Annotated in this window: 30 protein-coding genes and 1 pseudogene; 15 read left to right on the plus strand and 16 right to left on the minus strand. The window is 62.0% G+C overall.

All coding sequences use genetic code 11. The features are described 5' to 3' along the window. A pseudogene (locus tag M0954_RS00420) lies at window positions 1-98 on the minus strand (UTP--glucose-1-phosphate uridylyltransferase); the annotation flags it as partial. A 249-nt stretch (window positions 99-347) separates the two neighbouring features. Here M0954_RS00420 and M0954_RS00425 point away from each other — a divergent pair. From M0954_RS00425 to M0954_RS00460, 8 genes are all read left to right on the plus strand, one after another. Further along, window positions 348-716 (plus strand): hypothetical protein, encoded by a 369-nt coding sequence (locus tag M0954_RS00425; protein ID WP_183143199.1) that lies wholly within the window; start codon window positions 348-350, stop codon window positions 714-716. Between the two features lie 395 nt (window positions 717-1,111). After that, window positions 1,112-2,035 carry a LysR family transcriptional regulator gene (locus M0954_RS00430; protein WP_122154302.1) on the plus strand — a complete coding sequence of 308 codons (924 nt, stop codon included), beginning with the start codon at window positions 1,112-1,114 and terminating at the stop codon, window positions 2,033-2,035. Window positions 2,036-2,063: 28 nt separating this feature from the next. Continuing rightward, the gene (locus tag M0954_RS00435; protein WP_074265105.1) at window positions 2,064-2,738 is read left to right on the plus strand and encodes a response regulator transcription factor; all 675 of its coding nucleotides are present in this window, start codon (window positions 2,064-2,066) and stop codon (window positions 2,736-2,738) included. Between the two features lie 286 nt (window positions 2,739-3,024). After that, window positions 3,025-6,276 carry an efflux RND transporter permease subunit gene (locus tag M0954_RS00440; RefSeq protein WP_297351045.1) on the plus strand — a complete coding sequence of 1,084 codons (3,252 nt, stop codon included), beginning with the start codon at window positions 3,025-3,027 and terminating at the stop codon, window positions 6,274-6,276. Continuing rightward, on the plus strand, window positions 6,266-7,483 hold the full coding sequence (locus tag M0954_RS00445) for an efflux RND transporter periplasmic adaptor subunit (RefSeq protein ID WP_122154300.1): 1,218 nt from the start codon (window positions 6,266-6,268) through the stop codon (window positions 7,481-7,483). The genes M0954_RS00440 and M0954_RS00445 overlap by 11 nt, the downstream gene beginning before the upstream one ends. Beyond that, the gene (locus M0954_RS00450) at window positions 7,476-8,963 is read left to right on the plus strand and encodes an efflux transporter outer membrane subunit (RefSeq protein WP_123384318.1); all 1,488 of its coding nucleotides are present in this window, start codon (window positions 7,476-7,478) and stop codon (window positions 8,961-8,963) included. The genes M0954_RS00445 and M0954_RS00450 overlap by 8 nt, the downstream gene beginning before the upstream one ends. Before the next feature lie 152 nt (window positions 8,964-9,115). After that, window positions 9,116-9,388, plus strand: coding sequence for a DUF4148 domain-containing protein (locus tag M0954_RS00455; protein WP_122154298.1), 273 nt, complete (start codon window positions 9,116-9,118; stop codon window positions 9,386-9,388). Between the two features lie 40 nt (window positions 9,389-9,428). Beyond that, complete coding sequence (locus tag M0954_RS00460) at window positions 9,429-9,584, plus strand: hypothetical protein (protein ID WP_166660696.1); 156 nt, start codon at window positions 9,429-9,431, stop codon at window positions 9,582-9,584. A gap of 116 nt (window positions 9,585-9,700) precedes the next feature. Here M0954_RS00460 and M0954_RS00465 read toward each other — a convergent pair whose 3' ends face one another. From M0954_RS00465 to M0954_RS00475, 3 genes are read right to left on the minus strand one after another with little or no spacing between them, the layout of a single operon-like run. Next, complete coding sequence (locus M0954_RS00465; RefSeq protein ID WP_123384319.1) at window positions 9,701-10,414, minus strand: response regulator transcription factor; 714 nt, start codon at window positions 10,412-10,414, stop codon at window positions 9,701-9,703. A 38-nt stretch (window positions 10,415-10,452) separates the two neighbouring features. Next, window positions 10,453-11,856: a HAMP domain-containing sensor histidine kinase gene (locus M0954_RS00470; protein ID WP_297351049.1), complete on the minus strand. Its 1,404-nt coding sequence runs from the start codon at window positions 11,854-11,856 to the stop codon at window positions 10,453-10,455. A gap of 10 nt (window positions 11,857-11,866) precedes the next feature. Further along, a complete protein-coding gene (locus tag M0954_RS00475; protein WP_074265112.1) occupies window positions 11,867-12,544 on the minus strand; it encodes a response regulator transcription factor in 678 nt (225 codons plus the stop codon). Between the two features lie 409 nt (window positions 12,545-12,953). Here M0954_RS00475 and M0954_RS00480 point away from each other — a divergent pair, with 409 nt between their 5' ends. From M0954_RS00480 to M0954_RS00510, 7 genes are all read left to right on the plus strand, one after another. Next, a complete protein-coding gene (locus M0954_RS00480) occupies window positions 12,954-13,301 on the plus strand; it encodes a DUF4148 domain-containing protein (protein ID WP_122154296.1) in 348 nt (115 codons plus the stop codon). Between the two features lie 915 nt (window positions 13,302-14,216). Beyond that, window positions 14,217-14,918: an energy transducer TonB gene (locus tag M0954_RS00485; protein ID WP_166660695.1), complete on the plus strand. Its 702-nt coding sequence runs from the start codon at window positions 14,217-14,219 to the stop codon at window positions 14,916-14,918. A gap of 75 nt (window positions 14,919-14,993) precedes the next feature. After that, the gene (locus M0954_RS00490) at window positions 14,994-15,914 is read left to right on the plus strand and encodes a MotA/TolQ/ExbB proton channel family protein (RefSeq protein WP_297351051.1); all 921 of its coding nucleotides are present in this window, start codon (window positions 14,994-14,996) and stop codon (window positions 15,912-15,914) included. Window positions 15,915-15,917: 3 nt separating this feature from the next. Continuing rightward, a complete protein-coding gene (locus M0954_RS00495) occupies window positions 15,918-16,343 on the plus strand; it encodes a biopolymer transporter ExbD (protein ID WP_122154293.1) in 426 nt (141 codons plus the stop codon). Window positions 16,344-16,401: 58 nt separating this feature from the next. After that, the gene (locus M0954_RS00500) at window positions 16,402-16,830 is read left to right on the plus strand and encodes a biopolymer transporter ExbD (RefSeq protein ID WP_122154292.1); all 429 of its coding nucleotides are present in this window, start codon (window positions 16,402-16,404) and stop codon (window positions 16,828-16,830) included. 10 nt (window positions 16,831-16,840) lie between these two features. After that, a complete protein-coding gene (locus M0954_RS00505) occupies window positions 16,841-18,049 on the plus strand; it encodes a tetratricopeptide repeat protein (RefSeq protein WP_297351053.1) in 1,209 nt (402 codons plus the stop codon). A gap of 276 nt (window positions 18,050-18,325) precedes the next feature. Further along, entirely contained in the window at window positions 18,326-19,711 is a 1,386-nt protein-coding gene (locus M0954_RS00510) for a Fic family protein (protein ID WP_297351055.1), read from the plus strand. Between the two features lie 54 nt (window positions 19,712-19,765). On the opposite strand, the gene M0954_RS00515 is transcribed toward M0954_RS00510, so the two are convergent. The 12 genes from M0954_RS00515 to uvrA form a co-directional block, all read right to left on the minus strand. Next, window positions 19,766-22,978 (minus strand): multidrug efflux RND transporter permease subunit, encoded by a 3,213-nt coding sequence (locus tag M0954_RS00515; RefSeq protein WP_297351057.1) that lies wholly within the window; start codon window positions 22,976-22,978, stop codon window positions 19,766-19,768. A gap of 12 nt (window positions 22,979-22,990) precedes the next feature. After that, window positions 22,991-23,545, minus strand: a complete 555-nt coding sequence (locus M0954_RS00520; RefSeq protein WP_297351059.1) for a GNAT family N-acetyltransferase — start codon at window positions 23,543-23,545, stop codon at window positions 22,991-22,993. Then, window positions 23,520-24,065 carry a GNAT family N-acetyltransferase gene (locus M0954_RS00525; protein ID WP_297351067.1) on the minus strand — a complete coding sequence of 182 codons (546 nt, stop codon included), beginning with the start codon at window positions 24,063-24,065 and terminating at the stop codon, window positions 23,520-23,522. Before M0954_RS00525 ends, M0954_RS00520 begins: the two co-directional genes overlap by 26 nt. A 30-nt stretch (window positions 24,066-24,095) precedes the next feature. After that, window positions 24,096-25,457 (minus strand): TldD/PmbA family protein, encoded by a 1,362-nt coding sequence (locus tag M0954_RS00530; RefSeq protein ID WP_297351069.1) that lies wholly within the window; start codon window positions 25,455-25,457, stop codon window positions 24,096-24,098. Then, window positions 25,457-26,893, minus strand: coding sequence for a TldD/PmbA family protein (locus tag M0954_RS00535; RefSeq protein WP_297351061.1), 1,437 nt, complete (start codon window positions 26,891-26,893; stop codon window positions 25,457-25,459). Before M0954_RS00535 ends, M0954_RS00530 begins: the two co-directional genes overlap by 1 nt. Further along, window positions 26,890-28,533: an ABC transporter ATP-binding protein gene (locus tag M0954_RS00540; protein ID WP_297351063.1), complete on the minus strand. Its 1,644-nt coding sequence runs from the start codon at window positions 28,531-28,533 to the stop codon at window positions 26,890-26,892. Before M0954_RS00540 ends, M0954_RS00535 begins: the two co-directional genes overlap by 4 nt. Beyond that, a complete protein-coding gene (locus M0954_RS00545; protein WP_122154284.1) occupies window positions 28,533-29,645 on the minus strand; it encodes an ABC transporter permease in 1,113 nt (370 codons plus the stop codon). Before M0954_RS00545 ends, M0954_RS00540 begins: the two co-directional genes overlap by 1 nt. Then, window positions 29,599-30,651: a microcin C ABC transporter permease YejB gene (locus M0954_RS00550; protein WP_122154283.1), complete on the minus strand. Its 1,053-nt coding sequence runs from the start codon at window positions 30,649-30,651 to the stop codon at window positions 29,599-29,601. The genes M0954_RS00545 and M0954_RS00550 overlap by 47 nt, the downstream gene beginning before the upstream one ends. An 8-nt stretch (window positions 30,652-30,659) precedes the next feature. Further along, window positions 30,660-32,600: an extracellular solute-binding protein gene (locus M0954_RS00555; RefSeq protein WP_122155636.1), complete on the minus strand. Its 1,941-nt coding sequence runs from the start codon at window positions 32,598-32,600 to the stop codon at window positions 30,660-30,662. A 324-nt stretch (window positions 32,601-32,924) separates the two neighbouring features. Then, a complete protein-coding gene (locus M0954_RS00560; RefSeq protein WP_123384327.1) occupies window positions 32,925-35,633 on the minus strand; it encodes a TonB-dependent receptor in 2,709 nt (902 codons plus the stop codon). Window positions 35,634-36,013: 380 nt separating this feature from the next. Then, window positions 36,014-36,589: a cupin domain-containing protein gene (locus tag M0954_RS00565; protein WP_074265128.1), complete on the minus strand. Its 576-nt coding sequence runs from the start codon at window positions 36,587-36,589 to the stop codon at window positions 36,014-36,016. A 567-nt stretch (window positions 36,590-37,156) separates the two neighbouring features. Beyond that, a partial coding sequence (gene uvrA, locus M0954_RS00570; protein ID WP_297351065.1) for an excinuclease ABC subunit UvrA occupies window positions 37,157-42,896 on the minus strand: 5,740 nt, incomplete at its 5' end.

Here is a 42,896-nt window from a genome sequence, read left to right on the forward strand (position 1 = left end):
ACGATCGGCAGCATCTCTTTGGGGCTGGCCTTGGTGGCGGGCAGAAATCGCGTTCCCAGTCCGCCCACGGGAAATACCGCTTTATGAACGTTGCGCATTTCGTCACTCCCCTTTCGTGTCGTTGTTTCCGGTTTCCCGCTATGTGAATCTGAGCCTATTCCGCAGCTGTCGAAATTACCTGCCAACTGTTCGCCCTTTCCCGCCGCCCGGGCGAAGCCATGCCTATACGGGGCAACGCGCTACTTAAATTAAGTTTCATCAAACGATTGCCCTGTTTCAACCAACGCACGCGCCCGTCGATCCATAATTTCCTCAACGTGATACGTATTGAGGAGCCGGACATGCCGATGACGATCGAGATGATGAACGAGTACGGTGACAACGCAGTGCGGGTTGCCGTCGACGACAATTCTGTGTTGCTGGCAGCGAGCGAAGTCGACGCGGTCATCGAGCGCCTGAGCCTGCTGCGCGCCGCGATGCGGCCTGAAGTGCCAAAAGAGCCGTCGCGCACGCACCAATATGTGATCGAAATGGATCCTTGCTGGCACACGGAGAAACATCCGCTCTATGACGGCGCCGTTCTGTTCATGCGTCACACCGGTCTTGGTTGGGCCGGCTTTGCACTGCCCACGGCAAGCCTCGCCAAACTCAACGACGCCTTGTCGAAGCATCTCAAGCAGCTTGAAGTGGAAGAAGCGCCTGCGTTGATGAATTAGAACGCCAGCCTTTCGACGCAGGCATCCGCCACGCACCGCCCGGCGCACCCCACAATGACACTCATGCGTTGCTGCACCGCTGGCATGATTTGTTCCGCTTTGTGCAGCAATGTATTTCAAAGTTCATCTCCACTACGCGCATGCAACACCCTATACTGACCTTTCCGCATCACTGCGGTCTTTTTCAAGATCTCCTTACAGCGCGGCTTGTCCGCGCTTTTTTTTTGCCTGTCGCTTTTGCAAGGCGACCCGCGCACCGCGCCTCCCACACGCGCAATGTATCCACGTAGTTCATGAACATTGCACAAAATTAAAAAAGACTTAATCAAGCTGGCAGTGCCATGTTATCTGCGAGCGCCCATGATGCACGCATCGTCCTTTCCTAGTGTAAGAACATGAACCAGCTACAAGCGATGCGTGTCTTCACACGCGTAGTCGATCTCGCCAGCTTCAACCTGGCCGCGAGACAACTGGGCATGTCGGCTGCCGCCGTCACGCGCAGTGTCAGTATGCTCGAGGCGCATCTGAACATGCGCCTGCTTAACCGCACGACGCGCAGCCTGTCGCTCACGGAAGTGGGCAAGGAGTATCTGGACGGATGCCGAACGATCATCGAAAAGCTCGATGAAATGGAATCGAACCTCGTGCAGACCACCCGCGACCCGCGCGGCACCTTGCGCATCGCCACGCCGATGACCTTCGCGGCCTCGGGACTCGGCAACCTGCTCGCCACCTATCGAACGCTGCATCCGCGGGTCGATTTCGACATCACCACCTTCGACACGCATATCGACATGGTGGAAGGCGGCTACGACGTATGCTTCTCCGACGACCGCCGTCTCGCCAGTTCCACGCTCGTAAGCCGCACGCTTACGAGCATCGAGGAAGTCACGGTGGCTTCGCCGTCGTATCTGGCCCGCCAAGGCACGCCGCGCGACCCGGCCGCATTGAATCGCCACGGTTTGCTGACGGTCTCGGACGGCAGTTCGCGGACCTGGGAATTCGCGGATGCCGACGGCGTCTACCGGGTCAACACCGGCAGCGCGCTGACAGCGACCAGCAGCGCAATGGTGCGGGTGGCCGCGCTCAACCACATGGGCATCGCGTTGCTGCCGCTGCCGTTCGTCGACGAAGACCTCGCTCAGGGCACGCTGGTACCGGTGCTCGAACAATACGAAGTCAATGGCGGTCCACGTCATGTGTCGATCCTGTATTCGGGGCGTAACTATCTGTCGATGAAGGTGCGCAGCTTTATCGACTTTGCGGTGAGCCAGTATCGCGCACCCGACAAGCAGGTCGCGCTGCGCGTCGTAGCGTGATGGCCCTGAAGAAATACGCCAGCGAACCATGCCGAAGATACTGACGATCGAAGACGACGAACTGATCGCGGACGACATCGTGCGCACGCTCACCTCGAGCGGTTTCTCGGTCGACGTGGCGCGCACCGGCCGCGAAGGCATGGCCAAGGTCATGGCAGGCGAATACGACGTCGTCACGCTCGACCGCATGCTGCCGGATCTCGACGGTCTGACGATCGTCGCCACCATGCGCGGCGTGGGCATGGAAACGCCGGTGCTGGTGATGAGCGCGATGTCCGATGTCGATCATCGCATTCAGGGGCTGCGTGCCGGCGGTGACGACTACCTGACCAAGCCCTTCTCCGCCGACGAGATGTTTGCACGTGTGGAAGTCCTGCTGCGGCGGCGTCCGCGTAATGCCAAAGCGGAGACCTTGCTACGTACCGGTGCGCTTGAGCTCGATCTGGTGCGCCGCCGCGTCACCCACGGCAAACGCGAACTCGAATTGCAGCCCACCGAATTCCGCGTGCTGGAATTCATGATGCGTCATGCAGGCCAGGTGCTGACGCGCACGATGATTTTCGAAGCGGTTTGGGGTTGCCGCTTCGATCCGGGCACCAACCTGATTGACGTACACGTGGGACGTCTGCGCAAAAAGGTCGACGTGCCGGGCGAACGTCCACTGATCCGCACCATTCGCGGGTCCGGCTACCTGTTCGGTTGACGCGCAAGCGCGTCGTCCCCTCCACTCTCCCCTCATCGAACACAGCGTGCTCCAAGCAGCACGCTGTGTGTCTCTGTTCGTGATCGCGTTGCTACACGGCTAACGCATCGTCACCGCGCTTTTAATTTCGCCATGCCTGGCAACTAAAACTTGTTTCATTTTTTTAGTCGCAGGGTGTTAGGGCTTGCTCGACAGAATACCGACATCGGGCAAGCCACCATTGGGACTTGCCCTAACCGACTGACGCCGCCGAGTCATCGCGCCATTCTGAACGGAGCAGCTTTCGATGTTAAAAATAGTCCGGCTCGCTTTAACGCGGCCTTATACGTTCATCGTGCTTGCGATGCTGATCGTGTTGATCGGCCCGCTTTCCGCGTTGCGCACGCCAACCGATATCTTTCCCGATATCCGCATTCCGGTAATCAGCGTCGTGTGGAACTACGCGGGCCTGCAACCGGACGACATGGCCGGACGCATCGTCACCTATTACGAGCGTACGCTCGGCACCACGGTCAACGATGTTCAGCATATCGAGTCGCAATCGTTTCGCGGCTACGGCATCGTCAAGATCTTCTTCCAGCCGAACGTCGATATTCGCACCGCCACAGCACAGGTCACCTCGGTTTCGCAGACCGTGTTGAAGCAGATGCCGCCCGGCACGACGCCGCCGCAGATCCTCAACTACAACGCCTCGACCGTGCCGGTTCTGCAACTGGCGCTCACCAGCAACACGCTCGACGAACAGAAGCTCGCCGACTACGCGACCAACTTCATCCGTCCGCAACTGCTGAGCGTGCCCGGCGTGGCGATTCCGACCGCCTACGGCGGCAAGACCCGCGAAGTGCAGATCGACCTCGACCCGCAAGCGCTGCAGGCGAAGAAACTCTCCGCGCAGGATGTGGCCGACGCGTTGGCGCAACAGAACCAGATCATCCCGGCGGGCACCGAGAAGATCGGCCGCTTCGAATACAACATCAAACTGAACAACAGCCCGCTGTCGCTGCAGGAACTGAACAACCTGCCGATCAAGACCGTGGACGGCGCAACCATCTATATTCGCGACGTCGCCCATGTGCGGGACGGCTATCCGCCGCAGACCAACATCGTGCGTGTTGATGGTCACCGTGCGGTGCTGATGAGTATCCTGAAGAACGGCTCGGCCTCCACGCTCGATATCATCGCGGGCGTCAAGGCACAGCTGCCCCGCATCGAGGAGACACTACCGCCCGGACTCAAGCTCGTCACGATGGGCGATCAATCCACCTTCGTGAAGGGCGCCGTGAGCGGTGTGGCGCGCGAAGGCATCATCGCCGCGGCGCTGACGTCGCTGATGATTCTGCTGTTCCTCGGCAGCTGGCGCTCGACGCTGATCATCGCGGCGTCGATTCCGCTCGCCGTGCTGGCAGCGATTGCGGGCCTCTCGGCGATGGGTGAAACGCTCAACGTGATGACACTAGGCGGTCTTGCGCTCGCGGTCGGGATTCTGGTGGACGACGCAACCGTCACGATCGAAAACATCAACTGGCACCTCGAACAAGGCAAGGATGTCAGGAGCGCGATCATGGACGGCGCCGCGCAGATCGTCGGGCCGGCGTTCGTCTCGTTGCTGTGTATCTGTATCGTGTTCGTGCCGATGCTGCTGCTTAACGGCATCGCCCGCTTCCTGTTCGTGCCGATGGCCGAGGCAGTGATCTTTGCGATGGTGGCGTCGTTTGTGTTGTCCCGGACCTTCGTGCCGATGCTTGCGCAGTATCTGCTGAAACCGCATGCATCGGGCGGTCACGCCTCCGGCGAACTGGCGGCGGTGATGGAGCCGCACGGCGGCCACCACCCGTCACCCGCTTCGCGCAATCCGCTGGTGCGCTTTCAGCGCGGCTTCGAGCATCGCTTCGAACGCGTGCGCGCTGTCTATCGCATCGTGCTCGGCCTTGCGCTGACAAACCGCAAGCGCTTCGTGGTTGGCTTTCTGATCGTCGTCGGTGCGTCGTTCCTGCTTGCCCCGTGGCTGGGACGCAATTTCTTTCCCGACATCGACTCGGGCGAAATCGCGCTTCATGTCCGTGCGCCGGTCGGCACGCGAATCGAAGACACCGCCGATGAGTTCGATCACATCGAGAACGCCGTGCGCAGCGTGGTGCCGCCCAATCAACTCGGCAGCATCATCGACAACGTCGGCTTGCCGAACAGCGGTATCAACCTGACCTATAACAATAGTGGCACCACGGGTCCGAACGACGGCGACATCATGATTTCGTTGAACGAAAATCATGCGCCCACCGCCGGCTATGTGAAAACGCTGCGCAAGATTCTGCCGCGCGAATTTCCCGGTACGACCTTCTCGTTCCTGCCCGCCGACATCGTCAGCCAGATTCTGAACTTCGGCTCACCGGCACCGATCGACCTGCAGATAGCGGGGCCGAATCAGGATGCCAATCATCGCTACGCCAACGAAGTGATGCGCCGCATGCGCCTGATTCCGGGCATCGCCGATACGCGCATCCAGCAGGCGTCGACCTACCCGCAGTTCACCGTGTCGGTTGACCGTTCGCGGGCAGACGAACTGGGCATCACCGAGCAGGACGTGACCAACTCCGTGGTGGCGAGCCTGTCGGGCACGAGCCAGGTATCGCCCACTTACTGGCTGAATCCGCATAACGGTGTGTCGTATCCGATCGTCGCGCAGACGCCGCAATACCGCATGGAGTCGCTCTCGGCGCTGGACAATCTGCCCATTACTGGCAAGGACGGCCAGTCGCAGATTCTGGGCGGCATTGCGACGATCGAGCGCGGCGTCGGCGATGCCGTCGTCTCGCACTACAACATCGAGCCGCTTTACGATGTGTTTGCGACGACCCAGGGGCGCGATCTCGGCGCCGTGGCAACGGATATCCAGCACATCCTGCATGCAACGGCGAAAGACGTGCCGAAGGGTTCGACGGTCACCTTGCGCGGCCAGGTCGAGACGATGAACAGCGCCTTCCTCGGACTCTCGCTCGGCCTCGTCGGTGCGATCGCGTTGATCTACATGCTGATCGTCGTCAACTTCCATTCGTGGTCCGACGCCTTCGTTATCGTTACCGCGTTGCCCGCGGCGCTCGCCGGAATCGTCTGGATGCTGTTCACCACGCATACGCCGCTCTCGGTACCAGCGTTGACCGGCGCCATTCTCTGCATGGGCGTGGCAACGGCCAACAGCATTCTGGTCGTGAGCTTCGCACGCGAACGCCTCGCGGTTACGGGCAATGCGCTGGTCGCGGCGATGGAAGCCGGCTTCACGCGCTTTCGCCCGGTGCTGATGACCGCGCTCGCCATGATCATCGGCATGGCGCCGATGGCGCTCGGCCTCGGCGACGGCGGCGAACAGAACGCGCCGCTCGGCCGCGCCGTGATCGGCGGCCTGATCTGCGCGACCTTCGCCACCCTGCTGTTCGTCCCAGTTGTGTTCAGCCTGGTGCACCGTCGCGATGCGGCTAAGCACCCTCCTGTCAAAGACAAAAATCATCCTACTTCCGAAACTGGAGCGCTCCATGTCCACTGAGATCGAGATCAATTCGCCGAAGCGGCTACGCCATCTGAAGCTGGTCGGCATCGTCGTGCTGCTCGCCGCTGCGGGGATCGTGACAACCGGCATCTTTACCCGCGTGCACGCCAGACAGGAGATGACCGCGTGGTCCGCCGCGCAGGCCATTCCGACCGTCGCCGCGCATACGCCGGGCCAACAGGGCGCAACGCAATCCCTGGTTCTGCCAGGTCATCTGTCCGCCTTCGTGGACGCACCGATCTACGCACGGGTGCCGGGCTATCTGCACGCGTGGTACGCGGATATCGGCGCGCATGTGAAAGCCGGGCAACTGCTTGGCCTGATCGATACGCCCGATCTCGACCAGCAATTGCTGCAGGCCAAAGCCGACTTGCAGGACGCGCAGGCGAACGAAAAGCTCGCGGCGTCCACCGCCAAACGCTGGACCGAGATGCTCAAGCAGGATTCGGTCTCGCAGCAGGACACCGATGAGAAAACCGGCGACCTGGCCGCCAAGCAGGCGATCGTTGCCAGTGCCCAGGCGAACGTGAATCGTCTCGAAGCACTTGAATCGTTCAAGCGGATCACCGCGCCGTTCGATGGCGTCGTCACCGCGCGCAAAACCGATATCGGCGACCTGATCAATGCAGGCGGCGGTGACGGTCACGAACTGTTTACGGTCTCCGACGCGCGTCAACTGCGGGTTTATGTCAGTGTGCCGCAAAGCGATGCAGCCGCCATCAAACCGGGCATGACAGCAACGCTGAGCATGCCGGAGCGCCCCGGGATGACATTCCAGGCGAAGCTGCTCGACACTGACGATTCGATCACACAGTCTTCCGGCACCCTGCTGGTGCAACTGGAAGTCGATAACCAGAACGGCCTGCTGATTCCGGGCGAGTACACTGAAGTGCACTTCGCGATGCCGACCGATCCTCATGCGCTGCTCGTTCCAGCCAGCGCGTTGATCTTCCGGCAAAGCGGCTTGCAGGTGGCCGTGGTCGGTAAGGACGACCACGCAATACTCAAGCCTGTCACGATTGCTACGGATCTCGGCACCCAGGTCGAAATCGGCTCGGGCATCGAAGCCAACGATCGCGTGATCGACAATCCGCCCGACTCGATTGCCACCGGCGACGCGGTGCGGCTCGCGGCTACGCACGCTGCCAACCCTTCCCCCACGTCGCTCGCGGACCATGGCGACGCGGAGCGCGCCCATGGCTAGGCTCAAGTTCAAGCGCAGCCTGTGCGTAGCGCTGGCGGTCAGCGCACTGTTTAGCGGCTGCTCGTTCGCGCCGGTCTATCAGGTGCCCCCCACGGCCATTCCGACGACCTTCAAGGAAAGCGGTGCGTGGCAACTAGCCAAACCCGCCGACCAGGTGCCGCGTGATGGCTGGTGGCAGGTATACCGCGACCCGGTTCTCGACAAGCTCGAAGTGCAGGTGGCGGCGGCCAATCCGAATGTCGCCGCTGCAGTGGCGCGCCACGACGAAGCCGTTGACTATCTGGCACAGGCGCGCTCGGGCCTGTTCCCGACTATCGGCGCGGGAGCCGATGTCTCGAGCAACCGTCAATCGGACAGCCGGCCGTTGCGCGGCTCCGGCGAGCCTTCGGTGTATGGCTCAAACACGGTCGACATCGGCATCAACTACGACCTCGACCTGTGGGGCAAGGTGCGCAACGAAGTAGCCGCAGGCCAGGCCGCAGCCCAGGCGAGCGACGCGGATCTCGCCTCCGTGCGTCTTAGCTTGCAGGCGAGCCTTGCGGACGCCTACTTTAATCTGCGCGGACTCGACGAGCAGCAACAACTGCTGGCGGACACGATCACCACCTATGAGCGCGCCCTAAAACTCACGATGAGCCGTCACGCCGGAGGCATTGCTTCGGACCTCGATGTATCGCGCGCACAGACGCAGCTCGCTTCGGCGCGCGCCGCTGCCGAGGACGTCAAGGCTCGACGCGCGCTGTACGAACATGCGATTGCATCGCTGACCGGCGTGCCGGCGTCGTCGTTCTCGCTCGCAGCGTCGACCGGTCTTGCGTATCTGCCGTCGATTCCGACCGGTGTGCCATCGGCGTTGCTGCAGCGGCGTCCCGATATCGCCGCTGCCGAGCGGCGCGTGGCTGAGGCGAACGCGAAGATCGGCGTTGCCAAGGCGGCGTTCTTCCCGGATGTTTCGCTGGGACTCGACGGCGGCTTCCAGAGCGACACGCTTTCGCCCTGGATCATGGCGCCCAACGAAATCTGGTCGATCGGTCCAAGTCTCGTGATGACCCTGTTCGACGGCGGCCGCCGCGAAGCCATGACGCAGGAAGCACGCGCAAAGCTGGCCGAAAACGGCGCGAAGTACAAGGCAGCGGTGCTGCTCTCGTTCCAGCAGGTCGAAGACAATCTGGCCCAATTGCATCATCTCGGCGATGAAGCGACACAGCAGGACGAGGCGCTCACCGACGCGCAGCGCACCTTGAATCTCTCGATGTCGCGCTATCGCGATGGAGTGGTCAGCTATCTGGATGTGGTCACCGCGCAGACCACTGAACTGAACACGCAGATCCTCGCGCTGAACGTGAATACGCGGCGTTTACTGGCTTCGGTGGGACTGATCGAGGCGCTGGGTGGCGGGTGGTCGGCGGATCAGACTGCGGTGGCCGCAGCGCCTGTTACGCCGGTTCAGGCGCAGGCCGCAGTTCCTGTTCGCGGGTAAATTTCTTTTCACATTTATATCGTCGAACCGCTATCCCCCGGCGACTATCCTTCTAATCAACCGGGCAGCGAGTTTTTTCCTTCGGTTTTAACTCCGCGCCGCGGTCAGGCAAACTGATATAGACCGACCATTAATTCGTAAGGACAACCAACATGAAATACCTGATGATCGCTATCGCCTTTGTTGGCGCTACAGCTACCGCTTCGGCTTTCGCGCAGACCAACACATCGGCCACGCAGCAACCGGCCGCTTCGACACAACTGGCGCAGAACTCGAATTCCGCCGTCGACCAGGCTGGCCAATGGGTCTCGCCAGAGGCACAGGAACAGACTGGCAAGACGCGTGCGCAGGTGTACCAGGAACTGGTGCACGCCGAACAGGATGGTCAGCTCCAGTACCTCAACTCGACGATCTACGAACATTAAGGCGAGCGGAACAGACACCGCTATATGCCGGATCAAAGCCATGAAAGCCCGTACCGTACTCAAACGCTCCGTGATTTACGCGCTCGCCGCCGTCACCGCCGGACTGCTGCTATCCGGCTGCGCAGCGCCCGGCCCCGACACCGCCAACGGCTGCGTCGGACCGCCAGGCTTCTGCACACCCTATTTTGGTTCATGAGCGTCAGCATGAACGAAACGGGCGCGCTCCCCAAACGGGTTAGCGCGCTCGCTTCATTGCAGCCTCGTCTTGAGATTTGACGCGCATCACCCTGAGGAAAGGGTGCGGGGCGTCCCTCAGTGCGAACCCGTGCCGATCTGGTAGCCGTAACGGCTGACCGTCTCGATGTGCACTTCCGGCAGATATTGTGCGAGCTTGCGCCGCAAACGCGAGACCACCAGATTGACGCTCGACGGATCGACATCGTCCTTCTCCGGCCACGCGTAGCGGATCAGTTGCTCGCGCGGGACCGGCGCGTTGAACTGGCGCATCAGGCATTCGAGCAGCAGATACTCGCGCCGCGTCACCACCAGCCGCCGCTCGCCCTCGACCAGTTCGTGCGTCAGCGGATCGAGCGAGAGCGCGCCGCTCGCCTCACCAAGAGCGGCGGCTGCCGCCGGTGGTAAATCGTGCGCAGCGCGCGAGGCCGCCGTGCGCCGCAGCGCCTGCAGACGCTCATGCAGTTCGATGAAGGAGTACGGTTGCCCGAAACAGGCGTCGGCGCCCGCACGCAGCACGCGGCTGCGGTCCTGGGCATTCGAGTGACCAAGCACGGCGATGATCGCCGCGCCCGCGCCAGCCGTGACGAATTGCGGCAGCGTCTCCAGCAGCGCTGCATAGGACGATGCATCGAGGGCCATCACAACAATCGCGTCGAACAGCTCCTGAGTGGTGAGAAACGCGCCGTCGCGCACGTCCTCCGCACGTTGCAGACTGTGTGCGCTCTCCTGCAGCGCTTTATAAAGCCAGGCGGATTCGGGATGGGACGCGGCCACGAACAGGATGCGCATTCAACCTCCCTTGCAAAAGAGAAAGAGAGCGGGACGGCTCATGCGAGTGTCCTCGACCAGCATTCGATGCGCACCCGCGCGCCGGGCTCCGCATTACCGATACGTATCGTAAAGTCATGCACGCGCATCACCGCAGAAACGATCGAGAGTCCCAAACCCGAACCCGCCAGATGGCGTGTGCCCTCGCCGCGATAAAAGCGTTGCAGCACGGCGTCGCGCTCATCGAGCGGAATGCCGGGCCCGTTGTCGACGATTTCTACCAACGGCCCCGCGGGCGTCTGGCGCAGCGACATGCGCACTACTCCGCCGGCGGGCGTGAACTTAAAGGCATTGTCGAGCAGATTGCTGAACGCTTCGAATAGCAGCGCACGGTCGCCGTGAATCGGCTCCACGGTTTCGGATTCGACAGCAAACTGCAGCGAGCGAAGCTCGGCGAGCGGTTCGTACAGTTCGCCGACTTCCTCGACGAGCGCCTGCAGTTCCACCGTCGCAAAGCCGCCGCGCCGCTGCAGTGTGCCGATCTCCGAGATGCGCAGCATGGCGCGAAAACGGTCGAGTAACGCGTCGGTCTCGTCGCGGGCACGCGACACGAGCGTCGACACGGCAACGTCATTGAGCGTGTCGGAGCGTTCCGCGATGTGCCCCAGCAAGGTCCGCACGTGTGCGAGCGGCGTGCGCAGATCGTGAGCAATACCGTCGCACGCGCCCTTGACCTCGTTCATCAGGCGCTCCACTTCCTCGAGCATGTGATTGACCAGGTGCCCGAGCATGTCGATCTCATCGCGCCCGCCAATCGGCAGACGCTGACCAAGATCGCCCTGGGCGATGCGCAGCGTCACGCGGCGAATCGCCTTCAGGCGGCGCATTTGCCGCACACTCAGCGCGAGGCCGCCCGCCACACCGGCAACGAGACACAGCAGCCCGCCGCCGATCAGCGCGTTGATGATGGTCTCGCGAATCCGCAGGATATGGGTGAGGTCGCGCGCCAGCACGAGGGTCTCGCCGTCGTGGCGGCGTTCGGCCATCGCGCGGACCACCGGCGAGGGCTCGCCACTCAAGGTCTGCAGACTGTTGCGGGCGAGCGTCACGCCGTGCCCATCGGCCGTCAGTCCGGGCGGCAGCGCGAGGACGTCACCGGCGACATAGCGGCCGTCCGGCGAGAACAGGCCATAGTAATTGGCGTGCATGCGCTCGTGCTCAAGCCGGCGATGGATGGCATCGGCCAGCGCGGTATGCGGCATCGAGTCGAAGTAGATGAGTTGCCACTGCATCACGACGTCGGTCTCGTGCTCCATGTCGCCGGTGACCGCAGCGCCGATAAATCCCAGCAGCGACATCACGGAAAGCGAGAAAATCACGGCATACACCGCGATCAGACGAAACGTCGTGGAATGCCAACGGCGCCCCAGTGCGGATTGCGTGGGGAAAGAGTTGTCCGTCAAGGTTATCTGCTCACGCGAGGATGTAGCCCGAGCCCCGCACGGTCTGGATCATCTGTTTCACGCCGGGAGGATCGATCTTCTTGCGCAGGCGTCCCATGTGCACGTCGATCAGGTTCGTGCCCGGATCGAAGTGGTAACCCCACACCGCTTCGAACAGCATGGTGCGGGTAATGGTCTGGCCCGCATGGCGCATCATGAATTCGAGCACGCGGTATTCGGTCGGCAGCAAAACGATCTCTTCACCGTCACGCTGGACCTTGCGCGAGATCAGATCGAGTTCGAGCGGGCCGACGCGTAGCGTTGTTTCGAACTGCGTGGCCGGCGTTTGACTGCGGCGCAGCAGGACTTCCAGGCGCGCGGTCATTTCTTCGGGATCGAACGGCTTGGTCAGATAGTCGTCGCCGCCCGCGCGCAAGCCGCGTACGCGTTCATCCACGTCGCCGAGCGCGCTCAGCATCAGAACCGGCGTCTGGATGCCGATGCTGCGCATGGTGGTGAGGATGGTCAAGCCGTCGACACCCGGCAGCATGCGGTCGAGCGTGATGACGTCGTATTCGTCGCTGACGGCGCGCGCCATGCCGTCACGGCCGTTCGCCACCCAGTCCACGGTGAAGCCGCGGCTTTTCAGCTCGCCGACTATTTCGTTGGCGGTGATCTCGTCATCTTCGATTGTCAGCACTCGCGACATGATGATTTCACGCGCCACAGCGAACTCAGCCGACCTGAGCGGCGTACGCGACTGGTTATCAGTAGAGGTACATGATGCCATATTCGGCTTGCAGGTTTGAGTTCGGAAGCGGACAGCGCGCGAGGCGCCGCAATGTGGGCAACGGATGGCCACAGGCTACGCGCGAGGCTGTAACGCTCACATATCGGTTTCATTAAAAAATATTTAAGAGAGGAAATGGCGCCCAGAAGTCGCGGGGGTCCGCGCGCAGCGCACGCTTTTGACGCTCTACCGGGCCGCGGCGCAAAGATGAACGATCTTTCATCGTTACGAGGGCGAAACGGTATGGGCTCTCCACTAGCCTGTTTGCATCCGGTAGCCACTTTTTCTGGCTGCCTTTGTACGAAGTTCTCCGCAAAGGGATGCAAACATGAAACTCTCGACACGTACCGTTTTGATGGCCCTGTTGCTCGCCGGCAGCGCTTCTGCAATGGCCGCGCCTGGTCTCACGCCGAAGCAATGCAACAGTTATCCGTTCACGAAGCTCAAGGGCGAAGTCACGCACAAGCAGTTGATGCGCGAACTGGGCGAACTGGAGGCCATGGGCTACAACCCGGCCACGGATGAAAACGTCTACCCTGCCGACCTCGAGGCGGCCGAGACGAAGCTGCAGGCCGAGTACCGCGCCGACTGCATGCCGGCCGCTTCAGCGACCAATGCGCAGCCGGATAACACCGCTGCGCCGGCAACGACGGGCGCAGTCAACCCGGCGAGCTGATCGTGCATCGGGCAAGCGCTCGCGTGCCTTTGAAAATCCGCCGCACAGACCGTCGAAATCATTCGTCTAGGCGAATACCCTGCAAGCGCGCTTCTCGCGCTTGCAGCCCTCATCCCGCTCTCATCATCTGCAGGGGCCGCCCATGTTGCGCGTGAACTTCGCGGACATTGCACGATGCGCGTCGCTACCCATTCCGCACACCCCGCGAGACGTTTTTTTCCCCGTGCAGACGACCGGCGACCTGTTTTAGAATCGTGTCGCGTAGCGCAGGGCGTTGACGCTGTTTTTCAGCGCGTCGTAAATCAGTATTAACGTCAGCCTTCACAAGCTTACAAAAGCATTTGGCATAACGTTGAAGTTAAACGACTTTTTCGCCCAAACCATTCACTCTTGTAAGCTAACTGACGAAATACGCTCCAGATGATTAGAGCGCATCCTCTAAACACAGTATGCCCCCATCAAAAAAAGTTTGACGCGAGATTTTGAACTGATATCGTTCCGTCGCAGGAATTACAGCCGCAGCTAGTGGTGGTCTGTGAAATACGTGTGACGTTCGAGCATCTTTTCGTCCGTCGCAGCCTGCGCCAAAGCGAAGGGGATGTAGCAAATACCGTCTATTAGTACTTCTACGCAGATAGATTACTGGCTGTTTCCGCTCATCCCCGCGGACCGCTCAGAATCTGTCCGACGCGGGCATGCGCCTTGCACACAGACGGCCTATAGCCGTTGCAACCCGGGATCTGAACCCAAGGCGCAAGCCTTTAGGCTCGAGTCGAGTGCTACGGCGCGCCCATCTGGAGTCCAAAAAGAATGTTGCGCGCCCTCGTTGGGGCTGAAGGAAACAATGTTTCGACGTAGCAAGAACGCTGCAGTCACGGAAATGGGCGGTTCACGCCGGGAGGAACGAAGGTGGTTATGAAAGTTGAAGGGCAGTTTCCGGCGGGCACGACCGCAGTTCATAGAACTGGGCGCCCGCGCGAATTCGGGAAAAAGCAGCAGAACCCCGTGCGCCGCTTCGGCGGTATTGCCGCCGTTCTTCTCCTCCATATAGTGCTCATCTATGCACTGCTCAATGGCCTCGCCACCAAGGTGGTGCAAGTCATTCAACATCCGATCGAAACCAAGATCATCGAGCCGGTGAAGCCGCCGCCTCCGCCGCCGTTGCCGACCGTGCAGTTGCCGCCGCCGAAGTTTGCGCCGCCGCCGCCGCCGTTCGTGCCGCCGCCGGAAGTTAATGTGCCGACTCCGCCGCAGCCCACCATTACACACCAGGCCGCTCCGGTCGTGGCACAGCCGGCCCCGCCGCCGGCCCCGCCCGCACCGCCTACGCCGGCCAAGCCGGTGAGCGTGCAGGTCGACGTGGCGTGCCCGAACTCCGACCAGATCCGCTCAACCGTGGTGTATCCGAAGGAAGCTCAGGAAAACAACGTCACGGGTGACGTACTCATCGAATTCGTAGTCGATCCGCAGGGCCATATTACGGATGAGCATGTCGCGAAATCGTCGGATGACTCTTCCCTCGATCGCGCGGCATTCAATGCGGTAAAGAAGTTTAGTTGCGTTTCCCAAGGCCAACCTGTCCGTGTCCAGGTTCCGTTCTCGTTTAACCTGAACTGAACCCACGAACTGAGCGGTACCGGTAGCGATTTATTAGTCACGTTGTACAAGTTCAACGCATGAACTGGAGCAGACATGAAGAAGCGTTCTCTCGCCGCAGTGGCGGCAAGCATGGTGTTGACCGTAACCACGGCAACAACCTTTGTCGCACCGCAAATTGCCTACGCGCAAGCCAGCGACGCAACCGTAGCAGCATCGGCCGCCGACGCCGCACCGACGGCCGCACCCGCAGCAGCACCGGCGGACCAGGCTGTGCCGCCGCCGGCACCCGCTACCTCCGAAACCGTCAGCAACCCGTACGGTCTTGGCGCCCTGTGGAAGAACGGTGACTTCGTTGCCCGCTTCGTGCTGATCCTGCTGGTGATCATGTCGATGGGCAGCTGGTACATCATGATCACGAAGTTCTTCGAGCAGTACCGTGCCAACCGCCGCTTCAAGAGCGCGGACGAACAGCTGTGGACCGCTCCCTCGCTCGCCGAAGGCGCGAAGCTGCTGGACGAAGCGTCGCCGTTCCGCTTCATCGCAGAAACCGCGATCGACGCCGGCGAACACCACGACGAAGCGCTCCTCGAAGCCGTCGACCGCAACACCTGGATCGACGTGTCGGTCGAGCGCGCTATCACCAGCGTGTCGAACCGCCTGCAGGACGGCCTCGCCTTCCTCGGTACGGTCGGCTCCACGGCGCCGTTCGTCGGCCTGTTCGGTACGGTCTGGGGTATTTACCACGCACTGACGGCTATCGGTATCGCCGGCCAGGCTTCGATCGACAAGGTGGCAGGTCCGGTCGGTGAAGCGCTGATCATGACGGCAATCGGTCTGGCCGTGGCAGTCCCGGCGGTGCTCGGCTACAACTTCCTGGTTCGCCGTAACAAGTCGGTGATGGAACGTGTCCGTGGCTTCGGCGCACAACTGCACACGGTCCTGCTGGCCGGCAGCGGCCGCGCCAAGCGCACCGTTGCAGCCCAGAAGGCTACGCTGGTCGAACACGCGGGGTAAATCATGGCTATGAGCGTTGGGCAAGATGGGGATGAAGACGAAGTCATCTCCAACATCAACACCACGCCGCTAGTCGATGTGATGCTGGTTTTGCTGATCATCTTCCTGATCACGATTCCTGTTGTTACGCACACGGTGCCGGTAAAGTTGCCGAGTGAGGCGGTCCAGCCGCTGCAGACCACGCCCAAAAGTATCGTGATCGCGGTCAACCGCGATGGCGATTTCTTCTGGAACGAGAAGCACGTGGATGCGGCGACGCTGCTCACGCAGTTGAAGACCGTGTCTGTGATGCAACCGCAGCCGGAAGTCAACGTGCGTGGCGACCAGAACACGCGTTACGAGTTTATCGGCCGCGTGATCACCGCCTGCGAGCGTGCTGGCATCGCCAAGGTGTCATTTATCACTGAGCCGCCGCCGCGCGGGGGCTAGCGTTGCATGGGACCGCAGTAAGCGCTAAAGCGCTAACTGCGGTCGACAGGAGCAGATTATGGGAATGAACGTATCTTCGGGCGGTAGTAGCGAACCGGAAGTGATGGTCGACATCAACACCACGCCGCTGATCGACGTGATGCTGGTGTTGCTGATCATGCTGATCATCACGATTCCGATTCAGACGCACGCCATCAAGATGAACCTGCCGGTCGGCAACCCACCTCCTCCGGCAGTCCAGCCGGAAGTGGTGCAGATCGATATCGACTTCGACGGCACGATGATGTGGAACGGTACGGTTATTCCGGACCAGGCCACCCTCAACTCGAAACTGTCTCAGGTTGCTGCTGAGCCGGTGCAGGCTGAGATCCATCTGCTGCCGAACAAGCTGGTGCCGTACAAGGATGTCGCTGCCGTGCTGGCTGCCGCACAACGTATTGGCGCCACCAAGATCGGGTTGATCGGCAACGAGCAGTACATGCAATAAGGATGTGAGAGTGCTAATGATCCATCAACGGTTCAAGCGTGCCGTGATTGCGGCCGCTTTCGGGGGGCTGTCTGCCCTCGTCGTGCTGCCGACCGTGTCGCATGCTGCCGACACCCTGCGTCCCGAAGTGGCCAAGCCGCTGAACGCGGCGCAGGATTCGTACCGGGCTCACAAGTATCAGGACGCGCTGGCGAAGATCGCTCAGGCCGACGCCGTGCCGAACAAGACGCCCTACGAAAGCTACATGATCGAAGAGATGCGCGGTGCCGCTGCCGCTGCGGCCGGCGACTCCGGTACCGCGGCGAAGGCCTACGAAACGCTGCTCGCTTCGGGCAAGCTGACGGGCGCCGACGAGCAACGCACCACCGCGGCTCTGGCTGGCATCTACTTCGAGGGTAAGAACTATCCTCTGGCGATCAAAACGGCGCAGCGTTACATGAAGTCCGGCGGCACGGATCCGGACATGCGGACCCTGCTGATCCAGTCGTACTACCTGTCGAACGACTGCGGCAACGTGGTGAGCCTGCTCAAGCCCACCGTGGATGCCCAGGCGCGCGCCGGCCATGCGCCGGACGAATCCCAGTTGCAGTTGCTGGGCACGTGCGCGCAACGCTCCAACGATTCCGCCACCTATCGCGGTGCGCTCGAAAAGCTGGTGGCGTTCCACCCGAAGCAGTCGTACTGGGATGACCTGTTCTCGGCAATCCGCAGCAAGCCGGGTTACGCGTCGAATCTGGATATCGACACCTATCGTCTGCGCCGTGCTACCGGTTCGCTGACGACGGCTGACGACTATATGCAGATGACGCAGTTGTCGATCCTTGCCGGCACTCCGGTGGAAGGCAAGCAGGTGGTGGATCAGGGCTTCTCGTCCGGCGTACTTGGCAAAGACGCCGGTACCGACCGCGAAAAGCGCCTGCAGGCGCTGGCGACCAAGCGTGCGACGAGCACGGTCGACACCAACGGTGTGCCGATTCCGCCGTTCGACCTGGCGTTCAACCAGGTCTTCGCGGGCCAGGCGCCGCAAGGTCTGGCGACGATGGAAGGGCTGATTGCCAAGGGCGGTCTGCCGCATCCGGATCAGGCGCAACTGCATCTGGGCGAAGCGTATTTCGTCGCCGGGCAGAAGCAGAAGGCGATTCAGGCGTTCAAGGCAGTCAAGGGTGACGATGGCTCGGCTGACCTGGCGCGCTTGTGGATTCTGGTGGCCTCGAAGTAAGCTTTCCTCCTTCGCTGTACACGCTGTACCTCGCGCCGCAAGCTGGACTCTCGAAGTCCAGGTTTGCGGCGCGATTCTTTGTGCTCCCTCCCCTCGTTTCGATTCCTTGCTGGCGCCCGCTTAGATCAATCTTGGATCAATCTCAGATCAATTTATGCATCTTGAATCATTCTTAGATCAATCTTGGATCATTCTTGGTTCATTTTTCAGGCGTTTTGAGCTAAGATTGATTCAAGAATCAATCTTGAATCAATTTTTCAGGTATCCGGCAAGAAAATGGCGAAGCGCGGGCTGTACGACAGCATCCTGAGGTTTCTGGTCAGGCAGCAGGATCTGGGGCACCACGCGCTGTCCCGGACCGACATCGCGGCGGCACTGGGGGAGCCACCGGCGACAGTACTCCGCTACCTGAACCGGCTCAAGGCGGACGGAAAGGTAGTCCAGTCGGGAAGCACCTCGGCCTCCCGTTACGGCCTCGCCAGTTTCGAGAGTGCGGTGCAAGCACGCACGCCTTCCCCCGCCGCACGTCCCGGCGTCGTCGTTCCAATGGGATCCCCCTCGTGGTCTCCGTCTTCAAGCGATCTCCTCGCCGCTCTCGACGCGCCTCTCGGCGCTCGTCAACCAGTCACCTATCAACGCAAGTTCGTCGACGATTACAAACCCAACCAGACGTTCCTGCTGCCTGAGTCGCTTGCGAACGACCTGTTCCAGGAAGGACGGATGCAAGGACAACAGCCGGCCGGCACATATGCGCGCAATGTCATCGAGCCCCTGCTGATCGATCTGTCCTTTTCGTCGTCCCGGCTCGAAGGCAACCGATACACCCGGCTCGATACCGAGGTCCTGTTCCGTTCCGGGCATGCCAACCCGCAGGACAAGGACGCGATCATGCTGCTCAATCACAAGCGCGCGATCGAGTTCCTGATTGACGAGGTGCCGCTCTATGGGCTCACCGAGATGGTGATCCGGAACATCCATGCCTTGTTGATGCAGGGCCTGCTGCACGACGAAGACTCGCTCGGGGCGATTCGCCAGAAGGTCGTCAATATCAGCAACACGGCGTATGTGCCGGCACAGATGCCCTCGCTGCTCGAGGAGATGCTCGGCATCATCGTCGCGAAGGCACGTGATATCAAGAATCCCGTAGAAGCCGCTTTCTTCCTCTGGGTGAACCTGGCCTATCTCCAGCCGTTTGAGGACGGTAACAAGCGAACCAGCCGGCTCAGCGCGAATATCCCGCTTCTGATGTACAACTGCGCGCCGCTCAGTTTTCTCGACGTGACTGACGACGACTACAGTCGCGCGAGGATCGGCGTGTATGAGAAGCTGGACGTCAGCGTCGCTGCGGACCTGTTCGCGTGGACCTACCGCCGCTCGATCGAGAAATATGCGGTGCAGATTCAGGCGGCGGGCCTGCCCAATCTGTTTCGCGCTACGCATCGCGATGCCATCAACGAACTGGTGAGCCGCGTCGTGCGAGAAGGCCATCCTCTCGGAGAGGCCATCGCCGAATTTGACCTCCCTGCGCAGGACGCGGAGAAGCTCGCCGAGATCGTCAAAGGAGATATTGCCCGGCTCGGCGAGCACAACTTCGCCCGTTACCGCCTGACGCTGAGGGAGTTGATGCGTTGGGTCGATGCAGGACGCCCTGTCACCGAATAGCGAAGAGAGGCGTGCCGCCGGCTCACATTGCATGAGCCGGCGCTATCGCTTTTCCTACTGCGACTCCATCTCCCGATCCGAGCGTGCCGGGCTCACCGGCCCATCCGGCTTACGCTCGTCCGCCGCGACATGTTCGGCATCCGCCAGACGCCGGCGCTTGCCCTGCGTCAGCGACGCGACCGCATGGAACGCGACCGGCGCGAACACCAGCCCAAGGAGCGTGGCCGCCAGCACCCCGCCGAATACGCCGGTACCGATCGACTGACGGCTCTCGGCCCCTGCCCCACCCGACATCACCAGTGGCGCCACGCCCAACAGGAACGCCGCCGAGGTCATCACGATCGGCCTGAAGCGCGCGGCTGAGGCGTCGATCACCGCACGCGTCAGCGGCAGGCCGCGCGCGTGCAGATCGCGGGCAAACTGCACGATCAGAATCGCGTTCTTCGCCGACAGCCCGATCACGGTGATCATCCCCACCTTGAAGTACACGTCGTTTGGCATTCCGCGAATCAGTACCGCCGACACCGCGCCGATCACGCCAAGCGGGACCACCATCAGCACTGCAAACGGAATCGTCCAGCTTTCGTATAGCGCGGCTAGCGCCATGAACACGGCGAGCAGCGACAAACCGATCAGCAGCGGCGTCTGCTTCTCCGCCAGCGTCTCCTCCCGCGCGGCATCCACCCAGTCGTACGCCACGCCCACCGGCAACGCTGAGGCAAGCCGCTCCATCTCCTTCATCGCCGCGCCCGAGCTGTAGCCGCGCGCCGCGCGGCCGCTCACATCGAGCGACGGGTAGCCGTTGTAGCGGCTCAACGCCACCGGCCCGACCGTCCACTTGCGCGTCGCGATGGCCGACAGCGGCACCATGGCCCCCTGCGAATTCATCACGGAGAGCGCCATCAGATCGTCGTCCGTCATGCGAGTCGACGCGTCACCCTCCACCACCACGCGCCGCATCTGACCCGAAGCCGGAAAGTCGTCGACATAGGTCGAACCGAAGGTGCTGCCCAGCAGGTCGGAAAGCTTGTCGAACGACACACCCAACGCATAGGCCTTGGCCCGGTCGATCGTCAGCTCGACGCGCGGCGCGTCGGGCAGGTCTTCGGAATGCACATCGGCAAGAACCGGATCGGTTTTGGCCTTCGCGAACAGCTCCTCGCGCGCCGCCTTAAGCGCGTCCAGACCGACCCCACCGCGATCCTCCATGCGGAACACAAAGCCGTCCGAGCGCCCCACCCCCGGTACCGACGGCGGCAACTGCGCGTCTACCCTGCCATCGAGAATGCTCGCGAATTCGCTATTCAACTGGTCCTGCAACTGGATTGCGCTGACTGTGCGCTTGTCCCAGTCCTTCAGTTCGACGAAGGCCATGCCGACGTTCTGGCCGCTGCCCTGGAAGCTCCAGCCAATCAGGCTCGTCACGTGCGCGACCTCGGCGTGATGATTCAGGATCTGCTCGACCCGCTTGATCACCCCCAGCGTGCGCGCCTGGGTCGAACCGGCTGGCAACTGGACCATCACCTGCAGTTGTCCCTGATCTTCCGTCGGCAGAAAGCCGCCCGGCATCTTCCAGTAAAGCAGCCCGCAGACGCCGACCAGCACCGCATAGATGGCGAGCATGCGCCCGATACGCTGCGAGGTGCGCGTGGTAAGCCAGCGATAGCCGTGCGAAGCCCCGTCGAAACCCTCGGCGAACTTCGAGGCGCCGCGCGCGAACAAGCCGCGCAGACCGCGGCGCGCTTCGCGCTGGTGCGGCGTCGAGCCGGTCGGTTTCAGCAGGTTGGCGCAGAGCGCCGGCGTGAGCGAGAGCGCCATGAACGACGACACCAGCATCGAGGCGATCATCGCCACCGAAAACTGGCGGTAAATGCCGCCCACGCTGCCCGGAAAGAACGCCATCGGCACGAACACCGCCGTCAGCACAGCGGTCACGCCGACAATCGCGCTGCCGATCTGCGACATCGCCTTGCGGGTCGCTTCGCGCGGCGGCAAGCCTTCCTCTTCCATCACACGGTGCACGCTCTCGACCACCACGATCGCATCGTCGACCAGAATCCCGATCGCCAGCACGAGGCCGAACATCGTGAACACGTTGATCGACAGGCCGAACGCCCACATCGCGAGGAACGCGCCCATCAGCGTGACCGGGATCACCACCGTCGGCACCAGCGTATAACGCAGGTCACGCAGGAACAGCCACATCACGAAGAACACCAGCACCACAGCTTCGATCAGCGTGTAGACCACCTCACGAATCGCGATCTGCACAAAGTGCGCACTGTCGAAAGGGATCTGCATCTGTATGCCGGGCGGCAAGCTCTTCGACAGTTCGGCGAGGCGCGCTCGAATCGCGTTCGAGGTTTCCAGGGCATTGCCACGCGGTCCTAACTGAATCCCGACGGTCGCGGACGAGCGGCCGTTCAGGCGCGACCAGAACGAGTAATCGTCGCGGCCGAGCTCGACGCGCGCCACATCGCGCAGGCGCACGGCCGATCCGTCCGGCTTCGCCTTCAGCACAATCTGGCCGAATTCCTCCGGCGATACCAGTTGCCCCTTGACGTCCACCGAGGCCACCAGCTCCTGCCCCGGCACCGAGGGCGCGTCGCCGAGCGTGCCGGCCGTCACCGTGGCGTTCTGGGCCGCGATCGCGGCGTTGACGTCGCCGGCGGCAAGTCCGTATTCGCGCAGCTTCATCGGATCGAGCCAGATCCGCAGGGCCTGATCGGAGTCCCACAGTTGCGCCGAACCCACTCCGGGTGCGCGTTTCAGCTCGCGTATCACGTAGCGGTTCATGTAGCTGCCAAGGTCGGACGAATCGCGCGTGCCGTCGGTCGACGTCAGCGCGACCAGCATCAGGAACGTATTCGAGGCCTTGAAGACGCTGATGCCGTTCTGCACCACCTGCTGCGGCAGACGCGGCTCGACCTGCTTGAGCCGGTTCTGCACATCGACCATCGCGATGTCGGGATTGGTGGCGGGCGAGAAGGTCGCGTCGATTTCAAGGTTGCCCTGGCCGTCGCTGCTGGTTTCGTAGTACAGCATGCCGTCCGCGCCATCGAGACTCTCCTCGATAATGCTGCCCACATCGCCGTCCACCACCTCGGTGGCCGCGCCCGGGTAGCTCGCGACGATCACGATGCGCGGCGGTGAGAGACGCGGATATTGGGCGACGGGAAGCTGCGGAATGGCGATCGCGCCTGCCACCATGATGGCAAGCGCGACAATCCAGGCGAAGACCGGTCGGTCGATAAAAAATGAGGGCACTCAGGCTTCCTGTCAGTGCTGCACGAAGGACGGCGCGTCGACCAGACGGGCCATGTGCAAGACATCGGCCAACTGGCCGTCACGCATGGCATAGCCACGCGAACGCCCCTCTTCCACGAAACCGAAGCGGCGGTAGAGCGCGATGGCCGCTGCATTGTCCGCAAACACGGTCAGCTCGAGGCGGCGCAGACCGAGCGAGCCATCCGCGCATTCGACCAGCGCGGCGAGCAGCGCGGCACCCACGCCGCGCCCCTGGAAGGCGTCGTGCACGGAGATGCCGATGGCGCCGATATGCGCACGGCGCGGCGTTTTGGCCACCAGACCGGCATGTCCGACCACGCGGCCGTCAAGTTCCGCGCACACGGTGATGCTGCCCGCGGGCAGTTTGGCGAGCCACTCCCGCAAGCCTTCCGCAGTGCGATAGCCGATCGTCAGCGTGCCACGCCGGACACCCGGTTGACACATGGTGTCGGCAATCGCCTCCATGTCAGACGCTTCGCACGCACGCACGACGACGCGCGGTGTCACCTGTGCCTCTCTCTCAAACCTCACGCTGCTCGTGTTCATTATTTTGGTCCGTTGCGAATGGCATCGGCTCATGCAACCGCGCCATGAAGTAGCAATCGATCAGTACACCGTCGCGTAAAGAGGCCCCACGGTGCAGTGCTTCTACTTCGAAACCGTATTTCCGGTAAAGCGCGATGGCCGGATGGTTGTCCGTGAACACATAGAGTTCGACGCGCCGCAGACCGAGCAAGTTATCGGCCAGGTCGAGCATTTCGGCGACCAGCGCATTGCCGATGCCGTGGCCATGCCATGCTTCATGCACGCCGAGGCCGATCATGGCCGCATGAGCCCGACGCAGCTTGCCCGGGGTCAATCGTCCGAAGCCGACCAGTATATCGCCGACCATGGCGGCAATGGCCACCTCGGGCAAAGCAATTTTCTCGATCCCCTCATGAGTTTTTTCGAGGGTCGGATACGGCGGATGCGGATGGCCGCGCAGCATGGCGGGCTGCTGCTCTAGCGCGTGGAACTGCACTGCATCCGCCACGCACAGCGCGCGCAGCTTGAATTCCTCAGGCAGGGGTTTTGCGGTTGTGTTTTATCCATCCACTTACAGCGTCAATTCGAACGAACGCGCGAGCAGCCCCGGCAGGTGCATCCCGCCGGTCGCCCGTTCACCATAGGTGGAGTCGTTCAGCAGCAGTTCTGGCTGGGCGCCCAGCCGCTCCAGCTGATCGCCGAGCAGCCGGTACATGCTGTCGTCGAAACGCATCGCCTCGACCGGTGCGACGATCTTGCCGTTCTCCACCCAGAACGTCGCGAAGCGCGTCATGCCGGTCAGGCGGCAATTCATCCGGTCCGAGAAATTCACGTACCAGAGGTTGCCAATGTAAAGGCCGGTGTCGAGCTGCGCCAGCACGTCGTCTTCTGCCAGGTCGCCGCCTTCCATCGACAGCGCAACGGGTGATTCGGAGTCCAGTGCGCCGTTGGGCTGCAGTCCGTATTCGCGCGCGCTGCGGGCATTGGTCAGACGCTCCAGGCTGCGACCGTCCTGAATCAGCGGCACGCTGGCGCGCAGGTAGCCGTCTTCGTTGAAACCTGGCGTGATGCCGAGGCTCAGGTCTTCAGTGAGCGTCACGCGCGGATCGAGCGCCACTTCGCCAGTATGCAGTTTGTATAGCTCGCTGCGCGACGTGGCCTGCGCCCGCGACGAGAAGCCGCTCCAGGCGGTGACGCCCAATAGTTCTTCGAGTGCGGCCGGCGCGAGATACGACCGGTAGCGCCCCGGCGCCAACGCCCGCGGCGTCAGCGCGAGGATCGGCAGGCGGGCCGCCGCCTGCTCGACCTTGCGGGCAAACGTGGCGTCGCTCCAGTGGTCACCGGCGTAGCTCGTCTTGATGGCGCGGCCGCTCGGGTCGTACAGCGACCAGCTGAAGTTGAAGTTGCTGACCTCGTACCAGCCGCGGCTGCCTTTGGTCGACGCAAAGCCGCGCACGATCGTGCCGCCCGCATAAAAGCCCACGAAATCGAGCCCCTTCGCGCATTCGTCCACGGTGCGGACCAGCGCTTGCGGCTCCGGCACCTTGCCGTCGCGGCGCGTCGAACGTTCCCACTGCGACGTATCGAACAGCAGATGAGGATCGTCCGGCGCATCGCGCAGCCCATCGCGCAGCGTGGCGAGCGCACGGCTCACGTCCTGCAGGTCGCTGTCAGCTTCGCCGCAAACGGTCAGCGTCGAATACGCCTGGCGTGCTCCGTCGATCAGGCGCAGCGTCAGCTTGCCTTGCGAGACGCTACCGATCTGCCGCACCTTGGCCGCGTTGAAGCGGATGAAATCGGATTGCTCAGCCGAAAACGAAATCAGCGTGATTTCAGCGCCCTGCTGTGCATGCTCAACGGCATCGGCGAGCAGCAGGAAATGACGATGCCAGTCCACCGTCGACACGTTTTGCAACATCATGGAGCCGCTCATCATGCGCCTCCAAAGACGTCGATATTGCTGAACACGCAGGCAGGCGACGCATGGCCGACCCGAATCGCCTGGGATGGCTCACCTTTGCCGCACATCGGCGTGCCGAACAGCTGACGGGTGCTTGCGTTGCCGACCGCTGAGAGGCTGCGCCAGAAATTCGCGGAGATACCGCGATAGTTGGGCTGCTTGACGACCTGCGTGAGCTTGCCGTTTTCGATCAGTTGACCGAACTCGCAGCCGAACTGGAACTTGTTGCGATGGTCGTCGATAGACCACGACGTATTGCTGCGCATCAGAATTCCGTGTTCGATATTGGCGATCATCTCGTCGAGCGACTGGTCACCCGGTTCGATATTCAGATTCGCCATCCGATCGATCGGTGGGCGGTTCCAGTTCGATGCACGCGAATTCGCCACGCCGGGCAGATGTGCGCGCTGTTGCGATAGCGCGCCACCCAGCGGCCGCTCGAGCAGGCCGTCGCGAATCAGATAGTGCTTGTGCGCTGCGCTGCCGTCGTCGTCGAACGCGTAGGCCGCTGCTTCTTCGCGCAGTTCCGGATCGAACGTGACGTTCAGCAGTTCGGAGCCGTACTGGTAGCGGCCGAACATCTCCGCCTTCACAAAGCTCCAGCCGGCGTAATTGCGCTCGTCGCCGAGAATACGGTCGAGCTCGAGCGGATGGCCGATCGACTCGTGAATCTGCAGCATCATCTGGTCCGGCATCAGCAGCAGATCGCGCTTGCCGGACGGGCAATTCGGCGCATTCAGCAATTGCAGCGCCTCGTGCGCGATGCGTGCGCCCGCGCCGTCGAAACCGTAGCGCGCCAGCACCTCGAGACCTCCTTGCGCGAGCGTGCCGTAGTTACCGCCCAGCGTGCGCACCTGCGTGTCGCCATTGGCATGCGCGGCGACGCTCAACTGCGGCATCACAAAACGGAAATGCTGGTCGATCCGCACGCCGTCGCCGGTCATGTAAAGCTGATCGGTGTGCGTCACCTGCACGCTCGCAGCACGTTCGACGATGCGCGGGTCGATATTGGCCGCCGCGCACTCGCGCGAGAGCCGATCGAGCCAGTCGCGCCGGCTCGGCAACGCATGTTCCGCGTTCGGCGACACGTAGTGGCCGCTAGTGGCCGGACGCGCGATCTCGCGATGATCGATCAACGACAGTTCGCCGCTCGCCCTGGCGCGCGCGGTTGCGATGTCCAATGCAGCCTGCAAACCGGCTGCCGAGAGATTGGCGGTGGCCGCATAACCGGCACCGGCGCCTGCATAGGCGATCAGCATGGCGCCGCGGTCACGTATCGTGCGCAACGGCTGGGCGACATCGTTGCGGACTTCATGATCGTCGATCGTTTCGTCGACTATGCGCAGCGACCAGAAATCCGCGTCGCTTTTCAGCGTGCGGGCGGCTTGCGCCCACCGTTCGTCAATCATGCAATTTTCTCTTGGATATCGGCCACGGGCGCTATCATCGAGGACGCCAGCAACGACTGGGTATACGGGTGCGACGGCGCATGCAGCACGTCCATCGTATCGCCCGCTTCGACAATGCGGCCCGACTTCATCACGATCACGCGATGCGCCATGGCTTTCATCACCGCCAGATCGTGGGTGATGAACAGGTAGCTAAGCTTGTACTTTTTCTGCAGATTCGTCAGCAGATTCAGGACCTGCTTCTGGATCGACACGTCGAGCGCGCTGGTCGGCTCATCGAGCACCAGCAATTCGGGTTCGACGGCTAGAGCACGCGCAATCGCAATACGCTGACGCTGGCCGCCCGAGAATTCATGCGGGTAGCGCAGCATCGATTCAACCGGCATACCGACTTCTTCGAGCAACGCGCCGACGCGATCGCGCCGCACCCTCGCGTCGATGTCGGGACGATGCACGGCCAACCCTTCGCCGATGATCTGCTCAACCGTCATACGCGGCGACAGCGAGCCAAACGGGTCCTGAAACACCACCTGCATGCGCGAGTACAGCGCCCGCTTCGCCTTGGCGTTTTTCAGCGACGAGAGCGCCAGCCCGTCGATATCGATCGTCCCCGCGGCCGGATGCTGCAGGCCGAGTACGGTAGCGGCGAGCGTCGACTTGCCCGAGCCCGATTCGCCGACGATGCCGAGCGTCTCGCCGCGGCGCAACGACAGGTCCACATCGTGCACCGCGCGAAAGGTCGACTTGCCGAAGAGCGAGCGTAAGCCTTTCGCCGACACGTGATAGTCCACAGACAGACCCTTCACGTGAAGGATCTGCTGTGCGCCGTCTTCGACCGCCTCGATGTTACGTTGCGGTTCGCTGTCGAGCAGCCGCTTTGTATAGGGATGCTGAGGATTCGAAAACAGGGCTTCCGTGGTGTTGGTCTCGACCAGCACGCCCTTTTCCATCACCGCGACACGCTGCGCGAAGCGCTTCACCAGATTCAGGTCGTGCGTGATCAGCAGCACGGCCATGCCGCGCTCGGCGGCTTCCTGTTCCTGCAGCTCGATCAGCAGATCGACGATCTGCTGTCGCACGGTGACGTCGAGTGCGGTGGTCGGTTCGTCGGCCAGCAACAGACGCGGCCGGCATGCGAGCGCCATGGCGATCATCGCGCGCTGACGCTGGCCGCCCGACAACTGGTGCGGGAAACTGTCGATGCGGCGTTCCGGCTCGGGAATGCCAGTACGGCGCAGCAGTTCGATGCCCCGCGCGCGCGCCGCATTCGGGCGCATGCCCTCGTGCAGGCGCAAGCTTTCGGCGATCTGCTTGCCGACCGTGTAGAGCGGATTCAACGCCGTCATCGGCTCCTGGAACACCATCGCGACATCCGCGCCGCGAATTCCGCGCATCTGCTGTTCGGTCTTTTGCAGCAGATCTTCGCCGTCGAGCAACATACGCCCGCTCAGATCCGCCTGGTCCACGAGACGCAGGATCGACAAGGCGGTCACGCTCTTGCCCGAGCCCGATTCGCCGACCAGCGCGACGCGTTCGCCGCGCGCAATCGACAGGCTCAGTTCCTGCACCGCGACCTTGTCGCCGAAGCGCACCGAGAAGCGGTCGATTTCCAGCAAGGGCTTGTTCAAAGGCTTGTTCATTACTTGCCACCCCCGAACGCCGAAGCACGCATGCGCGTATCGAGCGCGTTGCGCAAGGCATCGCCCATGAAGGTCAGCAACAGCAGCGTGATCACCAGCGCCGAAAACGCGGAGATCGAAATCCACCATGCGTCTAGGTTGTTCTTGCCTTCGGCGAGCAACTCGCCGAGGCTAGGCGTCGGCGGCGGCACACCGAGGCCAAGGAAGTCGAGACTGGTCAGCGACAGGATGGCGGCGCTCATGCGGAACGGCAGGAACGTGATCACCGGCGTCAGGCTGTTAGGCAGCACGTGTTTCCACATGATCTGCCAGTTCGACAGGCCCATCGTGCGGGCAGCCTTCACATAGTCGAGCGAACGGTTGCGCAGGAATTCGGCGCGCACGTAGTCCGACAGCACCAGCCAGCCGAACATCGACAGCAGGATAAAGAGCAGCCACAGCGTCGGTTCGAAGATCGAAGCGAAGATGATCAGCAGGTACAGGTCCGGCATCGAGCTCCAGATTTCGATCAGACGCTGGCCGATCAGGTCGGTGCGCCCGCCATAGAAGCCCTGCACGGCGCCCGTGAGGACGCCGATTGCCACGCCCGAGACCGTCAACGCAAACGCCATCAGCACCGACAGGCGGAAACCGTACAGCAGCCGCGACAGCACATCGCGGCCGAACTGGTCGGTGCCGAGCCAGTTGCTCGACGACGGCGGAGCCGGATACGGATGCGCCGCGAAGTAGTCGATCGTGTCGTAGTGGTAATGATTCGGCGGATACACCGCGAAGTTGCCGTTGCCCTGAATGCGCGAACGGATATACGGGTCAAGGTAGTTGGTCTTGGCCGGGAAGTCGCCGCCGAACAGCGTCTCCGAGTAGTCCTTCACGATCGGAAAGTAGTAGTGGCCGTTGTAGTGCACGATCAGCGGGCGATCGTTGGCGAGCACTTCGCCAAACAGGCTGATCACGAACAGCGCGCCGAAAATCAGCAGGCTCCAGTAACCGAGACGCTGGCTCTTGAAACGCTGCCACGTGCGCCGCCACGGCGACACCGAGGCGACGAGCGTGACGGCCGACGGGTCAGCGGCCCAGGCGGTTGAATTGGATGCGGGGGTCGACGAGGACATAGCAGACGTCAGCAATAAGTTTGGTTACAAGACCGATCAGCGTGAACAGGAAGAGCGAACCGAGGACGACGGGGTAATCGCGGCGGATTACGGAGTCGTAGGACAGTTGGCCCATACCGTCGAGCGAGAACAGGGTTTCGATCAGCAGGTTGCCGTTCAGGAATGCCCCCACGAAAGCGGCGGGCAGACCTGTCAGCAGCGGAATCGCAGCGTTGCGCAGCACGTGCTTCCACAGCACGTCGCGCTCCGGCGCCCCTTTGGCTCTTGCGGTCAGCACATATTGCCGGCCAATCTCCTCAAGGAAGGTGTTCTTCGTCAGGATGGTGACGATAGCGAAGTTGCCGACTACCGATGCGGTGACAGGCAGCACGATGTGCCACAGGTAATCGAGCATCTTGCCGAATGCGCTCAGGTCCTGGAAGTTATCCGAGGTGAGGCCGCGCATTGGAAACACCTGCCAGAAGGTGCCGCCGCCGAACAGCATCAGCAACAGCACGCCGAGCACGAAGCCTGGGATTGCGTAACCCGAGAGCACCAGCACGCTGGTGACCGTGTCGAACCGTGAGCCGTTGCGCACTGCTTTCGCAATGCCCAACGGCACCGATATCAGGTAAGTGAGTATCACCGTCCATAAGCCGAGCGTGATCGATACCGGCAGCTTGGACTTGATCACGTCCCACACGCTGTCGTGCTGATAGTAGGACTGCCCGAGATTGAAGGTCGCGTAGTTCTTCATCATCAGGGCGTAGCGCGTGAGCGGCGGCTTGTCGAAGCCAAACTGCTTCTTGATCTGCTCCAGCTGCTGCGGGTCGACGCCCTGGCTGCCGTGATAGCCGCCACCGCCCGACCCCGCCTCTCCGCCACGGCCTTTGCCGTGGCGGAGTTGCGTCATCACCTGTTCGACCGGCCCACCCGGCACGAACTGCGTGACGACAAAGGTAAGGGTCACGACGCCGATCAAGGTCGGCACCATCAACAACAGACGTCTAAGAATGTAAGCAAGCATGGTGAACCTCAGTTTGCTGCGGATGGAGCAGAAACCGGCGTGGCCGCGGAAAGCGCCGCCTGCGGTTTCTTGTACCAGTAGTCGATGATCCAGTCTTCCGCCTGGTACGTGACCGGCACGATCTTCGGATACGCCAGCGTCGTCTTGTAGCCGATGCGGGAATATGCGTTGTAGTACTGCGGCACGAGGTAATACTCGTTGATCAGCACACGGTCGAGCGCGCGGGTGGCCGCTTCGAGGTCGTCGAGGTTGTTCGCGGCGAGCGCCGCGTGAACCAGCGCGTCAACCGCTTTCGACTGAATCCCCGGGTAGTTTTCCGAGCCCACCTGTGTCGCCGCCTCGCTGCCGAACCGGCGCTCCAGCTCCGCGCCAGGAATCGTGACCGGCGGGTAGATGAAGGTGGTCATGTCGTATTCGAAGTTGTCGAGACGCTTCTGATACAGCGCGCTGTCGATTTCGCGCATATGTGCCTGAATCCCGAGCGTACTGAGAGCCTGCATGTACGGCAAGATCAAACGGTCCATGCCGGGCTCGTCGTCCATGACCTCGATCGTCATCGGATTGCCGTTGGCGTCACGCAGAGCGCCGTCACGGTAGTGCCAGCCGGCTTGCGCGAGCAGATCGCGAGCTTCGACGAGGTTGCCGCGCAGCGAGTTCGGCGCCAGCGTGTTGGCCTGCTTCACTGCCGGGCCGAACACTTCAGGCGGCAGGTCCGCGCGGAACGGTTCAAGCAACGCGAGTTCCTTCTGGCTCGGCATGCCCGTCGCGCCGAACGGGCTGGCGTCGAAATAGCTGTTCAGACGCGTGTACTGGCCGTAGAACATCATCCGGTTCATCCAGTCGTAGTCGAACGCAAGCGCCAGTGCGTGGCGTACGCGGGCGTCCTTGAACATCGGCCGGCGCAGATTGATCAGGAAACCTTGCATTTGCGCCGGGCCGTCCGGCACATCGACCTGCTTGAGCAGACCGCTCTTGAAGTTCTTGCCGACGTACTTGCGCGCCCATTGGGTGGCGCTGTATTCGACTCGGACGTCTGCGTCGCCGGCCTTGAAGGCCTCGAGCATCGTGTACTGGTCCAGATACAGCTTGAAACGGATGCGGTCGAAGCGGAACATGCCGCGCCGCGTCGGCAGATTCGCCGCCCAATAGTTCGGATTGCGGACGTATTCGATGTCCTTGTCGTTCTTGCGCTGTGTGATCAGGTACGGGCCGCTTGCGATCGGCGGCGTTGTTGCGATCTGATCGAACGGAGGACGTTTGCCGTCGGCCGTCATGCCCCACTTCGGCGAAAACACCGGCAGGTCGCCGACAATCAGAGGCGCATCGCGCTCGGCTCGCTTGAAATCGAAGCGGATCGTCATCTTGTCGATGACCGTCGCGCGCTTGATGATCGAGAACTGCGCGTTGAACAGTGGCGAGGCCTGCGGGCTCGTCAACGTATCGAAAGAATATTTGACGTCGGCGGCCGTGATCGGGTCGCCATTCGAAAATCGCGCGGCGGGATTGATGTGAAACGTCGCGGAAGTCAGGTCCGGCGCCACGTCCACATTGTCCGCAATCAACGCATACTCGGACGCCAGTTCGTCCCAGCTACGCTGCATCAGCGTGTCGAACATCAGGTTCTGGATGTCCGGCGCAGGCGCGCCACGGACCAGAAACGGATTGAGCGAATCGTAGCTCTGCAGTTCGTTGTAATTCTCGAAACTCAGCGTGCCAGTGTTCGGCGCGTCAGGATCCGCGTAATCGAAATGCGTGAAATTGGCGGGATATTTGGGCTGATCGTATTGGGCGATCGCGGAGGCGGCATGGGCCGGCGTGACCGCCAGACTCATTACACCAAGCAGTGCAGCAACCAGCGCCGGTGCAGCGCGGGTGGCAGCTTGCCGGGTCGCCAGGGCGCAAGAGATCGTCCATGCGGCGCGCGGCAACCGAAACTTCACAATTCTCATCATCAGTATGCGTAGGTCGCGGGCTGGCTTGTGGCCGACACGCGGTTCGTCGGATCGACCAGGGCAATGCCAACCGCCATCGCCCGGATCACTTAAGGCGTCGCATGGCGCCTTGGGTTACGGGTAGCGTCGCACGACAGGTCCTGAACAGCAAGACCACATCGCTTACGCAATCCCTGCGTTCCTCTCGCGCTGGCCGGTCCGGCATGACATGTCCGTCACGGCGACGTACGGAGAAGCTCACAGTGTGCTACTTACGAAAAAAAGTCGCTCCGGCGGCACAAAGAATGCCGGAGCGACAATCGTCAACAGGCTTACAACTTGTTAGAACTTATACGTTGCACCCACTTGCAGGTAACGGCCCATGTACGTGTACAGGGACTGGTCGTAACCGGTCAGGTCGGTTGCATTGACCCACAGCGGATCGTACGGCGGCGCACGATTGAAGATGTTGTTCATGCCGCCGTAGATCGTCCAGTGCTTGAAGCCCGTGTACGCTACGTTCAGGTTGAACTGGCTATACGAACCCGTCGTGTAGTTCAGACCCAGCGCATCGGCGTACGGACCCGTGTATTGCCATTCCAGATCGGCATTCCACTGGTGGAAATTCCACGACAGGTCCGTGTTGCCCTTCCAGCGCGGGAACGAACCGCCGAACGGCTGCGCAAGCGTCAGGTCGTTACCTGCGCCGTCAACCTGCGAGGAGAGACCACCCACGCCGTTCATGTAGAAGTGCCAAATATAGGCCCAGTCAGCCGTGAGCTTGAACGTACCGATCGGGGTCGGCAACGACTGCGCGAACGTCGTTTCGAAGCCGTCCGTGTTGAACGAACCCAGGTTCTCGTACTCGTTGACCATGTACGAGATCGAACCATCCGGGTTGAAGACCGTGGCCGCCGGGTTGGTCTGCGTGCCGATCGCCTTGTCGACCTCAATCTTGTACCAGTCGAAACCGATGTCGGTCGTACGGGTCGGCGACAGTTCGAAGCCGATGTTGTAGTTCTTCGTACGTTCCGGCTGCAGAGCCGGGTTGCCCTTGGTGACGACGTTCTCGTCCTGGCCATTGGGACCGATTGGCTGAATGCCAAGGCTCGACGAGTTCGTATTTTCGAGGAATTCCGGTGCACGGAAGCCACGGTTATACGAAGCGTACGCGGTGAACTGCTGGATCGGCTGGAAGCGCAGGGCGAAACGCGGCGAGAACGCACCGCCGAAGTCGCTGTAGTGGTCGTAACGGCCCGACTGGCTGAACGTCAGCATCTTGTCGATCAACGGCACATCGACCTGGTAATACACGGCCGCTACGTTGCGGTCACCGGCCACTTCCTGAGTGTTCGGATTCAGCGTATAGGGGCTCTGGTAGGCGCCGCCTTCTTCGATCAGTTCGCTTTCGTGCAGGAACTGCGCGCCGAGGCCGAGGCCAACGTCACCAGTCGGGATATGGAACAGGTTCGGTGTCGCCAGCGTTGCGTCGAGGGCGTCAAGCTTGGAAATACCGAGGTTGTTCGCTGTCGTCAGAATGTTGCTCAGGGCGCCCGGCGTAGCCGACGGATTCACGTAGTTAAACGTGCCGTTGGCAAGTTCGTTGGTCAGCGCGACCGGATTGACGATGCTGCCGTAGGTGTTGCTCACCGTACTCATGGAATGGGTGTAACCCACATTCCAGTCCCAGTCTTCCTTACCGAGCTCGTAGCTGCCCTTCACGCCCATCGCTGCGCGCCAGTAGTTCGCATCCGTGGTCGAGCTGTACGTGGTCGGCAACGCGCCAAAAATTTCCTGGGAGACGCCGGTCGTGTTGAACGGATTGGACGCCAACGCGGTAAACGAAACCGGAACAACCGACTTCGTGGCCGGGTTGTACTGGAGGCCATTGCCGTAGCCCGCATAACCATCGTTGGCCGTCGTCGTATTGTTGCTTTCCCACAAGTCAGCATACGCGGTCGTCGTATCGTTGATCTTGAAGTCAGCGTGAACCTTGGCGTTCAGACGCTCGGTCATCGGCTCGATCGAGTAGTCTTCAGCCGAGTTCCTCTGGCAGACGGTACCACCCGTAATTGCGCCCGCTCCGGCTTGCGTCGCGATGATGTTGCTGCCCACCGGCACTTGCGCACCCGGCGCGCAACCAAACCCGGTAGTGACACCCGTGGCGGAGTTCAGGTAATACGACGGAGCTTTAACAGAGCCGCCAAAAGGCTGGTTGCTGAAGTCCTGGTTCTGGGTGGTATCGCGGTCGGCAAGCGTATAACCGTTCGACTTGTAGTAGCTGGCAGCCGCCGTGACATTGAAGCCGTCGGAGGCCAGGTTGCCGAAGCCGCCGAGGGCGCCGAACTTGATCGTGCCGCCGCCGCCTTGCGTGGCGCCGCCGTAGCTGCCGTCGAGCTGCAGGCCCTGGAAGTCATGCTTCGTGATGATGTTGACCACACCACCAATAGCATCGGAACCGTACTGGGACACAGCACCCGTCTTCACGACTTCGATGCGGTCAACTACGTCCAGCGGAATCGTGTTCAGGTCGAAGAACTGGTCCGTGCCGTTGACAGCGAACGCGTACGGTGCAACACGCTGACCGTCGACGAGCACAAGCGTGTACTTTTCGCTAAGGCCGCGCAGTGCGATACCCGAACCGCCGGCAGCAAAGCTGTCCGAGGTCGATTCGCTCCAGCTGTTGGCCGAGTTGGCGGAGATGTCGCGCATGTAATCGGACACGTCCTTCGCACCAGAATCCTGGATCTGCTTCGCGGTAACGACCTGTACCTGCTGGAAGCCCACTTTGTCCGACTGGCGGATCAGCGAGCCCGTCACCTGGAACGTCTGCAACTGCTTGACGTTCTTGTTGCTACTCGTCGCTGTCGCGCCCGATGCTGCCGTCGGAGCGGCCGCCGCTGCTTTGCCCGGGGCCGCTGCGGCTGGTGCCGGCGTCTCCGTGGTAGCCGGCTGACTTTGCGCAAACGCCGGAACGGCGATTGCGGTCGTCAGTGCCAGTTCGGCCCAGATTATTCGTCTGATGGCCAACGCCAATGCCCGTTGTTTCATTTTTCCCCTTCTCACTCGTCAGTAAGGCCACACACCTGTTTGTGCGAAGAGAGGTCTTTTGAACCTCTCTACTCGTTTGCGGCGACGTTCGCCGCGCGCCGTCAAAGTTGCCCTGCGGTCGTACAACTTCAAAAACACGACCGATTTCCAATCCATTGCAGCGAGATAGACAGGGCACTTCGACTTATTAATTTCTAACTACAAAAACATTACAATTTAGTTGTATTTACTTTCATTTTTATTTCAATCATTCGGCGAACATCAGCTTATGACCGAGCCGTCGCCAATCGATTGATACTGCAAATTTACGTTACGGGTTAACCTGTAGGAGTGCTTAGGGATGTATTCAGACCGCCCCATCGCAAACGCAATGACCGCTACTAAAACAATCTTGGTGTGCCTACCCAGACGAGCACCGTCTCTTCGCCCGCGGTGTTAGCCCATGCGTGCGGGACCGTTGACTCGTAGTGCGCGGTGTCACCGGCCTGCAGCACGAACGTCGTACCTTCCAGCGTCAGAGCGATCTGTCCGCTCATCACATACAAAAACTCTTCTCCTGCGTGCGTCGTCACTTCCGACGGTTGCTGGCCCGCTGGCATCTTCACCAGAATCGCTTCCAGCTTCCGGTCGACCGACAGGTTCGTCAGCCTGCCGAACAGGTTCGCCGAATCGGCAAACCCAAAAAATTTCAGTTCATCTCCGCGGCACACCGACTTCGCTTCGGTCGGCGTTTCCACGAAATACTGCACCGTGACACCCAGTGCCTGCGCAATGCCGACTAGCGACGTGAGCGACGGCGTAGCCTGCCCTCGTTCCACTTGCGACAGGAACGGCTTCGAGATGCCAGCCGCTTTTGCCGTTTCATCTAACGTGCGTTTAAGCCGTTGTCGCAACGCGCGAATCTTGCTGCCCATCGCGAGTGCGGCTGCGGCCTTCTTATCGAGTGGCGGAACCATAGCAAGACAGAATCCAGTAGTCAAAATTTGTTTGATCTAAGCAAATTAAGTTACATCGAGTGGGCGATGTCGGGCGCAAAGTCAGTCGAAAAATTGGGTTAGTGATCGCCCTGGGCGATAACCGGATGAAACCGGTCACCTGGGCGAGGATCGAATTCATCCAGTGTCCTGAGATGGTTGAATGCACAACTAAAGTGCGAGCGCATTCCCTTCCCGGCCTGGAATCGTTGAATTGGAATAGAAAACCTTATGCGCGAGACCGGCGGAAATCTGGCCGGCAGGCGCAAGCGCGTTGGCGCGCCTGATGGAGAGTGACGATATCAAGACAAAATCGTCCGTCAAACTTTTTTTGATGGGAACAGATAGTGTTTAGAGTATTTCTTCCAATTACAGGGTGAACTCCGGGCCAAAACGGGCAGCAGACGCTCTTTTAGGATTAATAGTGACGCCTGCCGCAAGCAGGGAAAACCCTCGTCGCAAATACGCGACAAAGGCCTCCCCTGGATCTCAATCGTGGGGGCTTTTTGAGACCGCCAACATGATTGCCTGACTCAGCCACGGCTTGGGTCAACCGTGAGTGCCATCTCCGGCCTCGACCGGTAGCGCCGCCCGTTGGTTGACTCCACGCTCCAGCACCGGACGCAGCGCCGCGCCGGTATGGCTTTCGCGAACCTTAACCAGCCCTTCCGGATCCGTCGCCGCGACAATCGAGCCGCCGCCGACTCCGCCCTCCGGCCCCAGGTCGATGATCCAGTCGGCTTCGGCAATCACGTCGAGATCATGCTCGATGACCACCACGCTATGACCGCCGTCCACCAGCCGGTGCAGCACGCGAATCAGCCGAGCCACATCCGCCATATGCAGGCCAACCGTCGGCTCGTCCAGCACATAGAGCGTGTGCGGCGCCTTCTGACCGCGCCGCGTGATGTCGTCACGCACCTTGCTCAACTCGGTGACGAGTTTGATGCGCTGCGCTTCGCCGCCCGAGAGCGTCGGCGATGGCTGACCTAGTGTCAGATAGCCGAGGCCGACATCCTTCATCAACTGCAACGGATGCGCGATGTTCGTGATGGGCGCGAAGAATTCGACGGCCTCGTCGATCTCCATGGTCAGCACGTCGCCGATGTTCTTGCCCCGCCACGTGACCGCCAGCGTCTCCGGGTTGAAGCGCTGGCCGTGACAGACGTCGCACGGCACCTTCACGTCCGGCAGGAAGCTCATGCCGATGGTGCGCACGCCCTGGCCTTCGCACGCCGGGCAGCGGCCATCTCCGGTATTGAACGAGAAGCGCGAGGCCGTGTAGCCACGAGCGCGCGCCTCCAGCGTGCCGGCAAACAGTTTGCGGATGGCATCCCATACGCCTATATAAGTAGCCGGACAGGAACGTGGCGTTTTGCCGATCGGCGTCTGATCAACTTCGAGCACCCGGTCGATGCTCTCCCACCCGGTGACCGCATCGCAGCCCTGCCACGCATGCGTGACGTTCAGTTGCGCCCGCGGTGCGCTGCGGGCCAGCACGCTTGAGCGCCGGTTAGCCGCCGGTTCGTCTTGCGCCGCCTTGCGGGCACGGCGGGTAGCCGGTGACGACAGCACGGAGCGCCCCACCGCATCGAGCAGGTTCGCCATGAGCACATCGCGCGCAAGCGTCGACTTGCCCGAGCCGCTCACCCCTGTCACCGCCACGAGGCGCGCCAGCGGCAGCCCCACGGTCACGTTGCGCAGGTTGTGCAGCTTGCCGCCGTGTACGGTCAGCCACTGCTCCGGCACCGCCGCCGCGCTTTTGATCTTCGGCTTCACCGTGCGGCGCGGCTGCAACGGATGCACGATCGGGTTCGCGAGGAATTGCCCTGTCAACGAGTCGGATTGCGCCGACAGATCAGCTACGCTGCCCTGCGCGACCAGCGTGCCGCCGCGCTTGCCCGCGCCCGGCCCGATATCGATGATGTGGTCGGCACGCCGGATGGTGTCTTCGTCATGCTCCACGACGACCAGCGTATTGCCCTTCTCGCCGAGCTTGCGCAGCGCGTTCAGCAGAATCTGGTTGTCGCGCGGATGGAGGCAGATGGTCGGCTCGTCGAGTACGTAGCAGACCCCTTGCAGATTGCTGCCCAGTTGCGCCGCCAGCCGGATGCGTTGCGCCTCGCCGCCCGACAGGCTCGGTGCCGCGCGGTCCAGGCTCAGATAGCCAAGCCCCACCTCCTCGAGGAACTGCAGGCGGCTGCCGATCTCACTTACGACGTCGCGGGCAATGTCCGCGTCGCGACCCTTCAGGTCCAGCGAGTCTACCCAACGACGCGTGTCGCTCACCGCCCATTGCGCAACATCGACGATCGCCTGGGACTCGAAGGTGACCGCGCGGGCGGTCGGATTCAGGCGCGTGCCGTGGCAATCCGGGCACGGTTCGTCGACCACGCCTTCCGGTTCCTGCTCTTCGGAGGGCAAGCTCTGCTCGCGCCCGCGGCCGTCTTCGGCGACGACCGTATCGTCGTAGGCCGCGCGCTGCTCGCGTGTGAGCGCGAGGCCTGTGCCGACGCAGGTCGTACACCAGCCATGCTTGCTGTTGTACGAAAACATCCGCGGGTCCAGTTCCGGATAGCTCGTGCCGCACACCGGACAGGCACGTTTGGTGGACAACACTTTCACCGTCCCGAGCCTCGCGGTGGCACGGCCGCTCTTAAGCGCATTCTGCAGGCCGTCGAGCGGCGCGAGCAAATGCATCACGCCCTTGCCGATTTCGAGCGTTTCGCAGAGCAGACGGCGCAATTCTGCTTCGTTGTCGGCGGACACGACGATGTCGGCCACCGGCAACTCGATCGTGTGCTCGCGGAAACGGTCGAGCTTGGGCCACGGGTCGACCGGCAAGAACTCGCCGTCCACTCGCAGGTGGGAATTGCCGCGTGCTTTCGCCCATTTGGCGAGGTCGGTATAGATACCCTTGCGGTTCACCACCAGCGGCGCGAGGAAGCCGACGTGCTGGCCCTTGTGGTCGCGCAGCAACTGCGCTGCGATCGACTCGACGCTTTGCGCGGTGACCGGCGTGCCGTCGTGAATGCAATGTTGCAGTCCCAGTTTGACGTACAGCAACCGCAAGAAATGCCAGACTTCCGAGGTCGTGGCCACGGTACTCTTGCGGCCGCCGCGCGAGAGCCGCTGCTCGATCGCCACGGTCGGCGGAATGCCATACACCGCGTCGACTTCGGGACGCCCTGCCGGCTGCACGATCGAACGGGCATAGGCGTTGAGCGATTCGAGGTAGCGGCGCTGCCCCTCGTGGAACAGGATGTCGAACGCAAGCGTCGACTTGCCTGAACCGGACACGCCCGTGATCACGTTGAACTTGCCATGCGGGATATCGACGTCAAGCGATTTCAGGTTGTGCTCGCGCGCATTGACGATGCGCACCACGTCCTCGCCTTCCACGGCACGACGCGCACGCGCCGCCGTCAACGCCTTCTGCAACGGCATGCCTTGCACGGCGGGATCTGCGGCGGCGTTCATGGCCGCGTCGTACTGAAGCAGCGCCTGGCCGGTGTACGACTCGGCGCATGTCTTGACCTGTTCGGGTGTGCCCGCGCACAGCACCCGGCCGCCAGCGTCGCCGCCTTCCGGCCCGAGGTCGATCAGCCAGTCGGCGGCGCGGATCACGTCGAGGTTGTGCTCGATCACGATCAAAGAATGGCCGCCCGCCAGCAGTTTGCCGAACGCCTGCATCAGCTTGGCGATGTCGTCGAAATGCAGGCCCGTGGTTGGCTCGTCGAACATGAAGAGCCGCACCGCGGTTGCCTGCTTCGCGCTGCGGGCGGTCTTCGCTTGAGCGGCTTCCGCAAGGAACCCCGCCAGCTTGAGCCGCTGCGCTTCGCCGCCGGACAAAGTGGGCACCGGCTGACCCAGTTTCACGTATTCGAGGCCCACATCGACAATCGGCTTCAGCACGCGCAGCACTTCCGCATCCTCGGCGAAGTACGCGGTTGCCTCGCTGACGGTCAGCTCCAGCACGTCGGCGATACTCAACGCACGCGCCGGTGTGCCGCGCTCGATCTTCACCTCGAGCAGTTCGGCGCGATAGCGGCGGCCATCGCAATCCGGACAACGCAGATAGACATCGCTCAGGAACTGCATCTCGATGTGCTCGAAGCCCGAACCGCCGCAAGTCGGGCAGCGGCCGTCGCCCGAGTTGAAGCTGAACATGCCCGGACCGTAGCCGCGCTGTTGTGCGAGCGGTACCTTGGCGAACAGCTTGCGGATCTCGTCGAACGCGCCGACGTAACTCGCTGGGTTCGAGCGGGCCGTCTTGCCGATCGGCGACTGGTCGACGAACACGACCTCGTTCACCTGATCGGCGCCGACCAGACGCCGGAACGCACCGGGCGATTCCGTCGCGACGCCGAAGTGGCGCGCCAGCGCCGGATACAGCACGTCCTGGATCAGTGTCGATTTGCCGGATCCCGAAACGCCGGTGACGCACACGAGGCGCTGCAACGGGATTTCGACGGTCGCGTCCTGCAGATTGTGTTGGCTAGCACCTTCGAGCACGATGCGTGGCGTGTCCTTCGTCACCGGCCGGCTCGACCAGTGCGAGACGTCCGCCACATGGCGGCGTCCGCCGAGATACTCGCCCGTTAGCGTGCCCGACGAGCGGATGTCTTCTGGGACGCCGTCGAAAATGATCGTGCCGCCGCGCTCACCCGGGCCGGGGCCCATGTCGATCAGACGGTCTGCCGCGAGCATCACTGACGGGTCGTGTTCGACCACCACCAGCGTGTTGCCCGCATCGCGCAAACGGTGCATCGCTTCCACGATGCGGTTCAGATCGCGCGGATGCAGCCCGATGCTCGGCTCGTCGAGCACGAACAGCGTTTTGGTAAGCGACGTGCCCAGCGCCGTCGTGAGGTTGATACGCTGCACCTCGCCGCCCGACAGCGTGCGGCTCTGGCGGTCCAGCGTCAGATAGCCGAGCCCGACATCGCACAGATACTTCAGCCGCGTGCGCACCTCGGCGAGCAGCAGCTTCAGGGCGTCGTCGAGCAGCGCGCTCGGGAGGTTGAGGTTGTCGAAGAAGCGCCGGATGCGCTCGATCGGCAGCAGCATCAGGTCGTGCACCGTTAGACCAGGCAGTGCTTCGAGTTGCGCGCGGTTCCAGTCCACGCCGCGTGGCAGAAAGCGCTGCACCGGTTCCAGTACGGCGTCCGCGTTGAGCTTCGTGCCGAGACGCCACAACAGCGATTCGGTCTTCAGACGCGCGCCGCCGCACACCTCGCATGGCGTGTAGCTGCGGTACTTCGACAGCAGCACGCGAATGTGCATCTTGTACGCTTTCGATTCGAGGTATTCAAAAAAGCGCTTCACGCCGTACCAGTGGGTCTGCCACTTGCCGTTCCAGTCAGGCGAGCCGTTGATGACCCAATCGCGCTGCGGCTGGGTCAACGCCGACCAGGCCGTATCACGCGGGATGCCGGCCTTGGCCGCATAACGCATCAGATCGTCCTGACACTCCTTCCAGGCGGGCGTTTGCATGGGTTTGATCGCGCCGCCGCGCAAGGTCTTGCGCTCGTCGGGAATCACAAGGCCCAAATCGACGCCGATCACGCGGCCAAAGCCGCGACAGGTTTCGCACGCGCCATAGGCAGAGTTAAACGAAAACAGCGCAGGCTGTGGATCGGCGTAGCGCAGGTCGCTGTCCGGGTTGTGCAAGCCGGTGGAGAAGCGCCAGATTTGCGGCTCGGCTTCGGCGGACTCTTCCGACGCCTGCGGCAGCACATAGACATTCACACGGCCGCCGCCGCGCTTCAAGGACGCTTCAATGGCTTCGACGGCACGGCCCTTTTCGACCGCGCTCAGGCGGAAGCGGTCGGCCACGACGTCGAGCAGCTTGCGCGGGCCAGTGGGCGACGGCACCTCCCTCTGCGCCTGCACGCGCGTGTAGCCGCTCGCGGAGAGCCATTGCGCGACCTCTTCTTCGGTGGCGGATTCGGGCAGTTCGACCGGAAACGTCACCACGAGGCGCGGATCGTCCGCCGCCGTGCGCGCCGCCAAATCGCCGTAGATCGTCTCCGGTGAGTCGTGCCGCACGGGCTGGGCCGTCTTGCGGTCGAACAGCTCGGCGGCGCGCGCGTACAGCAGCTTCAGATGATCGTTGAGTTCGGTCATCGTGCCGACGGTGGAGCGCGAGGTGCGCACCGGATTGACCTGGTCGATCGCTATGGCGGGCGGACTGTGCTCGATGCGATCGACCTGCGGCTTGTCCATGCGGTCGAGGAACTGCCGCGCGTAGGGCGAGAAGGTCTCGACATAGCGTCGCTGGCCTTCG

This window comes from Paraburkholderia sp. (assembly GCF_026225065.1).
GTDB lineage: Bacteria > Pseudomonadota > Gammaproteobacteria > Burkholderiales > Burkholderiaceae > Paraburkholderia.

Coding starts and splice junctions, on each gene's coding strand:
- M0954_RS00475 (WP_074265112.1), bottom strand. CDS start 12,544: ATGTCGCGAGTGCTGACAATCGAAGATGACGAGATCACCGCCAACGAA.
- M0954_RS00485 (WP_166660695.1), top strand. CDS start 14,217: ATGAAAGTTGAAGGGCAGTTTCCGGCGGGCACGACCGCAGTTCATAGA.
- M0954_RS00545 (WP_122154284.1), bottom strand. CDS start 29,645: ATGTCCTCGTCGACCCCCGCATCCAATTCAACCGCCTGGGCCGCTGAC.
- M0954_RS00535 (WP_297351061.1), bottom strand. CDS start 26,893: ATGATTGACGAACGGTGGGCGCAAGCCGCCCGCACGCTGAAAAGCGAC.
- M0954_RS00565 (WP_074265128.1), bottom strand. CDS start 36,589: ATGGTTCCGCCACTCGATAAGAAGGCCGCAGCCGCACTCGCGATGGGC.
- M0954_RS00455 (WP_122154298.1), top strand. CDS start 9,116: ATGAAATACCTGATGATCGCTATCGCCTTTGTTGGCGCTACAGCTACC.
- M0954_RS00450 (WP_123384318.1), top strand. CDS start 7,476: ATGGCTAGGCTCAAGTTCAAGCGCAGCCTGTGCGTAGCGCTGGCGGTC.
- M0954_RS00490 (WP_297351051.1), top strand. CDS start 14,994: ATGAAGAAGCGTTCTCTCGCCGCAGTGGCGGCAAGCATGGTGTTGACC.
- M0954_RS00530 (WP_297351069.1), bottom strand. CDS start 25,457: ATGAGCGGCTCCATGATGTTGCAAAACGTGTCGACGGTGGACTGGCAT.
- M0954_RS00465 (WP_123384319.1), bottom strand. CDS start 10,414: ATGCGCATCCTGTTCGTGGCCGCGTCCCATCCCGAATCCGCCTGGCTT.
- M0954_RS00540 (WP_297351063.1), bottom strand. CDS start 28,533: ATGAACAAGCCTTTGAACAAGCCCTTGCTGGAAATCGACCGCTTCTCG.
- M0954_RS00460 (WP_166660696.1), top strand. CDS start 9,429: ATGAAAGCCCGTACCGTACTCAAACGCTCCGTGATTTACGCGCTCGCC.
- M0954_RS00560 (WP_123384327.1), bottom strand. CDS start 35,633: ATGAAACAACGGGCATTGGCGTTGGCCATCAGACGAATAATCTGGGCC.
- M0954_RS00440 (WP_297351045.1), top strand. CDS start 3,025: ATGTTAAAAATAGTCCGGCTCGCTTTAACGCGGCCTTATACGTTCATC.
- M0954_RS00445 (WP_122154300.1), top strand. CDS start 6,266: ATGTCCACTGAGATCGAGATCAATTCGCCGAAGCGGCTACGCCATCTG.
- M0954_RS00500 (WP_122154292.1), top strand. CDS start 16,402: ATGGGAATGAACGTATCTTCGGGCGGTAGTAGCGAACCGGAAGTGATG.
- M0954_RS00520 (WP_297351059.1), bottom strand. CDS start 23,545: ATGAACACGAGCAGCGTGAGGTTTGAGAGAGAGGCACAGGTGACACCG.
- M0954_RS00550 (WP_122154283.1), bottom strand. CDS start 30,651: ATGCTTGCTTACATTCTTAGACGTCTGTTGTTGATGGTGCCGACCTTG.
- M0954_RS00510 (WP_297351055.1), top strand. CDS start 18,326: ATGGCGAAGCGCGGGCTGTACGACAGCATCCTGAGGTTTCTGGTCAGG.
- M0954_RS00555 (WP_122155636.1), bottom strand. CDS start 32,600: ATGAGAATTGTGAAGTTTCGGTTGCCGCGCGCCGCATGGACGATCTCT.
- M0954_RS00495 (WP_122154293.1), top strand. CDS start 15,918: ATGGCTATGAGCGTTGGGCAAGATGGGGATGAAGACGAAGTCATCTCC.
- M0954_RS00480 (WP_122154296.1), top strand. CDS start 12,954: ATGAAACTCTCGACACGTACCGTTTTGATGGCCCTGTTGCTCGCCGGC.
- M0954_RS00435 (WP_074265105.1), top strand. CDS start 2,064: ATGCCGAAGATACTGACGATCGAAGACGACGAACTGATCGCGGACGAC.
- M0954_RS00425 (WP_183143199.1), top strand. CDS start 348: ATGACGATCGAGATGATGAACGAGTACGGTGACAACGCAGTGCGGGTT.
- M0954_RS00430 (WP_122154302.1), top strand. CDS start 1,112: ATGAACCAGCTACAAGCGATGCGTGTCTTCACACGCGTAGTCGATCTC.